Below are 57,671 nucleotides of genomic sequence, written 5' to 3'. Positions count from 1 at the left end.
ATGCCGTTACACCGATCGAAGGTGAGTCCTCCCGATGACTTTGCAGCCCGACAACGAGATCGCCGCACTGTTCGATCCGAACTTCGGCGAGCCCGATCCGGCCATCGTGCCGCCCGGGGCGTTACCGCCCTCGTGGGCGGCGGCGATGGCGGCGAACCGATCGGCCGCCACACCGGCCCCGGCCCAGGAATTGGCCTGGTCGAAGGCCCCGAACAACAGCATCGCAGCCCCCGCACCGGTCGCGGCCTCCTCCCCCGCACCGGACGCGGCGGCAGAACCCACCGGACAGGGCAAGCGACGCGGGAAGAAGCGCCGCCGCCGCGCCGACCCGGAGGCGGAGTTCACCCGGCAGGCCGCGGCGGCGAAAAGGCGCGCGGACCGCGAACGCAAGGCGGTGCGTCTCGCGCTGGTCGGGGTGGAGGGCAACATCACCCGCACGCGCCGGCAGTCGACGGCGTGGTTCGTGCAGCCGCCGGGGCCGTGGAACATGCGTCCGGTCGGCAAGCAGCGCCGCTACATCCAGAACGAGGGCTTGGTCGTGGCGAATCTTGCCGAGGCCGGGGTGACGGGGCTGCACCGGCGGCTGGTGCGCACACCGTGGCCGGTGCGGCAGTGGGCGCAGGCGCATGACGGGTGGGCCGATCCGATCCCGGACGTGCCGGGGGCGTTGTCGTGGGCGGATTACCTACGCGGGCAACAGCACGCGATGCTGTGGGGCAACCCGACCCAGAAGGGCCGCTACTGGGGTGTGGAACTGCCGCCGCGCTCGGCGGGCGCGCAGGGTCTCGACACGGTCGGGCAGTGGCTTCTTCCGGTCGTCGACTGGCCACTGATCGGCAGGTTCGCCCGGCTGTGGCGCACGTGGGCGCGCGATGCATTTCTGGGCGAGCAGAAGGCGATCGCCGATCACCTCGCCACGATCGAGCGGCACCTGTCCGGGCAGGGTGTGAACGCCAAACCCGCAACCGCAGCGCAGATGGACTACCTGCTGTTGCGCTCGGCGACACTCGGGCTGCCGCTCGATGCGGACGGTGTGATCTCCGGTGCCGGCGACTGGGAGGAATCCGATGTCGCCGCACTCGAAGACCTCACCAACCTCGAGCTGACCCCCGGCGACGGCTACACCACGGTGCGCGGGCAGGTCGGCGGCCGGGACTACACCGGCTACGCGATCGTCCTGACGGTCGGGCGCATGGCGCCGCTGCCGATCCCGGAGAAGATGCTGCCGTGGCAGGTGATCGGTGACCCGTCCGGCGAACCCCTCGAATGGTCCGAGCGCATATCGCTCAAGACCAAGGGGCAGACGCTGCGCAGCCTGCGCCGGCTGACATCGAAGATCGAGGCCCAGTTCGACCACTACACCGTCGAACACGACCAGTCCCCGCCGCAGGAACTGGCCGAACAGCACGCACTCGCCCAACGGGTGATCTCCGACATCGAGGAGGACCACTCGGGCCTGTCGATACGCACCGAGGGCTGGTACCGCGTCCTCGTCGTCGGTTCGTCGCCGAAGGAGGCCAAGGAGAAGGTCGCGTTGCTGCAGGAGATGTATGCGCCGCGGATTCGCCTGGAACAGGAACACGGCCAGTACCAGCTGCTGCGCGAGTTCGTCCCGGGGGAGCCGCTGGCGAACATCGCGCACTGCCGGCGGATGAACGTCGAAGCCCTCTCGGCCGGGATGGCCGCGGTCGGTGACCGGATCGGTGACCGCACCGGCGTGGTGGTCGGACAGACCGCGTCGATCGCCCCGCGGCCCGCGGTGTGGGATCTGTTCGCCGCGCACGAGAAGAAGCACAAGTCGGGTCTGACACCGATCGTCGCGGTGCCCGGCTCGGGTAAGACGTTCCTCGCCGGGATGCTCGTCTACCAGGCGGTGCGTGCCGGTGCCTACGGTGTGGTGCTCGACCCGTCGGGGCCGCTGAAGAAGCTTGCGCAGCTACCCGAGTTCCGGGGTATCGCCGAGGTGCAGGCGCTGACCGGGCGCACCTCGCGTCCGGGATCGCTCAACCCGTACCGGGTGATCGTCGACCCCCGGCGCGGCGACCCGGAGTACGACTCGTCCAATCCCGACTACGCCGACGACGCCGATCCGGTCGCCGCCGCACAGTCGCAGTACGAGGCGGATCTGCGGGCCGCGGAGGCGGAGCGGATCTCGGTAGCGGTGTCGGTGCTGAAGATGATGCTCACGCCGTCGCGGCTCGAACACCCATGGACCGAGACGGTCCTTCAGACCGCGGCGAACATGGTCGGCGGCGACCGCAACCACAACCTGAGCGAAGTCCTTGCCGCCATCGCCGCGATCGGCGACGGCAAGGACGAAACCAACGTCGACCTGATTTCCTGCGCGCGGTCCATCCACCAGGACCTGGCGATGATGTCAAAGCTTGCCGAGGCCCGTGTGCTCTTCCCGGAGGAGGGAACCATCGGCGACGGCGAGGACGTCGATCGCAACGTGCGCCTGACGGTTCTGACGATGCCGGGCCTGCAACTACCCCCCGAGGGCACCGACCCGGCTCAGTGGACCCCGCAGCAGCGGATGGCCGGCCCTCTCATGCATATGGCGGCGTGGATGGCGAACCGGCTCGTCTACGAGCTGCCGCGTTACGAACGCAAGGTTCTCTTCCTCGACGAGAACAAGTACCTCGAGCAGACCGGCGCCGGACGCACCCTGAACCTGCGGATCGCCCGCGACAGCCGCAAGTACAAGGTCCGCGCGCTGGTGTGCTCACAGCTGCCCGACGACTACCTCGGAGTCGACGGCACCGACGACAAGTCCGCGCTGACGTACGAGGTGATCATCGGTGACCTCGGCGGCAACGCCCACGCAATCGAGGGCGCGCTCAAGCTGCTGAACCTTCCCCTCGGCGAGGGCTACGAGTCACTCCTGGCCGGTCTCGGCGGCGGCGGGGAGGACACCCTCGACGAGGACACCGACACCGAACACCTGGACCAGGCCCGCCGATTCATCGTGAAGATGGCCGACGACATCGAGCTGATCCGTTCGGACTGGACGCATTACGTGCACCTGGCCCACGTGTTCGACGCCCTGGACTCGCGAGCCACCCGCGCGGCGATCCGGGGTGCGGCATGAGCCCGTCGCAGCCCGGCATGCGCCGCAACTCCGATCACGTTTTCCGCACCGGCGCCCTCCAAGCTCGCCCACCGGAGCGCGGCCACGGCGTCCGCAGCCTGCTGCGAGCGGGACGTCAGCACCAAATGATCCGGCTTCTCACCCTCAGAGCCGCACGGATGGACCGTTTCCCTTTCCCGCGCCGTTTTGGGTGGCGTACGGGGCTCGTAGGGCGTGTTCTGGTGGTGCTGATGCTGGCCGCGGTGTCGCTGATCGGACTGGGTGGAACTGTCGCGTCCGCCGGCGGGTTCGACTGCCAGGACGTCCCGCCGCCGGAGTTCCCGAACGAAGTCATCGAGACCACCTTCGACTCAACCAGCGCCGACCGGCCGACCACCGGCGGCACGGGTTATCAGACCTACGGGTGGGCCGGGCTCGAGTGGCACACCTACGACCTCGGCTGCGGCGCGGACCTGGTCAAGGCACCGGGTGCGGTCGGCGACACCACCCTGGGCAACACGTTCTTGACCATCGGCAAGTCAATGGCGGCGGCCGCGTTCTGGCTCGACGACCAGACCAAGACCGGCCAGGACGCCACGAAGGCCGGGGTAACTCCTGCGCTGGAGCGGTTCGACCAGATCGTCTTCTCTATCACCGAGGGCATGCGGTTCCTCTACGGACAGTGGGTCGGCATCGCCCTGGTCATCGTGGCCGCCATCGTCCTGTGGAAAGCCATGAAAGCCGACACGGCCGGGGTCACGAAGACCTCAGCGATCGCGGCGGCGGGACTCGCCCTCGGAGCGTTGATGGTCGGGGCTCCGCAGAAGGCGCTGCAGGTGGCCGACGAGACGTTTGGGTCGCTGATCACCGAGACGCAAGACCAGATTTTCACGGTGCAGTTCGGCGACGACGATGGCACGCTCGCTGCCGGCGGCACTGACCCACGCAACGTGCTGATTGACAAAATTTTCCTTCCAGACTGGCGCAAGGGATGGTTCGGCACCAACTACGACCCTGAGGACACAGCTGGCCTCGGTGTGAAGCTCCGAGACTCACTGGCGTTCACCTATGACCAGCAGCACGCGGTGAAGGACGATCCGAAGGCGCAGGCGCAGCTCGCCGAGGAGAAAGCCGACCAGTTCCGGGAGATCGTCACCGATCTCGAAACCGACTACCAGCTCTCCTACTACCAGTTCCAGGGCAAGGACTCGGGCCGCACATCCACCGGTTTCATGGGCATGATCAAGCTAGCCATGCCGTCATTGCTGTGGATCGGCGCGTCCCTGCTGAAACTGACCGCGCTGCTGGCGATTCGGTTCGCGGTCCTGTTCGCGCCGATCTGGGTTCCGGTCGCGATCGCCTACGGCGGATGGCTAGCCCGAGTGATGCGCATGCTCGCCTCGGCCTACATGTGGGGCGTGGCCGGTTCGGTGATCGTCGCGCTCTATCTGATGGCGCTGGTCCAGCTCTACGTCGATTCGAACGGGGCCGTCGACGGCTCCTGGCGACTGTGGTTCATGGCGTTGCTGACCGTCGTGTGCTGGGCGATCATGCGGCCGTTCAAACGGATGAGCCAGACGTTCACCCAGAACAGCGCGAGCATGGTCAACCGCAAAGCGCGAAGCGCGAAGAAGTCCATCAAACGCAAGGCATTCGACGCTGCGAGCTTCACGGTCGGGGGGCCGGCGCAGGCGATCGCGGAGAAGGCCGCCGAGCGCTTCGCCCGTCGCGGCCGCGACGGACACGCGGACGACGACGGGGCGGCCACGATCACTCGGCCCGAAGGTCGCGCGCTGGGCAACCGCCGCCAGCAGGCGCTCACGCAGTCCCGTGCCGATGCCCGCAAGGCGCAGGGGGTGGGCCGGGGCGCACGCCTGGGCCAGACCTCCGATGCCGCGATCGAGCGCGATGCACGGATCGCGGGGATCGCTGCCGTGGCCAGCCGCGACATCGCTAGGGGCAAGGGTGGGGTCGACGGCAAGGACGCCGATCGCGCGGTCCGCTCCGGGGCCGCGGCGTGGAAGTTCTTCGACCAGAACGAGGCCGACAGCCTCGTTCAGGAAAGCCGGGCCCGCAAGGAACTGCTGACCGCCAGCGTCGGACCGCGGTGGGACGGCGGCGACCGCTCGGCCATCGCGCCGATGAAGGTCTACACCCCCACCCGCGGCCAGCGGCGGGCAGATCACGCCACGGTGTCCACGCCGCATCGCTCACCGGCGAAGGCGTGGGACGCCGACGCCCCGGCCCGCACGACACCTGAGGACCGGTACATCTGATGTCGCCATCTGGACCCAACCCTGTTCTCGCACCGATTCGCCGATGGGTGCTCTACTCCCGCACCCATCTGGCGCTTACGGTGGTCGGCGCTGCGGCGTTGCTGTTCGCCGCCGGCGCGGTCTTCGGAGAGAACCCGCCGCCGCGGGCAGTCGCCCATCAGGCCGACACCACCGTCGAATCGGTCACACCCGCGGAGACGATCAGCTACGACCTCGACGAAGTGAGCGAGTCCCTGGTCGCCGCCAAAACCGCAACCTGGGCAGCGTCGAGCGCGCCGGCCACCGCGATGGCCTACGCGCACGCGTTCGTCGACGCCATACAGTCAGATGCGGTGTGGGCCAGCACCATCGGCCGCCACACCGCCGACAAGCCGGGAGAGTACGTCGTAGCGGCCCGCCCGCGGACCCCGGTGGTCATCACCGGCCCCACAGTCAGCACCCTCGCCGACGGGCCAGACGGCGCGCGAACCGCACGAGTGACTGTTCCGACGCAGGCCGGTGACCTGCGGATCACGCTCTCCGTCGATGACGTCGACGGAAAGAAGCGGTGGGTGGTCGACACTCCCCTACCGACCCTCAACCTGTCCGAGGTCGAGAAGACCGCCCCAACGACCACCACGGCCACGACGCGCACGTCGACGACACCGACCACCACCGCGGCCGACACAACGACGCCGCAGCCGACATCGACCCCGAGCCCATCGTCGACGGCGCCGCAGCCCACGTCCGATCTCGACGAACCAGCAACCGCCCCGAACCGGGGCAACGACCCGACACCGATTCCCGGACCGATCCCGATCCCGGACCTCGACACCCCGATCCCGGGGGGACTGTGAGGATCGGCGGCGTCCGGCGGACGCTGCTGATGAGCGGCGCCATCGGCATCGTCATCGGCACCTCCGCGTGCTCACTCGGCACGCCGGTCATTCCGCGTGACCCGTGCCGGACCGTCACCATCGACAGCAATGACGGCGGCGAACGCGGGCCGGCGTCGACCGCCGAGCAGACGCTGACCGTGTCAGGACCAATTCGCCTGCCGGTCGAGCCCGGGACCGCCACGTTCACGTCCGGATTCGGTGAGCGCTGGGGAGCCCAGCACCAAGGCGTGGACCTTGCCGGACCGGTCGGCACGAAGATCCTCGCCGCACTCGACGGCAACGTCGTCAAGGCCGGGGACTCCGGCGAAGGGCCCGGGGTCGGGTTCGAGAACTGGGTGGTCATCGACTCGAACGTCGACGGCAGGCCCGTGAGCACCGTCTACGGCCACATGTTCGCCACCGGAATTCACGTCAAACCAGGCCAACAGGTCAAGGCCGGCGACCACATCGCCGACATCGGCAACGCCGGCGGATCGACCGGCCCGCACCTGCACTTCGAGTACTGGCAGGGCGGCCGACTTCAAGGCGGAACAGCCCTCGACCCCCTCACCGTCCTACCCGACATCGCCAAACAGAACGGCACCAGCAGCGACGACCCCAACCCCAACACCACCAGCAACAGCAACAGCCCCATCCAACTCGTGGCCGCGTCCCGGTCGACGGCTGACTGCTCTGGCTTCGGGATGGCCGGCGGCGGGGAGCTGGCGTTCGGGATCGTGCCGGCCGAGTTCGAGCCGTGGCTACGCCGCGCCGGCAGTGTCTGCCCGGAGATCGACGCTCCGTTGCTCGCCGCTCAGCTCCAGCAGGAGAACGGATTCCGGCACGGCTCCACTGCGCCGGTGTCGTCGACCGGAGCGCTGGGTCCCGCGCAGTTCATGCCCGGCACCTGGGCAACGTGGGGTAAGGACTACGACGGGGACGGAAAGGCCGACCCGAACTCCATCGGCGACGCGGTGATGTCGCAGGCACACTTCATGTGCGCCCTATACCAGAACGTTTCCGGCTACATCGCCAGCGGCCAGGCCTCCGGCGATCCCATCGAACTGACACTCGCGGCCTACAACGCCGGACCAGGCGCCGTGCAGCAGTACGGCGGAATCCCGCCCTACGCTCAGACCGAGAATTACGTCCCGAAAATCATGCAGGCCCGGACCGGGTTCACCAATCCCAATGCCCGGGGCAGGTTCATCCCCCACGCGTCCGGCGACCGCAGCCAAGTCGTCACGGCCGCCCGCGAATACCTCGGCACCCCGTACGTGTGGGGTGGCGGCGGCACCGGCGGCCCATCCGGCGGTGGCTTCGACTGCTCTGGCCTGACCTCGTACGCCGTCCACGCGGCCAGCGCAGGCAAGATCGCACTCCCCCGCACCTCGGAGCAGCAGTGGGGTGTCGGCACCGAGATCCCGATCGACCAGGCCAAGCCCGGCGACCTCGTCTTCGGCAGCTGGGGGCCGAACGGGCCAGGACACGTCGGCATCGCCGCGGGCAACGGCCAGATGGTCCACGCTCCGACGCCGGGCGAGGTCGTCAAGGAAGCTCCACTCCAGGAAGGGATGAAGGCCCGCCGCGTGATGTAGGGGAACGTGCAATCTCCGCAGGTGTAGGTTCTCATGATTGATGTCGCTCTTCTCATCGATCTGTCGCCCAGATGTCGCTTCCGACATTTTAGTGAGAATCGTTCTCGGCGTGTCTGCGGCCTGATCCTGGGCTTGGGCGGTTGGGTGTCCGCCATGACTGATGAGAGCAGCCTGATGTGGACTGGTTTGGCGGGAGTTGTGCCGGGGTCGGAAGTGGCCGTGCGGTTCCGGGGAGACGACGGAGCGTTCGTCGATACGACGTTGCGGCGGTTACCGGTGGAGGATGTGCTGGCGGGCCGTCCGGTGCGGGAGTTCCGGTCGTGGCAGGGGCGGCGGCACTATTCGGGCTGGTACTGGTCGGCGACTACGGGTGGTCACGTGGTCTACGAGAGCCGTCTGGAGCTGGCGAGAATCCTTCTAGCGGAACAGGACCGGAACGTGGTGGCTATCGCGGCGCAACCGTTTCTGCTCGAAGGTATCGATGGCGATCGGAAACGACGGCATGTGCCGGATCTGTTGCTCGCACACAAGGATGGAGCGCTGACGGTGGTGGACGTGAAGGCAGCTGCCCGCGTTGCCGATCCGAAGGTTGCGGCTCAGTTCGCGTGGACAAGGGCGGTGTGTGAGCGACACGATTTCGGGTTCGAGGTATGGACGGGCGCCGATGCGGTGCTGGTGGAGAACGTGCGCTTCCTGGCCGGGTATAGGCGGCCTGCCACGGTCGCGACCAAACTGGTGCCGGCGGTGATCGATGCGGCGGTCGTGCCGGTGACGATCTCCACTTTGGAACGGCGGCTGGGCCTGTCGGTGCCGCAGTGGCTGGTGCGACCGGTGATCCTGCACCTGTTGTGGCGATCGTGGCTGGTGACGGATCTGTCGCGGGTTCTCGGCGGCGACACGCTGGTGTCGGCGGAGGTGGTGGCGTGAACGCGCGCACGGTGACGGTCGCGGTCGGGGCGGGGCTGATGGTCGACGGCGACGCGGCGCGGGTCGTGGAGTTCGACGGCCGCAAGGTGGTCGTTGAGTACGCGGACGGCCGCTACGGAAGCTTTGCTTTGGCGGAGTTCGTCTCGCGGGCTCGCGGTTTGGAGCCGGTCGAAGAAGGTCTGGACCCGGGGCTGGTGCTGGCGGGGCTGTCGCCGGCCGAGCGGGAGCAGGCCGCAGCGCGGGGCGAGCATGTCCGGGAGGTATTGACCGGCTACAGGTCCGGTTACGCCGAGGCCGCGCGAACAGGTGAGCCCCGCCCCGACTATGCGCCGGCGGTGGGATTGAAGGCACGCTGCGAGGCCAAGGCCGCGGAGTTGGGGGTGGCGTCGCGCACCGTCGAGCGGTGGGTGGCCGCCTACCGGGATGCCGGTGAGGCGGGGCTGGTCAATGACCGGCGCCGCCGTGGCCGCGGATCGACGGTGGATCCGCGCTGGGAGGCGGCGGTGGCCGCGGAACTGGCTGCGGGGGTGTCGGCGTCGACACCGACCCGCTCGGCGGTGCTGATGCGAGCGGCCGAGCGGCTGGAGCGCGAGCACGGGGTGGGGGTGGTAGCGCTGCCGTCGCAGGCGACCGCCTATCGGCGGCTGGCGGAGCTGGTCAAGGGCACGAACGCGGTGAGCGGGTCAGCGAAGGCGCGGCGATCGATCGCCCAACGCCCGAAGGGGGTTTACGGCCGCCTGCGCGCCACGCGTCCGGGTGAGTATCTGATTCTGGATACCCAGGATCTGGACGTGTTCGCGATGGAGCCGGTGACCTGTCGGTGGGTGCGGGCGCAGCTCACGGTCGCGCAGGATCTGTTCGACCGACAAATCCTGGGGTTGAAGGTGACCCCGGTGTCCACGAAATCGGTTGATGTCGCGAGTGTGTTGTTCGAGTCGGTCACCGGCCGCAGCGCGGGGCGCCCGGCGCTGGGGCCGGTGCACGGGTTGCCGAAGCATCTGGTGTTCACCGAGGAGAACACCGGCGCCGATGCCGAGATCTGGTGCCCGCCCGAGACCCTGGTGATCGACCGCGGAAAAGCGTTCCTGTCGGCGCACGTGATCGGGGTCTGCGCCCGATTGGGGATCTCGATCCAGCCGGCCCAGCCGCGAAAGCCAACCGACAAGCCCACGGTCGAGAGGTTCTTCAGATCACTGCGTCAGGGCCTGATTCAGCATCTGCCGGCCTACAAGGGCCCGGATCTGCACAGCCGCGGCGAAGGTCTCGAGGAGCAGGCGTTCTTGTTCCTGCACGAGCTCGAGGACGTGATCCGCGACTGGATCGTGACGGTCTATCACCCGAGTGATCATGACGGGATCGCGGTCGCCGAGTGGCCGAACCTGTCGATGTCGCCGAACGACATGTTCGCCCTGGGCATCGCCAAGGCGGGAGTGCTGCGGATCCCGGCCGCACCGGAGCTCGCCTTGGAGTTCCTGCGGGTGGTCAAACGCACCATCCAGCATTACGGCGTCGAAATCGACGGCCGCCGCTACAACGGTCCTGCACTGGACGGCTACCGCAACGCGACCAGCCCCTACGGCGGACTCGACGCCGGGAAATGGCCGTTCCGCGTCAACGACGACGATGTCCGCCACATCTACTTTCAAGACCCGGGCGATGGGCAGTGGCATCAGCTCGACTGGGAACACGCCCCGATGCTGGGCACACCGTTCTCCGACGAGGCCGCCCGCTACGCCCGCATCCTCGCCCGCCGCACCGACCGTTTCACCGACCCCGCCGAGACGCTGGCCACACTGCTGAGCCGATGGGATGCCGGTGAGGTTCTCGACCGGCGCGAACGGCGCATGGCCGCCCGGCTGGCGGCCGAGCGCAGCGGCCTGGCCGCGGCAGCCGAGCTCGAACTGGCCGCCGACCCTGTTCCGGCGCTGAGCGTTGCCACCACCAGCTCGGGCCCTCCGGTGGTCGGCGACGACGATGACGACAGCGAGATCCTCGACGACGTCGACGACTTCTACGCCGACGCGCTGGAGGTGCTCGAGTGAGCAGCGCCTACAGCCTCTCCCGCAAGGACGGGTGGCGCCGGTTCGTCGACACCCCGGCCCGCACCCGACCCGACACCCTCACCGCTACGGCGTTGTCCACCTTGGGGAGCGACGCCCGCGAGGACTACGACGACGCACGCCACGACTGGCACGCCAACTTCGGCACCATCGCCACCCCGCAGCTCAAGGCCGTGCGCGACGAACTGGAGCTGATCGTCGCCTCGAATCGTCAAGACCCCGACCGTGTTCGGGGCGCGGCGGTCATCGACGGATTCCCCGGTCTGGGCAAGACGACCATCGTCAACCTGTTCGGCCGCGACTATCACCGCCAGGCGCTGCGTCGCCGCGGTCCGGTCACCGAGTCCGGTGACGAGCACATTCCGGTGTTCCGGGTCGGTCTGACCTCGAACACCACACTGCGGACGTTGAACAAGATGATCTGCCAGTTCTACGGGCATCCCGGAGCCGATCGCGGCAGCGCCGCCCAGTTGGCCGGCTACGCCCTGGACTGTGTCCTCTCGTGTGATTCGCGGGTCGGGATCATCGATGATATTCATTTCATCGACCAGAACAGCCGAGACGGGCTCGCCGTCAGCAATCACCTGAAATGGCTGGCGAACGAGCTGCCGGTGACGTTCATTTACGCCGGTGTCGGTCTCGGGGAACGGAGGTTCTTCGAGGAGGGATTGTCCGGGCCCTCGGCCGCGTTGGCGCAGAGCGCGAGGCGCTGGACCCGCCTCGAAGTCGGGACCTTCGCCCGCGACCGGCACTGGAAGTCCCTGATCAAGGCGGTCGACAAACAGTTGGTGCTCGCCTGCGGGCAGCCCGGACAGCTCGCCGGCCTGGCCGACTACCTGTTCGCTCGCACCGGCGGGCACATCGGGTCGCTGATGACGCTGATCAACCGCGGCTGCTTCAAAGCGATCCGCACCGGAGCCGAGGCGATGTCACAAGAGCTGCTCGACACTATCCGCATCGATGAAGCCTCCGAAAAGGCCCGCCACCGGCTCGAAGCCGCGACCCGCACGAGCGGCGAACGCAAGCGGGTGAGGCGATGACCGCGGTCACCACACTGCCGTTGCGGACGCCGATCGCCGCCGGCGAGAGCCTCGATTCCTGGATCGACGCACTCGCCCGCCGCAACGACACCTCCCCGCTGGAAGTGCTGCGCGCCTTGGGCATCGATTACCCCGGTCAGTCGATCCGCCAGCTGGTCGATGAAACTGATTCCCCGCAGCTGCGCCGCATCGAAGCCGCGACCGGGCTGGCGCCCCATCGTCTCGACGCCGCGACCGGCCCCGCCGTCCCCGGGATCGAACGGTTGTCGATGAATTGTTCACGGTTCTGCCCGCGCTGTTTGGCCGAGACCGACGGGCGCTGGCAACTGTCATGGCGGTCGAGTTGGGCGATGGCCTGCAAGCGGCACCGACTGCTGCTGCACGACACCTGCGCGGAACCGAACTGCCGCGCGGCACCCCGAGTGCAGATCGTCGGCGGCGCCACCCCACCGTCTGCGGGGACCTGCATCCGTCTCATCGACCGGTCCCGGCTGCGCTGCGGCGCCGAGCTGTTCACCGCCGCGGACCTACCCGCCGCCGACGAAGTCCTCGATGTCCAGTCGTGGATCGATCAACTGATGGCCTCGGCCCGCGAACCGGGCCCCGCCCCCGCCCATGCGACGCTGACCGATTTGCACCTGGTGGTGGCCTGGTTGCTGCGTCTGGACGGCACGGCCGCGATCGCTGCGGCCCGGGCGATCAACCCGCGTCGGCACGCGACTCCGCCGCCACCACGCAACGGCAGCCCGCCCAACCTCGATGCGGCACTGACCGCGGCACTGCTGACTCGCGCACGAGTTGTTCTCGGCGACGACGAGGCCACCGCGATCGACGAGCTGCGCACACTGATCACGAAAACCCCAAGTCCGCAACGAATCCCGCCGCCGGAATTCACCGATCGCCGCTTTGCCTCCATGCCCAGCCGGTTCCCCAACCGCTACCTGCGTGCCGTTGACGCCCACCTACCCGGAGCCGTGCGGCTGCGCATGCGGACCGTCACACCCTCGGCCTCACCACCGCGCGCCAATGGAGCGGTGCGGATCCGGATGCTGCCGCAACTGTTCTGGCCCGACTGGACCGGCCGCCTGCTGCCCGTCGCGGGCGGCTTCCACACCGACCTGTTCCGAGCAACTCTCAGCGTCCTGCTGACCGTCCCCGGTGATCCCTCGCAGCGGATGGACACCCACACCCGATTGTTGAACCCCCGCGTCACAGCCGCCAACCTGACCGTCCCCCTGCAAGGATTCGACAAGCTTCCCACCGGATCGGCGCTGACCGATGTTCTCGCGCTGCTCTGCCGCATCACCGACCACCTCGACCAACACGGCACACCGATCGACTACCAGCGGCGACGCGAGCAGATCCCCGCCGAAACCCTCACCTGGGCCCAGTGGCGTGACCTCGCCTGTTCGGTCGGAGCGCACCTCGGCAAGCATCGCCAAGGCCGGCTGCGGCACGCCCAACGACACCTGCATCAACTGCTGTCCGGCGCCGACCTCGCCGACCGCCGCCACCCACTGGCGTTCAACAGTCCCGCTGACCGCGGCACCTTCGTCGAGTTCACCACCTCCATGGCAGCGCCGCTGCGCCGGGCCCTGCACGAACACGCCGAATCCCTGCTGGTTAACCTCGGCATCGACGAACCACTGACCTGGTCGCCACCAACCGACCTCGCCGACGGGCTCGCTCTGCCGGGCATCGACACCGGCAACCTCGATACCGACAAGGTCAGCCGCCTGGTCGTCGACGAAAACCGTTCCTCGCGGGAGGCCGCCGAGGTTCTCGGCGTCCGCCCCGAACACGTCCGCATCGCGATGGAACGTCTCGACCAGCCACAACGGCAGTGGGCGCCCCATGCGGCACCCGCCGCATGGTTGCGTGAACAACACGCCGCCCAATTGTTCACCCGCGAGTTCTTCGACCGCGAATACATCCAAGCCGGACGCAGTCTGAACGACATCGCAGCCGACACCGGCATCGGACGCCACATCATCGCCCGATTCGCCAAACAATCCGGGATCACGCTGCGCAAGACCCGCGCGCCCTTCCACATCGACCCGGCCTGGCTGCGCGAGCAATACTGCACCCAGCTTCGTTCGACCGCCGACATCGCCGTCGAACTCGGCACCGAACAGATGCTCGTCAACAATGCCCTGCACCGGCACGGCATCCCGGTCCGGCCGCAAGGCGTCGCCAGCCGCACCGAAATGCTCATCACCTACGACCACCTCCCACCGAACATCCGCGCAGCCGTCGAGGGCACCCTGCACGGCTGGATCCGGCTGCACCGCTTCCGGATCACGATGGCGTTCCCTTCCCTGGACACCGCCGCCGACTACCTCGGCATCACGCAATCCAGCCTGGTCCGCCAACTCCAACTCCTCGAACGCCACGCAGGCACACCCCTGTTCCACCGATCCCGCCGCGGCACCGCGCACCAGCCCACCCCACACGGACACGCCCTGCTCCGCGAACTCGACAACGAACACGTTCACCCACTGATGACCGCCGCCCTGCATGGCTGCAACGCCCCCACCATGCCCGACGCGAAGACCCTCGCACACGCGATGCGCGAAGCAATGACACCACCACGAAAACCTAGACCGCTCAATCCCTTCGGTGACATCGCCGTCGAGCGGCTGCGGATGACCCACACCACACTCACCCTGCTACGCCACCTCACCACAACCGATGCCGAGGAGTTCTATGGCCACGGCCTGCACGACTGCACAGGCATCCACCACAGCACCCTTCACCCACTCCTGAGAAGCCTCGAACAAGCCCGATGGCTCACCAGCCGAGACGAAGACGAGGCCGACTGGCTCGCGGGCGCCCCACCCGGATGCGGACCAGGACGACGCCGCACCTACTACCGACTCACCCCAGACGGGCGCCGCGCCGCCCTCCGCGAACTCAACACGCCAAGAAAGCGACAGAACAGTGAGAAACCAGGAGCGACAAACCTATGAGAAAACGCACCATCCGCCCAGGCCGGCCACAACCAGGACGACAAGAAGGACGAGAACCTACAGCAGGTGCAGATTCTTAAGTGACTTTTCGCATTCTCGCCGATTTTCGTCAATCTTGGTTTTGCGCAACGAATGTTGTCAGCTCAAACGGTACTTCCGCGCCAACTTACGGGGCGTGTCTCTGGGAATCGGTCCGCCCCGCCTCGTGCCGGACCACCCCTTCGGAACCCGGGGACGATTCACTTATCCTGCTAAACAGCCCAATTCGGTGACGGAAGGGAGGGTGGTGTGAAGACACGAAAGCTCGTCATCGTGGTGTTGGTGGTCGCTGTCGTCGGGTTCCTGACCTACACGTACCTCTTCCGAACCAACCATGATGAGGACTCGGCGAGCATGGCGACGTCGACGATCAGCGCGCGCTCGACCGCCGCGCCCGCGGCGCCACCAGTCGACGTGGAGGCCACAGAGCTGCAGACAGCCTCCCGCGCCGCAGAACAGGCCGCCCGACAGGGCCTGACCGTGGCGTTCACCTGGTACCCAGCCACCGACATCACCCAGAATGACGCGTACAGGCGGGCCCGGAACTGGCTGACCGCCAAGCTCGCTGACCGTATGATCGTCGACGCCCGCACCGAGCGCGGACCGGGTGTGCAGTGGGACGAGTGGGCGCAGCAGCAGGCGAAGGTCATCGCAGATGTCAGCATCGAATGCTCCGGGTGTCCCGCGGACACAGACACCCTCGTCCACCGCGTGGCTACCATCAAACAGACCGTGATCTCCGGCAGCAGCACCGATACGGTTAAACCGGACACCACCGTGTGGGTCATTCTCGTCCGCGAGGGCGACCGCTGGCTCATCGACAACATCCGCTACTGACCGGAGGGCCCGTGACCCGCAAGAGCATTACCGCAGCACTAATCACTGCTACTCTCGCCGTCGTCCTGACCGCATGCAGCCAGGACGAATCGCCCAGCACCACCCACACTGTCCCGAGTACCGCCGCAGCGGCATCTCCGTTCGGGTCTGAGGCGAGTAGTGCCCTCATCGCCAAGATTCACCGTGACAACGCGACAGCGATTGTCGAGACCGTGGAGGCACGTAGCGGCTCTCCTGACCAGGCACTCGCGGCCCTCCTCGCGGCAGAAGCGGAAACCGGATGGAGATCGGGACTTTCGATGGCCCCGCCATCGGTAGACATCCGGGACATCTACGGCTGGCGCTTCGGGTACAACATCGCTGCTGACTCCATGGATGCGGTCAAAGCCGCGACGAACACATTCATGGACAACGCCGCCACCATCACCGTCAGCGCCGACGACCCGGCTGTCTACGCGCTTGCCGTCCAGACCGTAGACCCCCGTGGCTACAACGAAAAGGAACACTTCTACAAAAACGGTGAGACCGCAGCCACCGAGTACGCCGTCGCCCTGCCCAAGGCCCAGTCTGCGTACGCCGAGCTGCGCGATTCGCAGTAGGGAAAGCTCCGAGCGGAGACGTGCCGTTTGCGCAGATCATTGGCATGCTGCGAAACCGCTAGTGCCGTCGATATTAATGACGTGTCCGGAGGTGTTGTAGGCGACTTTCGACCAGTTCGGCTAGCGGCGTGACCAGCGGCGCGCGAGGATGAGCGCGGTCCCCACCAACACAATGCCGACCACAGCACTGAGGGCGGGCACATAGCGGGTTCCCCACAGGATCGCGGTACGGGCGTCCTTCGCTTGTTGAGCAAGGCCGTTGATCGTCTCGTCGTCGAAGTGGGTGTGCGCTTCCAGCGTGGTCACGGCATTCGGGTCGTCAACCGACCGCGCCAGCCATCGCCTCGGCTGCTCCTCCACAGCAACGATCGCACCAGAAGCAGGCTCGACCCACACATCGCGCGTCGTGGAGTAGTGCAGATCCATCGTGGTCGGCTCCGCACCAGGTAGCCCCCACTTTTCAGCGGGCAAGGTCGTCGTCGCGACACTTCCGATCGATTTCCCAAGGTTCACAGGGCCGATCTTCTGCTGAAAGTGATACAGCCGCATGCCTTCGACCACGCGATCGTCGTCGACGTACTCGATCGGATGCGTCTCACGTGCCGTCCCGTCGTAGTACGGGTAGCTGACCTTCTCGACGTCGAACGGAAACTTGTACTGAATTCCCTCGCGAGGCGTCTCCGCTGGGGGCTTGCCCTGCTCGGCTTGAGTGGTCGGGACGGGCTCGGCGAGCGGCATGCCCGATCGTCGGTCGATCGTGACTCGATCGACCATTGCCGAGACCAGGCCCAACCCCTCGCCCCAGTCGGTCCGGACCGTCTTCTGTGCCGCTTGCAGAGTTGTCGAATCGGCCGAAACTGGATCCTCTGTCGTCACGTATACCTGAATCCGCAGCGGGACACCCCGGTCGGTCTTCAGCGGACCCTTCATAGCCACCGAGGTGGCCTTGAGCACCGCCGCGTCCTCCGCAACCGACACTGTCGCCGACTGCACATCGAGCGGGATGATCTTCAACCTGGCGGCACCGTAGGTGGGGACCAAGACAGCGACGGCGAGCAGGCACGAGCCGAGCGCGAGGAGAGTGCAGACCGCTGCGGATCTCCTCCAACCCCGACGGTCGGCGGCATCCGCCTTGTGCACGTTTTCATCCAGTACGGTGTCGACCTGAGCACTCACGTAGCGCACCCTAGCCGCCGGAGCACTGCAGAATCCCGGTCAGCCGGTATCTTCGTCCTGAGGTATTTGCCACATCGCAGAAGGGAACCTGGTGCTCGATCCGTTTGCGCCCGGCCTGAGTGTCGCGGAGGCCGATCGCTTGCATGAGCGCCTTCGCGCCGCCGGCCCAGTTGTCGAGGCCACCGACGCCGACGGACTGCGCGTCTGGATCATCACCCGGTACGACGACGTCTCTCGACTGCTCGCTGACCCCGGAATCGTCAATGTCCGGCCCGGCGGCCCATCAGGCAGCCCGGGTCTTCCCCTGCCACCGGCACTGGCCCGCAACCTGCTCAATATGGTCCCCGATGATCACCGGCGCGTCCGCGCTCTCGCAGCGCCCGCGTTCTCACGGCGACGAATCGGAGCGGTGAGGCAGATGGTGACCGCCCGTGTCGACGGACTCCTGGACGAGCTCGACCCGAACGAAACCGGTGTTGTGGACCTCTTCCCTGCCTACGCTTCTCCCCTGCCTGCTGACATCATCGCCGAGATCCTCGGCGTGACCGATACGGACGCCGACGAGTTCCGTACCGCCGCGGCGACCGTGATGGCAATGAATCCTGGCGAACCCACCGCGGACGACCCCCGTATCCCGGCCATGACCACGATCGTTCTCGTACTCATGCGTGTGATCGCGGCCAAACGGAAATCTCCCGGTGACGACGTCATCACCGATTGGATCACCGCCCGCGACGCCGAAGACCGGCTGACCGAAGAGGAACTCATCTCCCTGGCGTTCCTGACGTTCCTCGCCGGATTCGAGAACTCCGTCTACCAGATCGCCAACGCCATCGGCATTCTCGCCGGACTCGATCGAGACCAACTACTCGTCGAAATCGCCGACGACCAGCTCTGGCGCGCCCGAGTGAAGCAGCTTGTCCTCGACGCCGCGCCCGGGTCCTATGCGATACGGCGATTCCCGATTGACGACATCACCGTCGGCGGCACCCGCATCCCCGCCGGCAGTCCTCTGTATCTCTCCCTACGCGCGGCGACAAACGACCCCGCCCGCGGCGAGCGCCCGGACCTGGCCTTCGGCCGCGGACCTCATTACTGTCTCGGCGCCGATCTCGCCGTGATGCAGCTCGACATCGCTACTCGCCACCTGTTCCAACGCCACCCGGGCCTGTCCCTGGTGAAGCCATGGGAAACACTCGACCGGCGACATACCTGGCGCACTCACGGCCCCACTGAGATGCCAGTAAACCTGATCTGACCACCCGAAAGCCAGTACGGGAGAAACGGATAAACCGATGACAGCTGATGCCCTCGTGCGCGCCCCCGCCGAACCCACCCACCCGATCCGCGAATGGACGACCGTCTTCGTCGGCACCGGCGACGAGCACCTTGTCGTCGCCGAAGGCCCCAAACACCGCGACTGGCGAAAGATCGGCAATGTCTTTCGCGAACCTGCACGCACCGCTGTCCTGGGTTTGATCCGTACGTGCATCGCCGATCGCGAGCTCAAGATCGAGACGTTCGAGGGCAAGGTCGCCGACGCCCTGGGCCCGGTCGCGGCAGCCCACCCCATCCTGACTCCCGACAAGAGCGTGGTCGTAGCAGTTCAGATCTGGAGCGGTGACCCGAAGAAGAACCCGCCGGACCGCCCCAATGTCGGGGCCTGGGAGTGGGTTCTGAGCTCGGAGGACAACCCGCCCCCACCGCAGCTGCAGTTGGACCCCGGAGCTATCGAGCTCATCGGGATGTCCACCCGGCATCAGGATCGATCGGTTTTCGGTCCTGCAGATCTCTACACCCGTTCGGCCCGCCTGTCCGACACCTTGCGGCATGTGCGCCAAATCCGAGACTGCCAGGTAAAGGACAGGTTTGACGGCACGTTCACCATCCGGGCGGAAGCCGACGTCACCCGCGAGCTGCGCTACGCCGAGCGGTGTGTGGAGGGCCCGGCGGGTAGACGCGTGCGCGGGATCTGCTGGGATGCGGGCACCGACGAAGCCCTTGTCCATGAATCGATGCTCGACGCATGGTTGTCGACGATGTTGGCATCGACATCGGGGATGTACATCGCGGTCGGGGATCTGTCGTACCAGTACCCGTATTGGCTGAAGTGGGTGACCGAGCACGTCCCCGGCCTCGGACACGGCGTGAGCACCGGACAGACCTTCGCGCTCCATGAGGAAGACTGGCCGAAGATCATCGAGTGGGTCCAGCAGGTGCGTAAGGGGCCGGTCTCCGGCACGGTGCGGGCACGACGCGGCGGTGGCGGCTGGCTGAAGGCCGAATTCCGGGGCTTCCTTCTCGATCCCCTCGTCAGCGACTCGATCGGTGTCGCGGTGATCTCCCCCGAGATCGAAACCATCCCTGACGAAACCTCCTGACGGAGAAAATTTTCGGAGGACAAAGCTCGTGTGGAGAGTGTTTTACAACGCCGCGTTGGTTGTTGCATTCATGGCGACCTACAAGGCGGCCGGAATCTTCGCGGCGACGGTCGTGGTCATGGCCGGCGTCGTCGGCGAGATCATCGTGACGCTGGCCCGGCGCCAACGAGTCGACAAACTGCAGTGGATCGGTCTATGCCTTGTGCTCGTCCTCGGCGGTTCGACTCTGTTGTTCCACAACGAGACCTTCATAAAGTGGCGTCCCACAGGTGTGTACTGGCTAATCGCCGGCGCTTTCCTGACGTCGTTGATGGTCGCGAAGCGTGACCCGGTGCGTGTCATCATCGGCCGATGGGTGAGCGCACCGGACGCTGTCTGGCGCTTCCTGAGCTGGAGTTGGTTCGTGGCACTGGTTGCGGTCGGCGCCGTCAATATCGTGGTCGCCTACACGATGTCCACGGACACCTGGGTCAATTGGCGCGTCTTCGTCGCACCCGGAAGTCTCTTGGCCCTCGCTCTCGCCCAAGCCACCTGGCATCGCAACTACATCCTCACGGCATGGCGCGCCCACCAATCCGAGGAAGCTATGTAATATCCCCTCCGACGTTGGTTCGACATAGAGTTCGCCAAGCGGACTGACTGCGCGATGCCCCCTCTGGCACGTGCCCGGTCGGCCGACGTCAGCGCACCTCACCCGAGGTTGCGGCGCGACCTTTTCGCGTTGCCCGCGCAGCACGCAGAAAGCCCCTCCTCGAAGGGGCTTTTCGTCATGCTCGCGAGAAGGTCGAATGATTACTCACTTTGCTTACTGCACAACCACGATCGCGAACACCCACGTCCAATACGACTGGAACCGTCTTCTTCGCATCCGAGACGCCCGAGGGCTACGCGGGAGTGCCGGCGGGGCGGGTTCGTACCCGCTCGTAGCTCGCCCGCAGTTCGCTTTCAGGGATTCGAAGCGCTGCAGAGAGCTTCCTGGCCACGTTGTCAGACAGCGAAATCTCGCCTCGTTCGACACTTCCGACGATTTGGGTGGTGACGCCGGCAGCGGCACCGAGCTGTGGCTGGGTAAGCCCTCGCAGAATCCGCCAATCGCCAGGGTAGCGCTCACTCTCCGGAACCTTGACGAGGTCGGAAATGGACACCCCAATCGCGGCGGTGACACGGGCGAGCAAATCAACCTGGGGCGACGAGTCGCCAAGTTCCCATCGTCGAATCGTGTCGGCATTGAGCCGCGCCAGGCGCGCGAGTTCGCGCTGCGATACACCAGCAGATCGGCGGGCTTTCTCCAGTTGATCAGGCTGGAATCCGCGCATAACTCGACGGCTCACAGACTGAGCCCTACCAGAAAAGTCGTCATCACTAGACACTGTGCAATCCCCTCGTTACGATGCGCACATAACGGTACTCATGAATCAATAGGTATAGATTCGGATGGAGGTCTCACTAAACGTGAGCGGTCCCCTGGCTGTTAGCGCAGCCAGGGGACCGTCAGAACAGCAAGTCGACTGTTAGCGCAGTCGGACAAGCCATAAGACCAGCGGGTTAGCGACCCGCGGCCTCGAATGCAGATCGGAGCCTGCAAATGAACACGTTAGATGGCGCTGGTGCTCTACGCCTAGCGACTGCAAGTTCTCATGCTGGGCGGGAGAAGGTCGACGGACACGATCGCGTGACCAACGGCCCTCTCCGCGAGATCCTGGCCAGGCATCGTCCGAACCATGACCACACGTCGTGCACGGCCTGCGGATTCACCTACACCCCTGATCTCCCGTTGTGCCCGCCCGTCGCTGACGCTCTGCGCGAACTATCCACGGGCGCCGTCCGGCCCCAGGACCTGTCTCTAGGCCGCTACACAAGCGGTCGACTCCGTGCGATGGCACGCGAGCACACCGGCGAGGGCCGGTGCCGGCGGTGCGGGTTCGGGGTTGCGTCCATGAAGATGGTGTATGAAGCGGTTCCGCATCTGACCGGCGTGTCGTAGCCAACGAAGGTGGCCATCGCGTGACTCTTCGAGAGACCTACCAAAGTCACTCGATGAAGGACCACGCGATGACCAGTGCCCACGATATCGACCTGCAGCAGATCCTGACCGACCGACTCACCGGGGCAAGCCCCGACCTGCTGCGCGAGCTGCTGACGATGTTCATTCACACCCTGATGGGCGCCGAGGCCGACGCACTGTGCGGCGCCGGCTACGGACAACGCTCCGAGGAGCGCACCAACTCGCGTAACGGATACCGGCACCGCGACTTCGACACCCGCGTCGGCACCCTCGACGTGGCGATCCCGAAGCTGCGGTCCGGTTCGTACTTCCCCGATTGGTTGCTCGAGCGTCGCAAACGCGCCGAAAAGGCCCTGACTACCGTGGTTGCCACCTGCTACCTGCTCGGGGTCTCCACCCGGCGGATGGACCGGCTCGTCGACACGTTGGGCATCACCGGCCTGTCCAAGTCGCAGGTGTCCGTGATGGCCAAGGACCTCGACACCCAGGTCGAGGCGTTCCGCAGCCGCCCGCTCGATACCGGGCCGTACACCTTCGTCGCCGCCGACGCCCTGGTGCTCAAGGTGCGGGAAAACGGTCGGGTGGTGAATGTACACACCCTGGTCGCGGTCGGCGTCAACGCCGAGGGCTACCGCGAGATCCTGGGCGTGGATGTGACCTCGTCCGAGGACGGTGCCGGCTGGCTGGCGTTCTTCCGATCGCTCGTCGCCCGCGGTTTGGGCGGGGTGCGGTTGGTGACCTCCGATGCGCACGCCGGGCTGGTGGCGGCGATCGGTGGGACCCTGCCGGGCGCCTCGTGGCAGAGGTGCCGAACCCATTACTCGACAAACCTGATGGCGGTGACCCCGAAGGCATCGTGGCCTTGGGTGAAGACGTTGCTGCACTCGGTCTACGACCAACCCGACGCGGATTCTGTTCATGCCCAATATGATCGAATCATCGGCGCACTGTCGGAGAAGTTGCCGAGGGTCGCTGACCACCTCGACGCAGCACGACCGGACCTGTTGGCGTTCACCGCATTTCCCAAGCAGATTTGGAAACAGATCTGGAGCAACAATCCGCAGGAGCGCCTCAATAAGGAAATCCGCAGGAGAACCGATGTGGTCGGAATCTTCCCGGATCGTACCGCCCTGATCCGGCTCGTCGGTGCGGTCTTGGCCGAACAACACGACGAGTGGATCGAAGGGCGCCGCTATCTCGGCCTGGACGTTCTGGCCCGTTCCCGCAACGACAAGCCCACCGACAGCAGCACCGAGTCCACCGAGGAGGTGACACCGGCCTTGACTGCCTGACTCACCAACGAGGAGTCACGCGATGACCCTCGTACACCACCCCCATGGACTTGACCGGGTTCGTCTACGCCGGTCACGTGCGTCTATGCCCGACGTCGCGGCGGATCGCCGCCGAACTCGAGACCCGCGGCAAGGCGCCCGCGACCCAGTCCCACATAGGTCAGGGGCTGTGCATAGGTAAGGGCTCCGGCTGGACCGTCACCAGCACAAAGGCGGCGGCCTGGAAGCGTGCGATGGCCACCTGCTCGGTATGCCCGCTGCTCGCACAGTGCGAGGCACAACTGGAGGAGCGGCTCGCTGCCGGTGTCAAAGTCCGTGAGCAGATTATGGCCGGACGATTGTTCACCGTCACCGGCCGCGAGATCGAAGCCGCTGAGGTCGATGCGTTCGCAGTTGCCCGGGGACGGACGAAGAAGAAGCAGCAGAAGCCCCGGGGCGGCACAGCTCGCGAGGTCGCGGCATGACGTCACTCGCCGACAGGGTCTATCTGATGGCCAGCGGACAGATAGCGCCTCCCGCCGCCGAAGGTCCCATGGAGATTCGCTGGAACTGGTTCGCAGATCTATACGACAACCCACGCTGGGGCCTCTGTACCATCCCGGGCTTCACCGCATCGGCCGCCCACACTGTGGCCGAACTCTGTCGGGCAACATCTATCGATCCGACAGCGGATGCTGACGTAATTGCAGACCGGGTCACCGCTCTCAAAGCACGCTGGCAGGCCATCGATCGACTTGCCGCAATCAAAGGTGGCCGTGCACAATCCGAGGCCGCCGACTACGCATGGGCTGCAGTCGCCGCCTCCGCAGTCGACGCGTACGACTACCTGGCCGGCATCGAGTTCAGCGGTACCGAGACCGTCTCCTCCGCCTTCTGGGGACAACTCGTCACCCAACCCGCCAACGCCGCCGTGGTCCGTATCAACGCAGCTACCAACGCCTGGGCGTCAAGTCGTCGTCAGGGTGCGACAGGGGTCGCAGCATGACCACCGTCAATGCTCTCGACTTCCACGGGCGCCAGTGGGAACTCGTCCCAATCGAGGATGTCATCCACGCCAGGAACGTTGCGGACGGCGTCACGACACTTACCGTGCTTTCCGAACAGCTTCTCGCCGAATGCGGCCTTTTGGTGATCTCTGCTGAGGCGCCGACCCTGAGTGTCGGCGCCCGAGAGAGGCTCGCCAATGTCATCGACTTGGTCGTTACTGACCCTGAGACGGCTTCCATTGAGCAGATCCGTGAGGTCGCTTCGCTCGTCCGCCTACTTCTCCACCGACATCCCGCGTAGCAGTACAGATACAGCGCGCTTCTCCAGGGCAGATCGGTCCCGATCACCAATCTTGTCGCGCCTCCCTGTAAGCGGGCTCGTTGAAACCCCAGGCCAAGTCCGTTCAGTCCTGACACGCCGAATCGTTCATGAAAGGCAGCCCCTCCGATGGCCACTTCAGTCACATGCGACACACCGAAGAGCGCCGGTTACCCGTATCGGTTACAGATTCGATCTAGGGTTTCCTCATGGCACAGCACAACAAGGGGCCCCGCGGGCAAATCGCTACCCGCGCGCCCCTCAGACACCACAAGGTTTACGAGAGTCGGGCAGCCGAACTCGGCATCCCTGCTGGCGACTACTCCGTGCTTATCCTCGCCATCACGCACGGACTGGACATCCCGGACTACATCAGCGAGAAAATTCGACCGGAACAACTCCGGCTACTTGAAATCGAAGCTGCAGGGTCACTGCATCGCATCGAGCAATTGGCGATGGGCGCATGAACGACACCTGAACACGGAACAACCCCCAGGGCTTGGCGGCGTCGGGGGTTGTCCGTGTATGAAATTTCGGGACCTTACCAGCTCCCTGACCACCACTACCTCGAAAGGAAGAGGCGGTGCTTACTCCATGATAACGCACGGCCGCAACTCTGCCCTGCCTGCGAACTTCCAGTCAGTCACGTGTCTGTCTCAACGAGACCACGTGCCGGCTACGACACTCCCGCTCGGGCGAGACCCTTTCGATGGCGCTACACCTGTGTTGGCCTACCAGGGAGCCTATTACGCGACGGAATCTGCGGGTTCTGATCTGCGACTTCCGGTGCTGCGTATGCGCGTACCGGCCCTTCTAACTGAGGAGGGCGGTGGGCCTGGCGACTAGCGGATCGGAACTACCTCGATAGCTAATTCAAGAGCAGCGGTACCACCCAAAAGGGACCCCCGGGCGGGGGTGGGTTTAGTCAATGAATCCCGCTGGGAGGACTGGCAGGTCCTCCCGTCTAGGGCGATCGTCTGGCAGGACGGTCATTCCCTGAGGTGAGAAGAAGAAGTGTGCAGCCTCTTCGACTCGGTACTGCATTCCCCGAAGGGATTACCTGTGCTACTAGGTACGTCCCAGGGTAACGCATACCCTGATGCCCTTTCCACGGTTGAACATTCCGATCTCGGCGTGTCGTGGGATAAATCACACTCGCCGGTTCCCCAAACCACGCAACCGGCGACGCAACCACTTCAGACGCCGTGGATTGACGAGCTGCGACAGCTCAATACGGATACCGATCAGCGCGGCAAATCTTGGACGCTGCCCGTCAATCCCGGCCAAGAAGCAAGCATCCCGATCTGGACAAGTCGCGACGGATGGATGCGACAGGTCCGGTACGCGATCACCAAGACCGCCGCCGGCCGCGCCGCAGCCGCCCGACACAGGATCGGCGTCGAAAGTATGGTCGCCATCGCTGGCGCGCACGCGTCGTCAGCCGACTCGAAAACTGGGCGCCGCGTTACTGCCACCGTCCAGAATCTCGCCGCCCGCGCTGGTGTGTCTGAATCGGTGGTCAAACGGGGTCGCCGCGTGCTGAAAGCACTACACCTCGGCTTCGAGCTGGTACGGGGCCGTACCCTGACTACGCGTGAATTCCAAGCCGCAGAAGTCCACCACGGTGGACGTCAGCACCGCGCTGCCAGCGTATGGGCTCTATCCTCCCCACCTGACCTCGTCGCAGCCACCCCCGCTCCCCCACAAGCAAAAAAGCGCGGCAGCTCCCACTGCAGGACACACCGCGCGGCAAAGCACACTCACCCCACCACCCCGACGGGATCGAATCCCAATCCCCAAGCCCGCGACCGTGACCCCCTATCTTTGAGTGGTTTTTCCCCGAAGGGGATCTCTTGTAGAGAAGTAATCACCAAACGCGCGTGCGCGCGCGAGAACCAACCCTCATCCTCGAATCAGACGAACCCGCGCCCGATAAATCTCCAACGAGCCGCCTCCACCCTGATCGCCGCAGCTCCAGTCATCGCACCCAGCGGCCACATCGGCGCCGTGTGCGACGTCATCGATCGCGCAGGAATCGACACCACGCGCTGGACAGGACGGGATATCGCCCAAGCTTTGACCGCTGACACCGTATCGCGAGGTGAGCTCTGGCCAGACACTGTTCGCTCGCCGATCGGATATCTGACCTGGCGTTTGTCCAGAATCGACTGGTCGGGCCTCTCCCCCAGCGAGCAACGCGCCGCAGAGGCTGCACACAGCGCACAGCGCAGGGCTGAGCGTGACGCCGAACGCGAACGATCCCGTCGCGCAGCGGCGTCGCCTGAGCACCGAAAAGCGCTCATGGAACAGATCCGCGCCACCCTGGCACCCCAAAGGCAGGCGGCGTAACCATGCCCATCGATCCTCGGCGCACCATGCACATAGGGCAACGCTGGTCGGACCGGCCGCGGACGATCACCACCGCGCCGAGCGAGGTACCACTCCCCACCGAGTCTCGGCCATATACTGCGGCAATCATCGTGGCCGACTCGCACAGAACGGAGTGCGCTCGTGGGTAAGAAGAACACCGTGTCCCGATCGACCCAACGCCACCCACGGGTCTATGTCAGCCGAGTCCAGGCGCCTCCCCGCATCAGCCGCAACGCAGACTCGATCCGCGAGCGTCTCCGCAACGGCGCCAAAACAGTCGTGGTTGACACTGCAGGTCAGCTAATCGAACTCGACGACAAAACCTTCGCATCGGCCGGCGACGAGTGGACCTTGCGGTTTACCGCTGGATCGCAGGCACGGATTCATCTCGACTCACCACTACCCGCGACCGCGCACATCGTCGCCACTGACGCGACGACCGTGGAAGTCACCGGGCAAGTTCATGTCTGGGCCTACACACACGCGACGGTTACTGCCTTCGACCAGTGCCGCGTTGTAGCTCATAATCACGCATTCATCAGAGCGTGTGACCACTCGGTTGTGTGGGCCGACGACAACGTCGTTGTCCACGCCTACGACGAGGCCACGGTCCAGGCTAGAGATCACGCGATTCTCGCCCTTTCCGATGAGGCACGCGCAGTCGTGGAAACCGCAGTCGTGGTTCGCGGTCCAGCTCGCAAGAACGTCACTATGAGGGACACATGATGCCTGAGCGTGGGCAGACGCAACTCTGACACCGCACCACCTGCCCACCAGCAGTTCCGAGAACGCCTCGTACGCCTGGTAATCGAAGTCGACCCTCTCACACAGCAGACGGTTCACCCCATCTTCGTGGATGAAGACTTTTCAACGGCGCACGACACCAGCGGTCGCGCTCAACGGGCACCGCGTCCTTCCCGGCTATTAGGCAGCCAAATAACGCTGACCTACCGTTGCTAGCAATGCGAGCTAGCAACGCTAGGTAGTTCTGGCTATTGCGAATAGTTTGGCGAGCGTTGATACCCGGGGCTACCTACGGTTTCTGTCACGTGACGGCAGATATGGACGTCGCCGGAATCTCACCGGACGGCGCGTCGTGATGGCGCCTTGGTCGATGTCTGTGGTGGACTGCGGATATGCCCAAGAGCCGTGGCCGCCGCAAGGGCGGCAAAAGCCGACCCGTTCGCCGTGCTCCTCGGCAACTTCACCCAGCCGATCTTCTGCTGCTCGACGCCCGGCAACTCCTCGAAATCGACGATGTGCTCACCGCCGAGACCTGGGCCAGCGGGTGGCTCGGCGAGGCGTGGTCGACGGCGGCACTGACCGAACACGAACCCGAGCACCTACTGTGCATGCAGGTCACCGGCCGAGCATGCTCCACACCGTCCCCGCACTCGCTGGCCGCGGTCGACGCGCTCGCGCGGGTCGCACCTGCGGCCGACCTTTCGATGCTGACCGACACCCTCGGCATCTTGGCCGAAACCCAACCACTGCCGGCCTGGCACACCGTCGCGGCGTGGACTCCGACCGCAGCGTGGCGCGCGGTCGACGTGTACGAGAGCGAACGGGTCCTGTTCATTGACTACGACGGACCGCACCCACACACATTGATGGCGAATATCTACCAGGTCGGCGGGCTGATGATCGACAAGCTTGCTCTCCTGAATGCTGGCGCAGCCACCACGTGGGACCAGCTGCGCGAGCCCGATGAGGCACCGATGCCGCTCCAGTCGGTCCCGGTCGCCGAGGTGCTCGCCGATCTCGCGCACGCGTTACGCACCACCGACATGACCTGGCCCCGCACCGCCGACGAGGACTTTTGCGATCACCGGGCGCTGGCATGGTCCCGCTGCCGGAACTACCTGCCAGAATGGCCCGAACACGTCGGACTTCCCGAGCAAAGGCGCCGCCAACTGGTCGAGGACTTCCTCAACGACATCGGAAGCGACGACGAGGTGAGCCGGTCGCTGGCCGAGCTGTTCCTGGACTACGGCGACGGCTACATAGGCGCCGGACCGCTGTGCTGGAGCCCGGGCGAGGTGATGCTGCTGCTCACCGATTGGCTTCCCCGCAAAGCAGTCCTCGACGCCGACCAACGCAACGCACTGCCCTTCGTGTTGCGCCGATGGCTGACCTTCGCGCTGACCCAACAGGAGATCGACCGCCAATGGATCAGCCGCGTCGTTGATGCTGTGGACACCTTCCTACCCGAGTTCCATGACGCATTCGACGATGAAACTACCTGGGGCCCGGCCAAACAGGTGGCCGCAGCGCTCACCGAGCGAGGCGTCGACCTCACCGACCGCCAAGCCGTCGACGACGGCATTCGGCAACTCAACGCCGAACAACTCGCCCACCGATTACTGCCCTGAACCGTCGGCTCTGTGCACACCTGATTCACACGTCCTGCCGCTTCCTTCTTAACCCGGGGGAATGCTTCCCTGCGACGCGCTGTCCAGCGAATGTGTGCTCGTTGCGAAAGCGATGTAACCCACGGTGCGATGCTAGTCATGCTACGTAGCGTTGCTAGAGACGCTAGATAGCAATGTAACGCTATTGCAGAGATCTCGATTAGCTATGCGAGCGTTGATTGCTCGCGTGCCGACGGCTGCTAGGAGCGACATAGTAGCTAGCGGTATAGCGACCGTTGCACTTACGCCGCTGGCGGAAATAGCAGTTCTCGCTCACAGGGATTGGACCGCTAGCCTAGCTAGCGGAGCGCCGCTAGCTCGAGAATCGTACTTGGTGGATCCGGGGCGAGGTCCGCTCGGGCGGCATGTTGAGCTGTGAAGACTCGAAGCCGGCCTGTTCTGTTTCCCCGGGTTCCGCCCGTGCCTAGGCGGAGGCGATCTGGTGGAGGGGCGCGTTTTGCGTGACGGTGCCTCGTGGCATAGTTGCGGCCGACGACTTCCTGACCTGCTGAAATATCAACGCTAGCTCCGATAGCATTGACGGGATCCGCTTTGGTAGCAGGGAGGGAAAGCGCAAATATCCGGTCTAACTGGGCTATCGGCTCTAGTCTTCATAGCGCGGATAGTTCTGCTATGGCGACGATCGCAGCTACTCGTTGTAGCGCAGCAATTCCCGCAATCGTCGCTATCAGAGAGACATCAGCAACGATATCTACCGGAGCTAGACGCCGTATGAGCGCTATAGTTGCGCCGCTTTCTATGGTCGCTTGCATGTCTAGTCCGACTTGCCTTTCGAGCCTTTCTAGGCGTTCTAGCCTTAATAGGCTGGCTATGCAGTCTAGGGGTTGTAGGGGTGCTTGCAGAGCTATGAGTGCGAACAGAGCTATGAGCGCGATGCTTGCGAGGGAAGTTTGGCTATCGATCGTTGCTGTTATCGCTATAAGCGCAGTCGTATCTAACGTCGCTATGAAAACTAGTGCAGTAACTGTTGTGAGCAAATCTATTACAGAGACTGTAGATAGGTGCGCAACCATAGAGGTCCTAGCTATGTTTGCGTCGTAAGCGTCGATTGCTACGAAAGCCAAACTAGAGACACTAGTTAAGCTATTCACGCTAGCTCACCTAGCAAAGGGCGCTAGCGTTGCTCGGCGTGTCGGGCTAGTTCAGCGGCCAAGCCTGGCTATGCTCCCTACGCGAGCGTGCGGAGTTGCACTAACGCTCATCGCGCGCATCTGGAAGTCTCCTGGCCTCGACGGAACGGAAACCAAGTCATGACACGCAAATGCGCGATCTGCAATCAGAAGGGGGGAGTGGGCAAGACCGCCACGACCCTCGGTCTCGCGAGCGCAATAAGCAACGCCGGCGGACACGTCCTCATTGTCGACGTCGACCCCCAGGGCAACGCCACCAACGGCGTAGGCGTCACCATCACCGACGAGATGCTGACAACCTACGACCTGATGAGCCGAACCGAATCGGGCACGGCGATCGACGCCGTCATTGCCACCCCATGGGACGGCGTCGATCTGATCCCGGCCGACCAGACGCTCGCGAACATCGAATCGGATGGGGCCAACGATCTCATCTTCCGCCTCGACATCGCCTTCGAAGGCCTCGACCTTTCCGCCTACGACGCCGTCCTCTTCGACTGCCCACCGTCGCTCGGCAAACTCCTCTTCGCCGTCTTCTGTGCAGTGGACGGGGTCATCGCAGTAACCGAGCCCACCATCGACAGCGTTCAAGGCGTCACCAAGCTCTTCGAAACCGTCGAGAATGTCCAGCGACGCCCCAACCCGAACCTGGCTATCGACAAGATCGTCCTCAGCCGACAGCGGGGGACAGGCGAACACCGATTCCGGGAGAGCGAACTGCGCGAGGTCTACGGCGACCTCGTCGCGCGCACCACCATCCCGGAATACGCCACCCGGCAGGACGCACACAGCGCGCGCACCCCGATCCACAAATTCACCGGCGGAAAATCGCTGTCATTGCAGCTCGCCTACACCGACCTTCTCAACGAACTACCCATCAAGACCGCAGGAGCGACCGTATGAGCGTCCAACGTGAACCCGCTATCCGCAGGCCGGCGCACCCTGCCGCAGATCTTCCTGAGCGCCCCCGGGTCGTCAAAGACCCCACCCCGGCCGCCGTCGACGAGCAGCCGACGCAACTTCCGACCGAATCGACCATCAGGTCTGTCGCCGACGTGCCCGTCACACCGGTCTTGTCCCCTGCACCCGAGGCGGCATCGCCGGTCGAGAAGCTCAGCGAACAACACAACGTACGACTGCGGCCCTCGACAAAGGCCCGCCTAACGCGCGGTGTGGACAAGCTGCGCTACGAGACCGGGGATCGCAGCATCACCATCTCGTCAGTCACCGACGCCGCGCTCATCGAATACCTAACCAAAAACGGCTGCTAGCACTAATTGCGACACTAGCTAGCAGGGCTAGGTGAGCGATCGTGGTTCGAGATATGCCCACCGCAACGCATCTTGCCGAGCCGACATAAGGAGGCCCCCGCCGATTGCACCGGCGGGGGCCTCGTGGACCGGGACCCCGTGGAAGGAAACCCCGATCATGAACGACCTTAGTATCCGAGCAGCACGAATCCAGCTCCGCGCCCTGATTGCCGCCCTAATCGTTGCGATCGCCATTGCGGTCGGCATCACCACCGGAGCATTTGTGCTGTCGTTCGCCGTGCAACGCGACCTCGCATTGCAGGCCGGCATCCCGCACTACCTCACCTGGATCTTCCCCGCCATCGTCGACGGCGCAATCCTCGGCGCAACGATTGCCATCGTTGCGCTGAGCAAGATCAACGGCAGCGCAACGGGGAAGCATTTCTTTCTCTGGCTCGCAGTGGTCGTCGTCTTCATCAGCGTCTTCGGCAACGCCTACCACGCCTACCGCGCCGGGGAAGCCGCTGCGCGGAGTGTTGCGGCGGGCATCGAACTGGGATACACCCCATTAACTCCGACCGGCGCATCGCTCATTGCAGTCATCCCGCCACTCTTGGTCTTGGCTTTCACTCACGGTGTCGGAATCCTCATCAAAGCCATCGGCACCGCCCACACCGAATACATAGCGGTCGTTCGAAACACCCGCGACCGCGAACAGCGAGACGAGGACATCACCGACTACCGGACGGCGGTGGCGGAGTCGATGCCGGCATCCGAACGCAACAGCGGCGAAATTGCGGGTCTCGTTGCTCCGAGCGTTGCGCAGGTCCCCAACGTTGCGTCGGACTCCCACGTTGCACACGTCCCGAGCGTTGCGCCGGACTCCCACGTTGCACACGTCCCTAACGTTGCGCCGGACCCCGGCGTTGCATCGGACTCCGACGTTGCGCCGCGCATTGCGCAGCCTGTTGCATCGGCCCCCGACGTTGTGCAGCGCTTCGCTCATCCCGATCCGCAGGTCGCCGACACCGCAACAGCAGACGGCTCCTCGACACTCGACGACAGCCGTGAGGCCGCCGCGGCCGGACCCGAGGATGCCACTGACGTTGCAGATGCCGTACAGCCGACCGAAGCGAACCCAGATGACGTCACCGACGTTGCAACCCTCACCGAGGAGCGCGTTGCACGCAATGCGCTGGAGGACTCGCAAGAGCCCTTCGTGTTGCCGGACGAGGCGCAGACCATCGAGAACCTCCTCGACTTCATCGACACGTGCGCCGACTTCGAGCCTGTAGTGAAGGAGACGGCCCGACTGCGAATCATCGAACAGCACAGCTACGCGGAGATCGCCACGCTCACGCGGGCCAAGGCAGCCAGCACCGCAATGCGCCGGTTCGACAAGGTGGCGCAACGCGCCGTCGACGCCGGGTTCCGGACGCCCCCGTTGCCGGAACTCGAGGACGCGGCGGACGGACGCAATGCGGCAACGCTCGATCCGCAGTACACATTGGTCGGGGCACCCTGATCACCCGAGGGAAGGCGGCGACGGCCAGTTCGTACTCCGCGTCTTGACCGGGAAGACCACCCGACCAAATAGAACGAATCTCGCCCCACAAGAATCCCCCGAATCTCCGCAACACTCAGCGACTCTGACCGCAACGCAGACAGACGTTGCAGACCAACCAGAAGGGTGGCAATGCAACGCCGGGGTGCGGAAACGCAACGCCGACGGCACGAGGTGTGAAACGCAACGCAACGCAACGCCCGATTCGGATGCAACGAACAATCGGTCGTGTGGACCGCGAAGCAGACACAACACCATTGCAACGTCGACGAGCATCTGCGGATTGCAGCTGGGCGGACGTCACGTTGCATGCCGGACGCGGATGACTCATCCAGTTCACTCGAGAAAGGTGAGGGGCACATCCCGTCACTCGATCCCGAAGCGGGCAAGTAGATCCGGTGGCGAGATCCAGTGCGAACCGTTGGTGCCCTCGCGCCGGGTGTCGGCGACGACCCCGTTGCCCCGGATCCCAGTCGATGGCCGGACCCTGGTCGCGTTTCACCTCGACGCTTGGGCCAAAGCCGTCTCGTCCGTCAGCGCCGTCGGCGCGGCACACTCAGGTCACCTGTCGAGAGCCTGGATGGCGTGCGGAGTGCGGACAGCCCGTACCGGCCTTCCCGATCGCCGGTTCGCCCACTTCGTCTTTACTCCCGTCGCAGGGCTTGACGATGGGGGCGGGGTGGCTGCGGTCGATCGCGCCACGAAGTCGAGTACGGTGTCGGCAGACGCCATTGCGGCCGCTCAGGTGGTTCGACCGTGCGCCGGGCGTATCAGTGCGCGTGTCGACGCTTCGTTGAGTTGCTGAACGGTTGAGGAACCCATCTCGTGCGCTCTGGTGGCGGGGGAGAGCAGGACGCAATTTCATCACGGTGACGTAAGTGCCCGAGCGGTGAGCCGGTTGTCCATTCTCGTGCCCCGAGCGGATCGTCGCGGAAATGGGCATAGTCAGCAACCGTGCGCCGAGAATCTCCGCGACCGCGACCTGATTGCACGGCGATGCTAGCTAACTCCGCTAGGGTAGCTAGCATCGCTACGGCGCGAGTGTGCAACGCACCGCGCCCGTCGTGTGGTTCGTGTCTATCGACCACCCCGGCAGTCATTCTCGTGGCGAGCGGGCTGTGGCGGAACTGGTCGATGACATCGACGGAGACCGTGTTCGGCGATGAGGGCGAAAGCATCAGCTACGCGCTCGACAACGTCGAATACCAGATCGATCTCGAGGACGAGAACGCCAGCGAGGTCCACGCAGACCTCGACGCATTCGAGGCGGCTCGGTGGTGGTGTGCGCCGCTCATTTATGGCCGCAGCTGCTCAGAGGTCCCACAGTCCCAGCAGCGCGGTCCGGAGGCTGGGGGAGCGGACGTAGTGGTCGGTCCGCAGCCGTGAGCCGGGGTGCCCGAGGTCGGTGAGCAACTTCTCCGCCTCGGTAAGAGGGAGCGGCGGCAGGTCGGCGCGGATACGGAGGAAGTACAACACCGCCCCGCCGGACCGCGGGATCTTCATGGGGTCGGACACCACGACGGCCGGTGGGTAAAACCATGCGTCGTCGGCGGAGACGAAGACGATCACGTCGCCGCGCCGAACGCCACTGGGCTTGTCGAGGCGAAGCGATTCGACCTGGTATTTCGCCGCCGGGCCGCCGCGGCTGCGGTGCCGGCCCCGCTGCTCATCGAGGACCTGTTGTTCGGTGCGGGTGGGTTCATAGTCGACGGCGTGTTTGACGAACATCCGGGTCACCGGCGTCGGCAGAAAGTCCGTCTCGGTGCGGACGCGGCCGGTGACCCCGGGCAGGGGGACGGCGCGGCCGATCTCCCACTCGAGGATCGCGTCGTCGAGGAACACCTGATCGACCTCGGTGATCTCGTCGAGGCGGTCGATGAACGTCCGCACCGAGGCAATGACCTCGGGGTCGTCGGTGATGATGACGGCATCGTCTGCGAAGGCGGAGTTCTCGGACGCGTTCGCCGACCCGATTACGGCCCGGGTGTTGGTCGCGATCACTTTGGCGTGCAGGGTCGGTGACGACAGCACCCGCACCCCCTTGTTCACGTAGTACGCGAGGGCGGCGGGGGAGGTGGCGTGTGCCCGGATAGCGGCTTTGGAGGCGTTGACGACCAACAGGTCCCCGGCGCGCAGCGGGAGCAGCTCGGGTGCGTCCTGTCCGAGATACGCGATCGCGGCGTGCCGGGCGCCGCGGGTGCGGATGGCGCGGGTGATGTGTGGCCACGGGCTCGGCCCGTGGAAGGTGGTCCCCATACCGACAGACGGTAGCCTGCCCGCCCGCGGGTGGTGCCGGTCCCCGACAACGCTGAAAGAAGCTGAAAGGGCGCCATCGGCCTCGGGCCGTCTCTCCCGGCACAGCCGACGGTGGCGTGTGTGACGGGCTGACCGCGGTCGCCCGCGGTGCAGTGATCTCCACGCGGGCCAGGCCCTCGCCGTGGGTGGTGCAGTAGTTGGGCACGACTCTTGGCGGTCACAGCATCTCCCCGTCCTTCATGCGGCCGGATCACGCGGTGGCGGAAATGCGTCGGCATCGGCCACAAGTGAAAGCCCGGCGCTCGTACGCTGTGAGCACCACGACACCAGCGGGAGAAGGATCATGAGTTACGAAGCGATCTACGACGGGGTCCGCTATCCGCTCGCCGATGCGGCCGCCGCCCACCGCCTCGAGGAAGCTATCAGGGGCATCTTCGAAGACAACGGCAACGGCGGATTCGTCGGCTTTGTCAGCCAGAACTCGACGGTACGCCTGCTGATTACGCCAGCGACTCCGGTCGCGATTCGGGGCAGCGACGAACCGGACCCGAGCGTCGTCCACCGCTGGTAGCCCGCCCACAACCGATACCTTCGTCGGACCGCGACGGTGTGTCCGCCGTCGCCGATGACGATGACCAGGTGTCAGCGAGACGTTCGGCAACGATCCACCGTCAGCAGAAGGAGGGTACGGTGCCCGGCCTCATCTTTAGGGCGGGTGTCACCTACGACATCAGCCACACCAGATTCGAGGCCACCCGCGAGCTGCTCGTACGGTTCGCCGAGGGACGCACCACCGGAGTGGCAATGTCCCTCACCCATGACGGCGGCGCTCAACACCACCTGTTCATCACGCCCGGGGCGCCGATCACGCTGGTGGAATGACGAATCCGAGGTGGTCGGGTCACGACGGTTCCCTGCGCTGACGTACCCGAGCTGTGTGTCCGACTAGGTCGTCGCCAGCGGCGTCGAAGCCGTCGGCCGTAACACTCACATCCTGGGCGCAAATCTGCATGCAAACATGCCCGCGAAGATACGTGCGAGAAGGCATGTGGTGGGTAAGGTGAACTCCGCGGAACTACACGGACGGCACGCGGAACACGAGTGGGTGGGTATGGCGAAGGTAGGAAATTCCCAAGGCAGCGCCCGCCGCCGCCCGACCGGGGGTGGACGCGCAGGCGCCGCGGGGTCGGGGAAACGCGGTCCCGGTGCGGGAGGCTCCGGTGGTGCGGGAACGCCGAGTGCGGAGTTGACGGCGAAGTTGGAACCGCGGAAGGGACCGACGAAGGTTCCGCTCAATACCCGGGTCCTGGCCTCGACGGAAGCCCGGCTGAACTGGCTGGTGAACAACCGTCAATCCACGGTGACCAACGTCGTGGACGTGGCCCTGCAGGAGTTCTTCGACCGCTACAGCGTCCCTCCGGCAGATCTCGACGGCCGGATCGCCGAGCAGGAGTCATGAGCGGTCCGTGGGAACAGATACCCTTGTTCGCACTGCCCGAGGGAACCTTAACGGCGTCTCCCGATTTCACCGATGACGTTCTCCCCGACGACGACGCTGCCTCCGTCGATGCTGGTGTCTTCGTCGCAGCCGATCAGGCGGGCTCGGAGCCAGCCGTTGCAGCACACCGTGAATCGTCCGAGCAGCGGGACGCCGCCGAAGCCGACGACGCCCCGACGCCGCCGTCTCCCGAGGTGGATGGCGCTGCGGTGGACGGCGACGAGGTGGACGACGACGCGGCCGGCAGCGACGAGGTGGCCGTCGACCCGCCGGTGTGGGAGACGCTTCCGGCCGGTGAGGAAGCCGATGGTCATGCGCTGATCGTGACCGCTGCGGGGACGTACACACCGTCCGGGCGGGAGCTGACCGGTCCCGTCGATTCAGTCGAGAAGCTGGACAAACTGATCCGCTGGGCCGCGCTGACACCGTTGGGCGCCCCCGCACAGATCTGGATCGTCGGACAGGGCGCATGCGAGCTGCTCGGGTGGATCATCGACCCAGGCAGCGAGGACGACGTCGACGACATGGAAGCCCTCCGCAACCGCGCCGCCCAAGAACTGACCGCAGTCCTCCACGCCACCCTCACCCCACTGCTGAACGCAGGGTGGGAACTGCGCGGCGATCCCGGGCACGTGGTGCACCTGTCCCGCTCGATCGGGAACTTCACCTCCATGGTCGATGTGGTGATCGAACCGTACGTATGGACCTACTGGAACAAGGACTTCGGTTGGCACAACCGGGTCGGCGACATGGGCATCCTCGGCTCACCGACGGCCGGAACGTATCTCCCCGACGACGACCTCCCGGCAGCACGGGAACTCGGTCGCCGACTGGCCTGGTGCGCCCAGCACCTCGGGGTGCTCCCGGGACCAACGCCCGCGCGCACCGGCGCAGCGATCGTCGACAAAATCAAGCGTGAACGCACCCGCAGCGGCAAAGGCATCGTTGTCACCACACCGGGCTCGGTCCCACCGCTGGACGGCCCGCCGCGGGGAGATCTCGAACCCGCCGTCGGCTGGACACGCGTCCCCGACGCGCAGGATTTGGACGGGACGGGCCGGTTGGTGTCCATCGATCAGCGCGCCGCTTACCTCGCCTCTGCGGGCATGCTCGAATTCGGCTACGGGCAACCCACACACCTGACCGGTAACGCAGCGGCCGCGGCGGCGGTGGGGGAGAAGGGTGCCCCGTTCGGGCTGTGGCGGATCACCCTGCCCGCGGGGCAGGCGCTGTCGCTGCCCGAGAAACTCCCGTTGCCGCACCCGCACATGCTCGCGGACCAACCGGTGCAGACCTGGGTGACCACCGTGAGCCTCGACGGGCTGTGCTCACCAGTGGCGGACGGCGGAATCGGCGCCGAACTCGACGACCTCGACATCACCGAGGCCTGGGTCTACCCACAACAGGGCCGCGCCCTCGACAAGTGGGCGAAGATCCTGCGCGAGGCCCGCAAGGCCGCGGTAGACACCGACGACGAAGCGACGAAACGGTTCCTCAGCACCTGCTACAAGGGCTATATCGGGCGAATGGTCAACCCGGACATGTGGACCGCGACACGGATGCAACATCACCACCAACCGCTGTGGCGTGCGTCGATCATCGCGCACTGCCGGTGGCGGGGCCGCCGGGTGGCGATGCGGATTGCCCGCGAGCACGGCCGCTGGCCGGTCCGCACGGTCACCGACTCCTGGGTGTACCTCCTCGCTGACAGCGAGGACATCGCCGACGCGAGCGAGGCGTTGGGGAAGATGTCGGTGGAGAAGGACGTGGTCCTCACCGACACACTCCTGTCCGCCTTCGCTTCGGCGGAGGATGTGCACGATGTGAACCTCGCGATCAAGGCGGCGTTCGCCGACGACGAAGAGGGGGATCTCTGATGGCCCTGCATCTTCCCAAACCGCGCACCACGAAACCGGCGCAGGAGGCGGTCGGTCTCGACGGCCTCAAGGTGTCCGTTGCCAACGCCGCGACCAGCGGTGTGGAGAAGTCGAAGCAGGTCAAGTCCGGGGGGCTGGCGGGGCTGACCAGCAAGGTCTCGGTCAAGCAGTTACGCAAGGAGCTCGGCAACGAGGGCCTGCGGCAGGCGGCGATCGATGCCGGCCGCACCCCGCCGTCGGCTCGTACGTTGCGCCGGTGGGCGCAGCAGGGCCGGATCCCGCATGCCGATGTTCTCGAGCGTGCCCAGCGGCGTGCGGCGATCGAACGCCTCGGCGGCGTCGACGCGGTGGCGGCGAAGATCGGGCGGTCCCGCTCCGCCGTGTCCCGGTACCGGTCCGGGGAGACGAACGAGTTGCGTGCGGACGCCAGCAAGAAGCTCAAAAACGTGAAGGCGCAGGACATCATGAAACGGGCCGGAGTGTTGCGCCCGGACGGTACCCCGAAGAAGGCGGTTATCCGGGTCAAGGGTGGTGTGATGGTCCGCAACGGTGCCGACGAGGGCTACGACTACCGGGTCCGGACCCTGGATTTCGCGAACTCGGATACCCCGTTCACCAGTGAGGAGTCCCGCGAGCTGGCCGCCGCGTTGGCGAATGACGATCACGCCCGGGTTGTCGCACTGCTCGAGCGGCACGCCACCCTCGACTACCCGGAGAACAAGGGCTTCGACAAGTACAGCGACCAGTTCGGCTTCCACTTCGACCACATCGATTCGGTCCACATCGACTGGATTTAGCCGGCCAATGGAATTCGACCGCTGGTCGACTTTTCTCGTGGCGCCCAGTGCAGGCGCCGCGGGTCGGTGCCGGTGGCCCCGGCCTGGTATCCGTTGTGGCGCCGCGTCATCGGACAGCCCCGGTGGGGTTCGTCAGCCCCAGAAGATCGATGTCGGGTCCTGGTCGAGTTCGGTCAGCAGGGGTTCGAGGTGCGGCGACGGCGCCAGCCGGTCGTGGGCGTGGAAGCGGAGATTGCGGTCGCGCCAGTACAGGCTCCAGGTCTTGGTGGCCTTGATGTAGCGGAGCCGGGCGATGGGCAGGCTGGTCCACTCCGGTCCGACGTCGTCGCTCCATGGGGGCGCGCCGCTCGATGATGGTCAGGTGCCGCGCCGCGATCTCACATTCGAGGCGCACCTGATGGCGGGCGTGCTCGGGCACGCGGGCACCGCACCACCGCTGCACCCGCCCAATATCGAGCTCCGGCGAACCGGGAACCGCCGGTCCCGGCCGCGGCGGCACATGGCCGGTACTGTCGCCGGCGGCCACCAGGGTCGGGGGTGGGCTGTGCGGGTTCTCGGCTGCCTCACTGAGTACGGTGAACGCGGCGTCGAGGCGCTGGCGGCGCCGGTTCGGTTCATGGTTGGCGTCGGCGGCCACGTACCCGATCAGCTCCTCGATCTCGTCGTCGCCGGCCGGCAGGCTGAGGTCGTCGCCCTGGACGGACGCGCGGTAGACGACGCGTTCGCAGTCGGTGTCGAGCAGCACGATGCCGCGCCGTGTCGCGGCGACGTCGTCGGGGATGCGGAGCTGGCGCACCGGGCCGGTCGGGGTCGATCGTCGACGGCGGAGGTCGAACGGGGAGTCCGCCCAGTCACTGATTCGCCCCGCATCGCCGCAGGCGTCGCATTTCCACGCGATCGGTTCGGGGGATCGGCGCGCAGAATGATCATCCGGCCGGTGCAGCGGCGGTTACCCGGACGTCGCCGGCACGGCAGCGCGCTCACCCAATTGACACCGGTCTCACCGGCCGTGGCCGCCCGAACCAGGTCATAGAACTGCTCGGCGAGACGGCGGGCAGGGCCGGGAGCCTCGCCGGGCAGGTCGAGGAAATGACGCAGATCGCAGACGAGCACCCTGCAGGAGGTACCCGACACCGACCAGGACGGGCGGTCCCGTGCCCATCTCGCCCTGCGAACCGGAGTTCCATCCCCGGTGGCCCCTGCAGTCCAGCCTGCGCACCCGGATCGTCAAGGGCTCGTCGAGGACCGTGTCGACACCCGTCTCCTGACCTCGGCCCCGCTGGTATCGGGCAGGTTCGGGGTGCCAGGGCACCCCGAACTCCCGACCACCGGGCGAGGAAGTCTGCACTGACACCGATGCTCGGAACCGACACTGTTTGTGTGTTCGCGACGAACCGGTCACCTCCCGATTCGCCGACCGGGGATTCTCGCCATCGTGTCCGGCGAGGTTCGCGCGGACTGCGCGACATTCCCGACGCCCGTGGTGAGACCGATCGTCGCGGGCAACGGGTGCGCGGCATCACGGAGTCGGCCGCGTCGCGGGTCGTCGGTGGTCGTCGGCTGGGCGTTGCCGTGTGGGTCGTCGCTGGCGAAGGCGCGCCGGATCTCGTCCCAGGGTTCGGATGGTCCACGAGGTCATCACCGCAGGGATGACGGTGCCGTCCTCATTGGCTGGGGTAGAGCAGTTCGGCGAGGCGTTGACCGGTGACGGTGAAGCTGGGCGCCGTCTCTCGTTGGAAGTATTCCGTCTTGCGGGTGCGCAGGAGGTCTTCACCGTCGTGGTGCCAGGAGAAGTTGGGCCTTCGCAGCAGGGCCCGGAAAACGGGATCGACGCCGGCGGGGTGGCGTTGGGCCAGTCGGCGCAGCGGCAGGGCGGAGACCGTGTCGTCGTCGAGGTAGGCGCGCAGTAGGGCGATGTGGGTGTGATCGCCGGCCAGCGCGGGATCGGAGAACATCGTGTCCAGCTGGCCGAAATCTTGGTAATAGTTGAGGCCCTCGGTCTCGTCGTAGATCAATCCGACGCTGTCGGCGTCGAGGTAGTCCTCGGGCAGACGGCCCATCTGCTCGGCGGTCAGCGCGTGTGGCGCCGCCGGGCTGGTGGGTGTGTCGTGGGGCTCGGTGGTGGTGGCGATCCGGGCGAGGTGGTGCCGGTGGTACTCGATCAGCTGTTCCTGGGCAGTGGCGGGCGGCAGGATCACCAGATCTGTCCCGAAGAAGTCGAGGAATGCGGCACGGGCGTCGGCCTGTAACTGCCAGGCCCGTTGGTACAGGCCGCGGTTGCGGCGCAGCAGACTCGGGTCGGCGGTGAGCACTTCCTGTGCGGCCTGTGCGAGGACCGGGCCGGAGGACGAGGGGAAGGGGAGCAGGTGTCCGCTGATCAGCCAGTGTCCGGTGGCGGGGTGGACGGGCACGATGCGGCAGTAGACGAACATTCCGGGCTGCAGTGCGGCGACCACCTCGGGGCCGGTGTTGGAGTGCACCGGGTAGTGCAGGTCGTCGATGAGGTTGTGGAGGACGGCGGTGCCGAGGTCGTCGTCGGCTGCCGGGTGGACCTCGAAGTAGCCCTCGACGACGTCGCGCCACCCCAGCAGCATCATGCGCTCGTCGTCGGTCAGCGGCGGGCGGCGCTGTGCTACGAACCGTTCCACCACCGTGCCGCCGTCCCGGAGGCGGTACTCGAGGGCGAAGTGATCGAGGGTGCGGACGAGGATGGCCTCGTCGAGCGGGCCGGTGTCGGCCGCGTCCCGCAGCAGGGCGGTCAACTGCCGGTCGAAACGGCGATGCTGGACGAACTCCACCAACTCGCTCTTCAAATCTGCGCTGCGGGCGATCAACTCGGCAAGCGTCGTCTCCTGCGGGGCGAAAAGCGCGGCATCGGCACCCGGCTCCGCGTCGCGCAGGTCAGCCATGAACGCCGGTCCTGGTTCGTATCATCATCCGCATCACGGCCGTGATGGTACCGGTATCACCCGATCCGGTGACTGTGACGACGCGGGCAATCGAACCACTTTCGATGGGCAGAGGCGACGGGACACGTTGCAGAGCAAAACGCAGTGACGTGGGATTTCGGGCCCGGCGGTGCGATAACTGAAATTATCGTCGCCGAGTGCGCACAAATGATGAGTGACGCGGTGATGAGTGTCCTGACTCGGTGAAGGTGGCGACGACCCAGTGAATCCTGTGACGTGACAGGCAGGTTGTCCAATTGACAACCTTCTTGTCCAATCGTGCCTACGGGTTGTCCAGCTGCTGATGACCGCCCTCGTGAAAAGCCCGACCGCGCTCGCTGCCCTGTCATCGCCGCAGGTCCGGACCCCTCATCCCATCACGAGGACGGCTCCGGCGGGTCTTCCACGTTGGACAACGTCACTGACGCGACGCGCACGGAGACCAACGATTTTCGATCGTTGGACAGGTTATTTGGCAAACCGAACGGCATTCCAGCAGCAACGCTGTGGAAAACTACCTGGTCCGATTGGACATCTTCGGTGTCACTTCACAAATCCGGCGAGTGCGGCGGTCTATCTGGCGGACGGCTCAGCGAACCTGGCGAATCCGAGGTGGTCACCCCGCGATCGGGAATGAATCGAGGCACCGAGTTCCATGCTCGCCAGACTCTTTAAGTCCGAAGTCGCCGCGCCAACTCAATAGACCTGGCGAAGAGCAGGTGCGGCCTCTGCGATCTCGCCAGATCCCCTGTAGGTTCCCGCCTAAAAGTTCGACTTTTCGTGGTCTGTCCTGGGGGTTTGTGGTCGATTCTCATCAACTGTTCGGCGTCTACTTCTCACGGTTCGTTCGACTTCTTCTCGGCGTGTGCTGGTTGGCGGGCCTGAGGATCTGTGCGGCCAGTTCGACGGTGTCGGGGTAGATCGCTGCGTGGGTGAAGCTGTCGTGATCAGTTTGGATGCCGAGATAGTGGTTGCGGGTCTGTAGCCGGAGCAGCCGGTATCGCCAGTGGTGAGGAAGGGCGGTCGTCGAGGCCGGCCAGGGCGGGACGGCTTTGACCGCGGTCGCGTAGGCGAGTGTCACTTGCTGGGGTGTGTGGTGGCGGCCGCCGCAGATTCTCAGCAATCATTCGAATCCGAACGACGCACGAACTTTCAATGAGAATCCGAACGCTTCAACGAGAAGCTACATCCCCTGAGCCAGGACAATGAGTGTCCCGGCTCAGTGCATCTGATGCCGACTCAGCAGATCTGATGCGGCCGACGGTCGATCTGATGCCTGACTCGGTGAATCTGATGCGGGGTTCCCTGGTCGCGGTCGACGCCCTCGTGCGTCGGGACTCAGGCCACGTGCAACCGGTCGGGCGGCACGCCAACAAATTCCACGCGCATCAGATTCAGTGAGGTGAAGTCGAACATTGCGGCTCAGACAATCTGACGCACCGCAAGTCGGCGGTGTCCGGTGACACGGGATTGTCCTCGGTGTGGAGCTGTGACCTGGGCCGAGGAATTTTGACTGGCGGGATTCGGGTGTGCCTGTCAGCGTTTCGGGGGTTGGTGACATAGCCGCCGGGCGCTGTGTGCCAGTGAATCTTGCTTGAACCGGCGTGTGTTGCCTTCTGCTCATGCACCGTCGGCAGGCTGCGGTGATTCGCATCGGCCCTGCGAACTGGCCTGCCGGCCAGGGTCGGGTGAACTCGAACCGAGCAAACTACAGTGGCGAGACAGCCGGGATAAGCAAGATTCATTGGCAAAAAGGAAGATTTTCTGTCACAGGACAGGCGGCATCAGATCACGGAGTCAGGACAGCTCCTGACGCGTCCTGGCTCAGTGAAGTTGGTGTAGATTCTCGCGATCGTCGATCGGTGTCAGTTTCTCGATTTCGTGTCAGTTCGAGCGAAGCTATTTAGGTGCCGCGGAGCGGTAATGCCGGGATCAGATACGTGTAGGAGACCGGTGCTCCTGCCGCGACGACGGTCGCTGCCGTGGATCCGCATCGAGTAGTTCGCGGGCGGCCGGTGCGGCGCGTGCAGAGTCGTCACCATCGGCGGCCACTATGCGCGACCTCCACCACCCGCTCGCGCAGCTCCACCGCGACGACACAACACCGCGCTCGGCCGCCCGGCGTTCCTCCGAGGCGAGTTTGCGGCACTCGTCCGAGCACCACGTCCGCGGCCGGGAGCCGTGCCGATGAGCAGCGGTAGACGGGGCTGCATGCGATCCTGCCTCTATGTCACAGACCTCCCCGCCACCGTCCGGATTGCTGACACAGCCCCTTCCCCGCACCATGCGTGCCGTCGTCATCACCGGCCACGGAGGCCTTGATGTGATCGAGGAGCGTGAGGTGCCCGTGCCTCGCCCTGGGCCGGGCGAGGTCTTGGTCCGGGTCCACGCGGCAGGTTGCAACAACACCGATCTTTGGACCCGCGAGGGCTCCTACGGGGCGGCAGAGGATCCGGACGTCAGGACGGGATGGCTCGGTCCGCTCGACTTCCCACGCATCCAGGGGGCCGACGTGGCCGGCAGGGTGGTGGCTTCCGGTGATGGGGCAGCCGCCGGACCGATCGGGGCGCGGGTGCTGGTGGACCCGGCCGAGTACGACGGCCCGGGACTAGACGCTCGCCCGGCCGACGTGCTCGGGAGCGAGCGGAACGGGGGGTTCGCCGAGTACGTCGTGGTGCCGAGCACACGAGCCCACTCCGTCGACGAGTCGCCCCTCACAGACGTGGAACTGGCCGCCCTTCCGATTGCCTATGGCACCGCGCTGGGCATGCTCGACCGCGGAGCCGTCTCGGAGGGTCACACTGTGCTCGTCACGGGTGCCTCGGGCGGCGTCGGGCTGGCTGCGGTCCAGTTGGCCCACTCCCGCGGGGCTCGGGTCGTCGCAGTGTGCAGCAGCGACAAGGGGGAGGCTGTCCGCAGCGCCGGCGCCGACGCCGTGGTGGACCGGAGAGGGGGTCAGGTGCTTGCCGACGCAGCCGGCGCAGCACCGGAGGGATACGACGCGGTTGTCGACGTCGTTGCCGGCGCAGTCCTCGGCCCCGGCCTCAGTTTGCTAAGGACAGGGGGACGCTGGGTGGTCGCCGGTGCCCTCGGCGGGTGGTCTGTCGACATCGATGTGCGAAAGCTCTACCTCGCCAATCTCTCTCTGGTGGGCTCGACCATGCACACGCCACGGATCTTCGACCACCTGGTGGAAATCGCGCGGCGTGGCGAGGTCAGACCCGTCGTCGCAGCAACCTTTCCCCTCGGGAAGGTACGCGAAGCCCAGGCACAACTCGCCCAGCGTCGGCATGTCGGAAAGCTGATCGTCGTCCCTTGACCCCGAATCCTTCCGCGACCTCGGCCCACCGACGAAGTGACTCCGCCTCCTCGGCGCCGCTTGCGTAGTTCCGCGACTGCTACCGATTCGGCCGATGCCAGGTTGGCTTCGCCGGTGACGGTCACCGTGGCGGCGAAGGTTTCCGGCACGTCGGTCCATCAATCCGGCGATCCGTCCGTCGCGAAGGAACCACCAGAGTTCGGATGGATGGCACTGGCCGGAATCGCTGCCGAAGGCGTGTCTCAGTTCGACGTGAGGTCGTCGCTCGATACAGACACCGGAGGTGTCGGAGCCGACGGAGTCGTCCTTGCGGTGCTCCGCGGCCGGTGGAGAGAGAAACTGCACGTCGCCGTAACCCTTGCCGCGGCGAGACAGTCCCCATCCATCATCCAAGCGTGCGGCCCGAGCGCCCGAGCGGACGAGCCCCTGCCGGGCGAGGCGTTATCGGGTAGGCGTCAGGCAAGACGGTGACCGTCGCCACCCACAACCTCGCCTACGGCGTCATCGTCGGCGTCATCACCGCGATGGTGCTCTTCGCCCGCCGGGTCGCACACCTGACCGAGGTCGTCGACGTGGCCCACCCGGCTGAGGACACCCGCGTCTACAAGGTGCGGGGAGAGTTGTTTTTCGCCTCGAGCGACGACTTGGTCTACCAGTCGACTACGTCGGGGACCCGACAAACGTGGTCATAGACCTGTCCGACTCGCACATCTGGGACGCCTCCACCGCCGCGACCCTCGATGTCCTTTGAACGGCACGTGCGCCTGAGCGGGCAGATGGGTGCCGGTCACTGACATCACGGTCCGGAAGCAGGGAGAGGCCAACTGTTGTGAGCGTGGCTGCTCATCTCGCGCCCGTGTCGTGGACCTTGGCCCGTTCTCATACGAACCGCACCTCTTGTTGCGGTTCGCCACCTCCGCGCACCCTTCTGGGGACATGCGCCTAGCCGATCGTGCAGATCCGCCGGCGAAGCCGCCGAGGTCGATTCCGATGCCGGGCATCCCGCGGGTGGGGGTGGCGGTCGTCTCACGTTCGGGTGCGACCATGTCGTCTATCCTCCCGTCGGCGTCTGCTGTCGTGTACCCCGACATCGTGGAAGTGCCCAGGGCCCCGCCCGCGGGTGCGCGGAAACCTATGTCGTGCTCGTGATGTCGATGTCTATCGCGTTGTCGTAGTCGTCGTTGATCAGCACTGTGGTGCGGTCGGGTCGGTCGATCATCGAGGCGGCGACGGAGGCGCGGTAACCCGACGCGCAGTGCACCCAGATTTCCCCCTCCGGCAGGGTGCCGAGGCGGTCGGCGAGTTCGTGGAGCGGGATGTTGATTGCTCCGTCGATGTGGCTCGTCTCGTATTCGTTGCGTTGGCGCACATCGAGGACGGTGATGTCCTGCTCGGGCAGTGCCTTCGTGAGGGCGGCGAAGTCGGCGACCCGGTAGGAGCGCAGTTCGGTGCCGGCGGCGAGGGTGTGGAGTTCGCCGACCGCGGCGCCGGTGAGGTCGTCGATGCCGATGCGGACCAGTTCGCGGCGGGCGTCGGCGACTTGGTCTTCGTTCTCGCCGATCAGGGTCAGGGGCGCACCCCACTGGTAGAGCCAGCCGAGGTAGGTGACGAACGAGTCCGACAGCTCGAAGCCGAGGGTGCCGCCGAGGTGGCCGGCGGCGAAGGCGGTGCGCTTACGCAGGTCCACCACCCATTCCCCGTCCTCGATGCGGCGGCGGAGCTCGTCGGGGTCGACGGGTGTGGGCAGCGACAGGTCGACCGGCGCCGGCCCATGGATGTTGATTACACCCATGTGGGCGTAGTAGGCCGGATACTCGGAGAGACCGGCGATCAGTTCGTCGACGTAGCGTTGTTCGTCCTGGGTCAGGGCTGGGTTGGTGCTGCGTTGCTCGCCGACGGTGGAGGAGTCCCCGGTGGCCGGGGTGGCGGCGCAGAAGCTGCCGAACCCATGGGTGGGGTAGACCTGGGTGTCGGCGGGGAGCTCGCCCGCGAGGCGCCGCACCGAGTGGTACTGCGCGTGGGTCAGTTCCTCGGTGTGCTCTGGGCCGAGGAGGTCGGTGCGGCCGGTGGTGCCGAAGAGCATCGATCCTCCGGTGAAGACCCCGCGGATGCCGCCGGTGGTCTCCCGCAGGACGTAGCTGACGTGGTGGTGGGTGTGGCCGGGGGTGTGCATGACCTGCAGGAGGATGGGTCCGGCGTCGATGATGTCACCGTCGCCGACGGCCCGCCTCTGGTAGCCGACGTCGTCGCCTTCGGGGACTACGTATTCGGCGCCGGTGGTGCGGGCCAGTTCGAGGCCACCGGTGACGTAGTCGTTGTGGATGTGGGTCTCGAGGACGTGGGTGATCCGCACGCCGCGATTACGGGCCAGGTCCAAGACCCGGTCGATGTCGCGTTGCGGGTCGACGACGACGGCGACGGCGCCGTCGCTGACCAGGTAACTGCGGTCGCCCAGACCGGAGGTCTCGATGATCGACACGTCCATGACTCGTACCTTCCTCACATGCTCTTGTGGTGTTCGCATACCCGGGAGGGCATAGGCGAAACGGTGTGGTGGGCGGCGGCCGGGACCTCAGCGCAGCAAGATCGTGTCGATCAGCACGTAGGCGGCGACGACGAAGACGAGGTAGGCGAACCACCGCTGCAGCCGGTCGGTGTCGACCGTGGTGCCGAAGTGACCGGCAATCAGCGACCCGACGATCGCGGTGCCCGCGAACGCGGCGGTGATCGCCCAGTCGATGCTCGCGCCGCTCAGATGCGAGACCAATCCGGCCGCCGAATTCGCGACGATGATGACCAGCGAGGTACCGACCGCGACCGACATCTGAAGGCCAAGCATCAACACCAGAGCGGGGATGATCAGGAAGCCGCCGCCGACCCCGAACAGGCCGGTCAGAAATCCCACTGCGATCCCCGCGGGGATGGATCGGGGGGCGCAGCGGCGCCAGTCGATCCCCGAGTCCCCGACGTCGCAGGCGGTGCCGGTGTCGCCTCGATCCATCAGCATCCGGATCCCGGCGACGACCATCACGGCTGCGAAACCGATCATGACCACCGATTGCGGCAGCAGGCGCCCGATCGCGCTGCCGGCGAAGGTGGCCGGGATGCCGCAGGCGGCGAAGACCCCGGCCATGCGCCAGTTCACTTGGTGCTGACGAATTTTCGGTACAGCTCCGACGAGGGAGGCGACACCGATCACCAGCAGGGAGATCGGGATGGCCTGTTCGAGGTCGAGACCGAGGCCGAAGACCAGGGCGGGGACGGCCAGGATCGATCCGCCGCCGCCCAGGAGGCCGAGCAGGACACCGATGATCGCTCCGAGCGCAAGTGCGACCGTTATGTCCACATAACTCCTTTCACCTCCAACCGGGTGCGCGGGTCCGGGTTTGGTTACCGGTCGCCGGCACCGCGGTCGAGGGAGTCGATGGCGGCCTGCAACGCGGCGGTGGCGTCGTCGGCGACCGCCCCGAGTCCGGGTTGGTCGGCCACTTGGACCATCACCTGCGGGTTCATCGCATCGATCAGCACCACACCGGGATCGGCGGGGTCGGCACGCACGACGACGTTGCAGGGCAACAACAGTCCGATCTGCCGGTCGACATTGACAGCCCGGTGCGCGAGCGGCGGATTGCACGCCCCGAGAATCAGATAGTCCTCCATGTCCTCACCGAGTTTCGCCTTCAGGGTGGCCTTCATGTCGATCTCGGTGAGAACGCCGAAACCCTGCTCGGCCAGGGCTTGACGAGTGCGGTCCACCGCGTCGGCGAACGAGGTGTGCAGGGTGGTCGACAGTGCGAGTGTCATGAGCGTGTTCTGCCTTTCTGTGGAGCAATGGGCTGATCGGTGACGGCGTGCACCGGTCATCGCCCCGACGGGACGGGGCGCGGAGCGGCGAGCCGGGGCACTCCGAGGCGGTGCAGCAACAGACTCGCCGGGCACCACCCCACCGCGCCGAACAGCAGAAGGTTGGCCCCGACGAACCCGGTGAGCAGCAGCCACCACGGCGAGAACGCCAGTGTGAGTGCGATGCTCGCGAGCACCACCATTCCGGCCAGCGGTGGGACCACCCGCTCGATCGTCCAGCCGCGGGCGGGGAGTGCGTCGCTCATGGTCACCTTTCGTCGACGTCGAACGGAGGACGGGGTGAGGCGAGGCTCACGCGAGGGCGAGAAAGAGCTTCTCGAGTTCGGCTTCGGTCATCGGCTCCTTACCTTCCTCGGTCTCCCCGGTGAGGCATTCCCGCAGTCCGGTGGCGACGATCTTGAACCCGGCCTTGTCCAGGGCCCGGGAAACGGCGGCGAGCTGGGTGACGACGTCTTTGCAGTCGCGTCCCTGCTCGATCATCGAGATCACTCCGGCGAGTTGCCCGTGGGCCCGGCGGAGCCGGTTGAGTACCAATGCAATGCTGTCTTCGTCGCCGACCATGGCGGTTTCCTTTCCTAGACCTCCCACTACTGTACCCCCGGGGGTATTGGCGCGCGGGTGCGTGCCGTGTGCTTTGGCCCACCTCTCGGATCTTTCTCTCAGTGCGAGAAGTTGATCTTCGGCAGGACCTTGCGCAGCCAGGCCGGTGACCACCAGGCGGCGTGCCCGGTCAACCTCAGCAGCACCGGCAGCAGGATCAGCCGGATCAGCACCGCGTCGAGGAGGACGGCGACGCCGAGGATGATGCCCATCTCCTTCGGGGGCAGCGGGTCGGCGAGGGCGAAGGTGAAGAACACGGCGACCATCACCGCGGCGGCGGCGAAGATCACCCGTCCGGAATGCGCCAGGCCGTCGACGTGCGCGATCTTCGGATCGCCGGAGCGTTCGTAGTGTTCCTTCGCGGTGGCCAGCAGGAACACGGTGTAGTCCATGGCGATTGCGAAGATCATGGCGAAGAAGAACACCGGCCCCCATCCATCGAGGAAGCCCTGGGGGGTGAAGCCGAGCAGGCCGGCGCCGTGGCCGTCCTGGAAGATCAGCTTCGCGACCCCGAATGCGGCGGCGGTCGAGAGCAGGCTGACCACCGTTCCGAGGATCGCGATCAGCGGGGCCTGCAACGCCACCAGCAACAGCGCGAATCCGAGGACCAGGATGATGCCGACGATCAGCGGGAGGTAGTCGTTCAGTGCCTGCTGCAGGTCCAGATTCTCCGCGGGTGCGCCGCCGACCAACGCGCCGTCGGGTAGGTCCGCCCGTAGGGTGTCGAGGATCGTGCCCATTCGGGCGTCGGAGGGGTCGACGGTCGGGATGGCGTGCAGCATCACGTAGTCACCGCCGTCGGGGGCGGGCAGCGGAGGGGTGACCATGGCGATTCCGTCGGTCGCGGCGGCCGTCGTCGCGGTCTCCGCGCTCTCCGCGGTGGGGGTGATGATCTGCAGCATGCCCGGCGCGCCCTCCCCCATCTGGGCTTGGACGAGTTCGTATCCCTGGCGGACCGGGGCGTCGGTGGGCACCACCTCGATCGAGGGCATCGCGACCTTCAGTCCGAGCGCGGGGACCGACAACGCGATCAGCAGTAGGAGGGAGCCGATCGCGAACGGCCACGGGTGGCGATGCAGTAGCTCGCCCCAGGCGGCGAACCGCGGCGAACGGTGTGTCTGCCCCTTGGCGTAGGGCAGGGAGCCGGCGTTGATTTTGCCGCCCAGCGCGCCCAGGGCCGCGGGGAGAAGCGTCATCGACGCAAGAAGGACGAAGAACACGGCGAGCATGATCCCGACGGCCATCGTCCGCACGGCCGGCGCGGGCACCAGGAGCACGGCGGACAGGCTGACTAGCACTGTGATTCCGGACAGCACCACGGCCTTCCCGGCGGTGTCCATGGTCTCGGCCACGGCGGCACGCGGCGACGAGGCGTGACGGATTGCATCACGGAAGCGGGCGACGATGAACAGGGCGTAATCGATTCCGAGGGCGAGGGCGAACATCATGGCGAAGTTCATCGCCCACACCGAGATCGGGGTGAACTGGTTGAGCAACACCAGGCCGCCTGCCGAGGCTACGAGCCCGGCCAGGGTCAACAGCAGCGGCAGCCCGGCGGCGACGAGGGACCCGAACGCGAGCACCATGATCGCCAATGTCACCGGCCAGGAGAACAATTCCGCCTGAATCATCGCGTCGTGGTTCGCCTTGTTGAAGTCGCTCCAGAGTGCGGATGCGCCGGTCGGGTAGACCTCGATTCCGTCACCGGAGAGGGCGGTCAGTTCCGCTTTGTGTTCGTCGACGGCCTTGACCATGTCATCGGTGCTCGCGTTCGCGCCCGCGATGAGGATTCCGGTGTGACCGTCCGGGCTGATCGACATTCCCGGATGCGGCGCGATCAGCGCACCGAATCGTGGGTCACCTGCGAAAACGGTGCCCACGTCGCTGAGGGTCTGTTGAACCCTGGGGTTGTCGATGGTCTGCGTGTCCGAGTGCACGACCACCTGTACCGCGGCCGAGGAATTGCCCCCGAAATGCTGCTCCGCGAGCTGGCGAACCTGCACCGACTCCGATCCGTTGGCCTGCCACCCGGCGCCGGCCAGTGAGCTGAACACCGAGGGGGCCGCGGCACCGAGGGCGACCAGCAGGAGCAACCACACCCCGAACACCCATCGGGAACGGCCTGCCATTACCGCGCCGATGCGGCCCAGCACCCCACTCTCGGCGGTGGTCGTGGTCGTGGTCGTGGTCGTGGGCTGGCCGCCGTCGAGGGTGGTACTGCGCGTCATCCGCGGTCTCCTTGACGATCTGAGAGGAACATTTTGGTCGATACAGGGGCGGGAGCGGGACGATCAGCGGTGGGGCATGAGCCGTCTTCACCGGTGTCGAGGGGCCGGCCCGCCGCGGCCCACCCGGAGGTGCCCTCGGCCACCGACACCGCGGGCCGTCCGGCAGTCATGAGGATTCGTGCCCCCTGCACGCTCCGGTTCCCGGACGCACAGATCACGTACACCACCGCGCCGGCCGGGATCTCCGTTACCCGGTCGCCGAGCTGTCCCAGCGGCAGCAACTGCGCGCCGGGCACGTGCGCATTCCGGTATTCCCACGGCTCCCGAACGTCGACGACGGGTGCTCCCGCCGCCCACGCATCGGCGAATTCATCGATCTCGATCTCACGCATGACACAACCTTTCATACCCTAAGGGGTATTTAACATTTTTCGACCAAATTACCCAGGGGGGGTATCAGTACGAATCCTTCGGGTGGCGGGCACTGGCGACGTCGGTGCGCACCGCTGGCGCGTTCCGGCTTCTCTGACCACCGATGCGAGTGCGAGCTCCTCGGTGACCACGTGCCAGCATCTGCGGGCGCGCCTCCAGCGGGGGTTGGTGCGCTCGGTGGACGGCCCTCGCGCACGACGACGTCCCAGGGTGGCGTGCAGTCAGATCGGCCAATTGGGCCTGACCCGCTCGGCCCGCCGAGCCTCGCCGTCGTGCCGGCCTGCATATCGATCTCGACGAGCGGGCCGACGCCCTACTCCGCTAACGGGCCCTGGGTCTCGTCGACGGCGTCCTCGCCTCCGCGGTGGCCGGCAGGACGACAAGGTCTCCTGGTTGGGTGGATGTGTCGTGCGGTCAGCGGCCGAAGAGTCTGTCGAAGAATCCGGGTGTGGCCGGGGGAGCGGCGTTGCCCTTGCAGGTGCACTGCTGGGATTCGGGCACGGCCTTCATGACACCGTCGATGTGTGCACCGCAGCCTCCCCAGGTGGTCTTTCCGCAGTCGGGGCACGTAACTGGATAACACATGGTGGGGTCCTCCTCGGATACCGCTGCTCGTAACGACCTGAACTATACCCCTAGGGGTATAGTTTATCGGGAAGTGTGGGCATGACCACAGCTGTCCCGCGCCGGTTTCTTCCGCCTCGGCTTCCAAGGCAGTTGAGCGACACGGGATCCGGGTTCCGGCGGTCGAAGGATCCGCGATGGCACACAATGTCTCAGGACGGCCGGCCGCTCAGTAGGTGCTCGGCGGGAAGCGGCGGTGTTGGCATCTGTGCGCGGATCTGTAGGTTGAGAGTGCCGTGGCCGCCCGTTGTGTTGACAGCCGTGTTTTCCGACGATGGTCTCGTCGCATGGCGAAGCGCCGGTCAGGTGAGGGGATCGTGAGCTGGTCGCGGATTCCGGCGGCGTTGTGGCGCGGGAGGGTGTCCACGATTTCACTAGTGTCCGCATGCCCAAGACGGCCGTCCTCACCGGAAGGCGCGGAGCACCGTTTCCGGCAGGTTCGGGTGGCATGAGGAGATAGCCGCCGAACGTCGGGGTGGACGAGGTGGACCCGGACCTGCCATGGACCCCGCATCGGCTACAGCCGGGTCGAGGGCGATGCGCGCTGTTGCAGCGGCCGACGGCGCAGGGGGCGACGAACCGGGCAGCGCTGTGATTCCAACTATCGTCCGGCCGGATCGTTCTCGTGGCCGGGGTCCTGATCGGTGTGAAACTCGTTGAACGCGGCGAATGCTCGGGGGCCGTACACGGTGGCGGGCCCACCGTTCATCAGAATCGCGACGCCGATTGCCTCCGCTGCTTCCTGTGGTGTGCTGCCGTGCTCAGCGGCGCCGCGCGCGTGTGCGGCGATGCAGCCATCGCATTGCTTGCTCACGGCGATCGCCAGGGCGATCAGTTCTTTGGTCTTGGCGTCCAAGGCTCCGGGTGCCAGGGCGGCTTCGTGCAACTGCCCGTAACCGGCATAGACCTGCGGGATCGCTTGGCGCAGTGCCCGGGCGGGTCCCCGAAGTTCCTGTTGGACGGCCTTGCCGTAGTCCATGCTCTACCTCCGATCATTGGGTGGTCCCGTTCGGTATCGATCTCGTCGGCTCGGGGTCCGGCACGGCACGGGACGGGCGAACTTACCGTCGTCAGCGAATGCCCCTCCTCCGGCGCGGCACCAGGTCCCTGCTCCTCCTTGTCAGGGTGGCAGGGGACCACGGACCGCGCCAGGGCCGTTGGTCCCCGGGGCGACCCGGGGACATTGCCCGCGAGCAGGCTCCTCGACCCGGGGACATGCCCGCGAGCAGGCTCCTCCCAGCGACGTCCACCGATCGGGGGATCCAGATCGCCGCGCAGGTCCGGCAGGTGGCCACGCCGGTGCAGTGCGATTCGGCCGTGGGGGATCGCGTCGAGACTCGCGTACCGTCATCGGTCTGCTCGCCGAAGATTTCGGCGATGTATCGGGACGGCATGGGCGGCAATTCATCTCACTGATCGTGTCGGCGTGGGTGATCCCCGGGAATGACGGCTATGCCTGCCCCGCTGCGGCATGTCGTCGTGCGAGCGTGTCGTGTACTGCGGCCATGTCGAGTTCCTTGATCTGGGAAATCAACTCCTCGAGGGCGGCGGGCGGCAAAGCTCCGGGTTGTGAATACACGAGCACCCCGTCGCGGAATGCCATGATCGTCGGGATCGAGCGGATGTCCGCGGCCGACGCGATCTGCTGCTCGGCTTCGGTGTTGACCTTGGCATGCACGACATCGGGGTGCCTGCGGGACGACTGTTCGAAGGTGGGCGCGAAGGCCCGGCACGGGCCGCACCACGACGCCCAGAAATCGACGAGCACGATGGCGTTGTCGGCGATCGTGGATGCGAAGTCCGTGTGGGTGAGGTTCTTGGTGGTCATGAGGGATCCTTTCCGTGGGGGTGTCTATCGAGGGAGCGTCAGGCCGGCACCTGCTGTGCGGCCCACGCGTTGTAGCCGCCGACGAGATCGCTGACTTGCTCGATACCGCGGGCGCGGAGCAGCGACGCGGCGACGCTCGAACGCCATCCGCCGGCACAGTGCACCACGATCGGCTTGCCGGTCGGCAGCTCGTGGGCGCGGGACCGTAACTGCGCCAACGGGACCGGGATCGCACCGGGGATGACGCCGAAGTCGCGTTCGCCGGGGTTGCGGATGTCGACCAGGATGATCGCATCGTCGGCGCGCAGCCGGTCGAGTTCGGTGACGGTGGTGCGCGGCGCCGTCTGGACGAGGTCGGTGAGTGCGGTGGGGAAGGAGCCATCGACGCCGGTGTTGAGGTAGCCGATCACGTTGTCAGAGCCGATCCGGGCCAGGCGCATCGCCGCGTCCTGTTCCTCGCCCGGGTAGGTGATCAGCACGATCGGCTCGCCGACCTCGGCGACCATGCCGCCGGTTTCGGCGAACCGACCGTCGAAGCCGACGTTGACCGAACCGCGCAGATGTCCGGCGGCGAAGTCGTCGACGGTGCGGGCATCGAGCACCCGGGTGCCGGCGGCGAGTTCAGCGCGCACCTGGTCGGCGGCCAGTTCCGGGATCCGGCGATGCTGGTCGAGTGCGGGGTGGGTGGACTTGTTCAGCGCCGCGTCCACGGAGAAGTACGCCGGTACCGCGGGCTGGCCGTCGGTGATCAACGCGACGAATGCGTCTTCGCTCATCGGCTGCGCCGATGCATTGGTGCGCCGTTGTTCGCCGATGGTCGAGGTCAGCTCCGTGGACAGGTTCTTGCCACAGGAGGAGCCGGCACCGTGCGCAGGCATCACCGTCACACCGTCGGGCAGGGCCAATAGCGTGTCGTGCACCGTGTGGTACATCGCTCGGGCCAGGTCCGTGGTGGAGCCGTCGCCGAGGTTGACCAGGTCGGGACGGCCGACATCGCCGATGAACAGCGAGTCCCCGGTCAGGACCGCGGTCGGGTCGGCGTCCGGGGTTTCCCGGATCAGGACGCTGATCGATTCCCAGGTGTGGCCGGGGGTGGAGAGGATCTCGAGGTCGACCCGCCCGAGGGAAATGTGCTCGCCGTGCGCGAGGCGACGGATCGGGTAGTCGGTTTCGGCGGCTTCACCGAAGCCGATCCAGGCGCCGGTGGCCTCGACCAATTCGAGGTGCCCGGAGACGAAGTCGGCGTGGAAGTGGGTATTGATCACCCCGTCGATGGTGAGCCCGTGCGTGCGGGCGTCGTCGAGGTACTCGGTGATGTCGCGGCGCGGGTCGACCACCACGGCTCGTCCGGTGGATTCGTCTCCGATCAGGTACGAGGCATGGGACAGGCACTCGATGTAGTACTGCTCGAGAATCATCGTGGTCTCCTCCAGGTTGGCAGGATCTTTCTCCTTGTGTACAGACTGCCATATACCCCCATGGGTATGCAAGTACCCCGGGGGGTATGCTCGGTCGCGCGGCCGGCACATCAATCACGTAGGGCGCCAAAACACGAATCCGCGCAGGCCCGTGTGCCGCGGGCGCGCCGAGGCCGCTCGGCGGACGTGAATTCCTCGCCGCTGCCGGCATCGGCGGGGACGGTGGTGTGTGTATCCGGGTGGCGCAGCCTGGTCGGGCACCGATCAAGGACGCGGCGTGCGCTTCCGGTGTTCGGTAGGGCCGGGGCGAGGGTGCGCAACCGACGCCGGGCAGGTGCCGGCTGGCCAGCCGACTATTCCGCGGGCGCAGGGGCGAATTCGGCGACCATTGCGTCCTGCGTCCTGCGGCTTTGCTGCGCGGCACCTTCAGTGCACGCCCTGCCGGCGCGGGTGCGACGGGGCCGCTGGTCCGAGTCCTGCGGTGTCAGCCTCGGATGGCGCCGTCCAAGGCTGCGTGGTCGGCCAGATCCTCGGCCAGGAACTCGCGGAGCAGATCCACTGCCTGCACGATCTTTTGGCTGCGTAGCGAGTAGAAGACGTTGTTCTTGACGCGGCGCGTCGTCACGATGCCTCGTTCACGCAGGATGGTCAGATGCTGGCTGGCGTTGGACTGGCTGAGGCCGGTTGCCTCGCAGAGTTCTCCGACGCTCAGTTCACGGTCGCGTAGTTCGTTGATGATGAGAAGGCGCTTGGGGTCGGCAATGGCTTTGCAGACCCGGGCGTGGAGTTCTTGCAGTTGTGCCGC

The 57,671-nt window shown here is 65.9% G+C and carries 50 protein-coding genes and 1 pseudogene (2 of these 51 running past the window's edge); 33 read left to right on the top strand and 18 right to left on the bottom strand.

Annotated features, from left to right (window positions below; all coding sequences use genetic code 11):
• From RHA1_RS44130 to RHA1_RS44080, 11 genes are all read left to right on the top strand, one after another.
• On the top strand, positions 1 to 38 hold the 3' portion of the coding sequence (locus tag RHA1_RS44130) for a hypothetical protein (protein WP_011600561.1). The gene continues 361 nt to the left of window position 1, outside the view; the window shows 38 of its 399 coding nt (coding positions 362-399); its start codon lies off the left edge, out of view; it ends in the stop codon at positions 36 to 38.
• The gene (locus RHA1_RS44125) at positions 35 to 3,091 is read left to right on the top strand and encodes an ATP-binding protein (protein WP_011600560.1); all 3,057 of its coding nucleotides are present in this window, start codon (positions 35 to 37) and stop codon (positions 3,089 to 3,091) included. Before RHA1_RS44130 ends, RHA1_RS44125 begins: the two co-directional genes overlap by 4 nt.
• Complete coding sequence (locus RHA1_RS44120) at positions 3,088 to 5,346, top strand: hypothetical protein (RefSeq protein WP_011600559.1); 2,259 nt, start codon at positions 3,088 to 3,090, stop codon at positions 5,344 to 5,346. Before RHA1_RS44125 ends, RHA1_RS44120 begins: the two co-directional genes overlap by 4 nt.
• Positions 5,346 to 6,182 (top strand): hypothetical protein, encoded by an 837-nt coding sequence (locus RHA1_RS44115; protein ID WP_011600558.1) that lies wholly within the window; start codon positions 5,346 to 5,348, stop codon positions 6,180 to 6,182. Before RHA1_RS44120 ends, RHA1_RS44115 begins: the two co-directional genes overlap by 1 nt.
• A 29-nt stretch (positions 6,183 to 6,211) precedes the next feature.
• Complete coding sequence (locus RHA1_RS44110) at positions 6,212 to 7,801, top strand: peptidoglycan DD-metalloendopeptidase family protein (protein ID WP_050787740.1); 1,590 nt, start codon at positions 6,212 to 6,214, stop codon at positions 7,799 to 7,801.
• A 33-nt stretch (positions 7,802 to 7,834) separates the two neighbouring features.
• Positions 7,835 to 8,728 carry a TnsA-like heteromeric transposase endonuclease subunit gene (locus RHA1_RS44105; protein ID WP_011600556.1) on the top strand — a complete coding sequence of 298 codons (894 nt, stop codon included), beginning with the start codon at positions 7,835 to 7,837 and terminating at the stop codon, positions 8,726 to 8,728.
• On the top strand, positions 8,725 to 10,770 hold the full coding sequence (locus tag RHA1_RS53150) for a TnsB C-terminal domain-containing protein (protein ID WP_011600555.1): 2,046 nt from the start codon (positions 8,725 to 8,727) through the stop codon (positions 10,768 to 10,770). Before RHA1_RS44105 ends, RHA1_RS53150 begins: the two co-directional genes overlap by 4 nt.
• Complete coding sequence (locus tag RHA1_RS44095; RefSeq protein ID WP_011600554.1) at positions 10,767 to 11,828, top strand: AAA family ATPase; 1,062 nt, start codon at positions 10,767 to 10,769, stop codon at positions 11,826 to 11,828. The genes RHA1_RS53150 and RHA1_RS44095 overlap by 4 nt, the downstream gene beginning before the upstream one ends.
• A complete protein-coding gene (locus RHA1_RS44090) occupies positions 11,825 to 14,797 on the top strand; it encodes a TniQ family protein (protein ID WP_011600553.1) in 2,973 nt (990 codons plus the stop codon). Before RHA1_RS44095 ends, RHA1_RS44090 begins: the two co-directional genes overlap by 4 nt.
• A gap of 288 nt (positions 14,798 to 15,085) precedes the next feature.
• Positions 15,086 to 15,673 (top strand): hypothetical protein, encoded by a 588-nt coding sequence (locus tag RHA1_RS44085; RefSeq protein WP_011600552.1) that lies wholly within the window; start codon positions 15,086 to 15,088, stop codon positions 15,671 to 15,673.
• 11 nt (positions 15,674 to 15,684) lie between these two features.
• Entirely contained in the window at positions 15,685 to 16,272 is a 588-nt protein-coding gene (locus RHA1_RS44080; RefSeq protein WP_011600551.1) for a hypothetical protein, read from the top strand.
• 120 nt (positions 16,273 to 16,392) lie between these two features.
• On the opposite strand, the gene pgfA is transcribed toward RHA1_RS44080, so the two are convergent.
• Complete coding sequence (pgfA, locus tag RHA1_RS44075) at positions 16,393 to 17,448, bottom strand: cell envelope lipid trafficking protein PgfA (protein ID WP_011600550.1); 1,056 nt, start codon at positions 17,446 to 17,448, stop codon at positions 16,393 to 16,395.
• Between the two features lie 139 nt (positions 17,449 to 17,587).
• Here pgfA and RHA1_RS44070 point away from each other — a divergent pair, with 139 nt between their 5' ends.
• Genes RHA1_RS44070 through RHA1_RS44060 form a run of 3 tightly spaced genes read left to right on the top strand, consistent with a single transcriptional unit; the run spans position 17,588 to position 20,421 of the window.
• Positions 17,588 to 18,706 (top strand): cytochrome P450 family protein, encoded by a 1,119-nt coding sequence (locus RHA1_RS44070; RefSeq protein ID WP_237727132.1) that lies wholly within the window; start codon positions 17,588 to 17,590, stop codon positions 18,704 to 18,706.
• A gap of 37 nt (positions 18,707 to 18,743) precedes the next feature.
• On the top strand, positions 18,744 to 19,829 hold the full coding sequence (locus tag RHA1_RS44065) for a GAF domain-containing protein (protein ID WP_011600548.1): 1,086 nt from the start codon (positions 18,744 to 18,746) through the stop codon (positions 19,827 to 19,829).
• A 28-nt stretch (positions 19,830 to 19,857) separates the two neighbouring features.
• Positions 19,858 to 20,421, top strand: coding sequence for an inner membrane-spanning protein YciB (locus tag RHA1_RS44060; RefSeq protein ID WP_011600547.1), 564 nt, complete (start codon positions 19,858 to 19,860; stop codon positions 20,419 to 20,421).
• Positions 20,422 to 20,713: 292 nt separating this feature from the next.
• Here RHA1_RS44060 and RHA1_RS48825 read toward each other — a convergent pair whose 3' ends face one another.
• The gene (locus tag RHA1_RS48825; RefSeq protein WP_011600546.1) at positions 20,714 to 21,145 is read right to left on the bottom strand and encodes a helix-turn-helix domain-containing protein; all 432 of its coding nucleotides are present in this window, start codon (positions 21,143 to 21,145) and stop codon (positions 20,714 to 20,716) included.
• A 736-nt stretch (positions 21,146 to 21,881) separates the two neighbouring features.
• Between RHA1_RS48825 and RHA1_RS44050 the strand changes: the two genes are divergently transcribed.
• The 11 genes from RHA1_RS44050 (at position 21,882) to RHA1_RS43995 (ending at position 33,138) form a co-directional block, all read left to right on the top strand.
• Positions 21,882 to 23,126: an IS256 family transposase gene (locus tag RHA1_RS44050; RefSeq protein WP_011598806.1), complete on the top strand. Its 1,245-nt coding sequence runs from the start codon at positions 21,882 to 21,884 to the stop codon at positions 23,124 to 23,126.
• Between the two features lie 44 nt (positions 23,127 to 23,170).
• Positions 23,171 to 23,590 carry a hypothetical protein gene (locus RHA1_RS44045; protein ID WP_011600544.1) on the top strand — a complete coding sequence of 140 codons (420 nt, stop codon included), beginning with the start codon at positions 23,171 to 23,173 and terminating at the stop codon, positions 23,588 to 23,590.
• Complete coding sequence (locus tag RHA1_RS44040) at positions 23,587 to 24,111, top strand: hypothetical protein (protein ID WP_011600543.1); 525 nt, start codon at positions 23,587 to 23,589, stop codon at positions 24,109 to 24,111. Before RHA1_RS44045 ends, RHA1_RS44040 begins: the two co-directional genes overlap by 4 nt.
• Positions 24,108 to 24,413, top strand: coding sequence for a hypothetical protein (locus tag RHA1_RS44035; RefSeq protein ID WP_011600542.1), 306 nt, complete (start codon positions 24,108 to 24,110; stop codon positions 24,411 to 24,413). Before RHA1_RS44040 ends, RHA1_RS44035 begins: the two co-directional genes overlap by 4 nt.
• A 227-nt stretch (positions 24,414 to 24,640) precedes the next feature.
• Positions 24,641 to 24,898, top strand: coding sequence for a hypothetical protein (locus RHA1_RS44030; protein WP_005245100.1), 258 nt, complete (start codon positions 24,641 to 24,643; stop codon positions 24,896 to 24,898).
• A 547-nt stretch (positions 24,899 to 25,445) separates the two neighbouring features.
• Complete coding sequence (locus RHA1_RS48815) at positions 25,446 to 26,780, top strand: hypothetical protein (protein ID WP_011600541.1); 1,335 nt, start codon at positions 25,446 to 25,448, stop codon at positions 26,778 to 26,780.
• Positions 26,781 to 26,942: 162 nt separating this feature from the next.
• Positions 26,943 to 27,527 carry a hypothetical protein gene (locus RHA1_RS44020; RefSeq protein WP_011600540.1) on the top strand — a complete coding sequence of 195 codons (585 nt, stop codon included), beginning with the start codon at positions 26,943 to 26,945 and terminating at the stop codon, positions 27,525 to 27,527.
• A 410-nt stretch (positions 27,528 to 27,937) separates the two neighbouring features.
• A complete protein-coding gene (locus RHA1_RS44015; protein ID WP_011600539.1) occupies positions 27,938 to 29,173 on the top strand; it encodes a hypothetical protein in 1,236 nt (411 codons plus the stop codon).
• Positions 29,174 to 30,483: 1,310 nt separating this feature from the next.
• Positions 30,484 to 31,266 carry a ParA family protein gene (locus tag RHA1_RS44005; RefSeq protein ID WP_011600537.1) on the top strand — a complete coding sequence of 261 codons (783 nt, stop codon included), beginning with the start codon at positions 30,484 to 30,486 and terminating at the stop codon, positions 31,264 to 31,266.
• Positions 31,263 to 31,634 (top strand): hypothetical protein, encoded by a 372-nt coding sequence (locus RHA1_RS44000; RefSeq protein WP_011600536.1) that lies wholly within the window; start codon positions 31,263 to 31,265, stop codon positions 31,632 to 31,634. Before RHA1_RS44005 ends, RHA1_RS44000 begins: the two co-directional genes overlap by 4 nt.
• A 157-nt stretch (positions 31,635 to 31,791) precedes the next feature.
• Positions 31,792 to 33,138, top strand: a complete 1,347-nt coding sequence (locus tag RHA1_RS43995) for a DUF2637 domain-containing protein (protein WP_011600535.1) — start codon at positions 31,792 to 31,794, stop codon at positions 33,136 to 33,138.
• Between the two features lie 1,350 nt (positions 33,139 to 34,488).
• On the opposite strand, the gene RHA1_RS43985 is transcribed toward RHA1_RS43995, so the two are convergent.
• Positions 34,489 to 35,433, bottom strand: coding sequence for a phospholipase D family protein (locus RHA1_RS43985; protein WP_011600533.1), 945 nt, complete (start codon positions 35,431 to 35,433; stop codon positions 34,489 to 34,491).
• Positions 35,434 to 35,776: 343 nt separating this feature from the next.
• On the opposite strand from RHA1_RS43985, the gene RHA1_RS43980 reads away from it, so the two are divergent.
• The 5 genes from RHA1_RS43980 to RHA1_RS43960 all read left to right on the top strand — a co-directional run bounded on the left by RHA1_RS43980 (position 35,777) and on the right by RHA1_RS43960 (position 39,605).
• The gene (locus RHA1_RS43980; RefSeq protein WP_041813770.1) at positions 35,777 to 36,004 is read left to right on the top strand and encodes a hypothetical protein; all 228 of its coding nucleotides are present in this window, start codon (positions 35,777 to 35,779) and stop codon (positions 36,002 to 36,004) included.
• Between the two features lie 119 nt (positions 36,005 to 36,123).
• Complete coding sequence (locus tag RHA1_RS43975; protein ID WP_041813851.1) at positions 36,124 to 36,315, top strand: hypothetical protein; 192 nt, start codon at positions 36,124 to 36,126, stop codon at positions 36,313 to 36,315.
• Positions 36,316 to 36,544: 229 nt separating this feature from the next.
• Positions 36,545 to 36,892, top strand: coding sequence for a hypothetical protein (locus RHA1_RS43970; protein WP_050787726.1), 348 nt, complete (start codon positions 36,545 to 36,547; stop codon positions 36,890 to 36,892).
• On the top strand, positions 36,889 to 38,808 hold the full coding sequence (locus RHA1_RS43965; RefSeq protein WP_041813768.1) for a hypothetical protein: 1,920 nt from the start codon (positions 36,889 to 36,891) through the stop codon (positions 38,806 to 38,808). Before RHA1_RS43970 ends, RHA1_RS43965 begins: the two co-directional genes overlap by 4 nt.
• Complete coding sequence (locus tag RHA1_RS43960; protein ID WP_011600529.1) at positions 38,808 to 39,605, top strand: hypothetical protein; 798 nt, start codon at positions 38,808 to 38,810, stop codon at positions 39,603 to 39,605. The genes RHA1_RS43965 and RHA1_RS43960 overlap by 1 nt, the downstream gene beginning before the upstream one ends.
• Before the next feature lie 106 nt (positions 39,606 to 39,711).
• On the opposite strand, the gene RHA1_RS53930 is transcribed toward RHA1_RS43960, so the two are convergent.
• From RHA1_RS53930 to RHA1_RS43945, 3 genes are all read right to left on the bottom strand, one after another.
• Positions 39,712 to 40,401, bottom strand: coding sequence for a DUF3024 domain-containing protein (locus RHA1_RS53930; RefSeq protein ID WP_011600528.1), 690 nt, complete (start codon positions 40,399 to 40,401; stop codon positions 39,712 to 39,714).
• Positions 40,402 to 41,269: 868 nt separating this feature from the next.
• On the bottom strand, positions 41,270 to 42,514 hold the full coding sequence (locus RHA1_RS43950; RefSeq protein ID WP_011600526.1) for a hypothetical protein: 1,245 nt from the start codon (positions 42,512 to 42,514) through the stop codon (positions 41,270 to 41,272).
• Positions 42,515 to 43,382: 868 nt separating this feature from the next.
• Complete coding sequence (locus RHA1_RS43945) at positions 43,383 to 43,634, bottom strand: hypothetical protein (protein WP_011600523.1); 252 nt, start codon at positions 43,632 to 43,634, stop codon at positions 43,383 to 43,385.
• A 191-nt stretch (positions 43,635 to 43,825) separates the two neighbouring features.
• Here RHA1_RS43945 and RHA1_RS53145 point away from each other — a divergent pair, with 191 nt between their 5' ends.
• The 3 genes and pseudogenes from RHA1_RS53145 to RHA1_RS43930 form a co-directional block, all read left to right on the top strand.
• Positions 43,826 to 43,954 (top strand): hypothetical protein, encoded by a 129-nt coding sequence (locus tag RHA1_RS53145; RefSeq protein ID WP_272942801.1) that lies wholly within the window; start codon positions 43,826 to 43,828, stop codon positions 43,952 to 43,954.
• Positions 43,955 to 44,780: 826 nt separating this feature from the next.
• Positions 44,781 to 45,872, top strand: a complete 1,092-nt coding sequence (locus RHA1_RS43940) for a zinc-binding dehydrogenase (protein ID WP_011600521.1) — start codon at positions 44,781 to 44,783, stop codon at positions 45,870 to 45,872.
• Positions 45,873 to 46,339: 467 nt separating this feature from the next.
• Positions 46,340 to 46,620: pseudogene (locus RHA1_RS43930) on the top strand (SulP family inorganic anion transporter); the annotation flags it as partial.
• Positions 46,621 to 47,004: 384 nt separating this feature from the next.
• Here the strand turns inward: RHA1_RS43930 and RHA1_RS43925 are convergent.
• The 12 genes from RHA1_RS43925 to RHA1_RS43870 all read right to left on the bottom strand — a co-directional run.
• A complete protein-coding gene (locus RHA1_RS43925; RefSeq protein WP_011600517.1) occupies positions 47,005 to 48,357 on the bottom strand; it encodes an MBL fold metallo-hydrolase in 1,353 nt (450 codons plus the stop codon).
• An 87-nt stretch (positions 48,358 to 48,444) separates the two neighbouring features.
• Positions 48,445 to 49,218 carry a sulfite exporter TauE/SafE family protein gene (locus RHA1_RS43920; protein ID WP_011600516.1) on the bottom strand — a complete coding sequence of 258 codons (774 nt, stop codon included), beginning with the start codon at positions 49,216 to 49,218 and terminating at the stop codon, positions 48,445 to 48,447.
• A 44-nt stretch (positions 49,219 to 49,262) separates the two neighbouring features.
• Complete coding sequence (locus RHA1_RS43915) at positions 49,263 to 49,676, bottom strand: DUF302 domain-containing protein (RefSeq protein ID WP_011600515.1); 414 nt, start codon at positions 49,674 to 49,676, stop codon at positions 49,263 to 49,265.
• A 56-nt stretch (positions 49,677 to 49,732) separates the two neighbouring features.
• The gene (locus tag RHA1_RS43910) at positions 49,733 to 49,981 is read right to left on the bottom strand and encodes a YgaP family membrane protein (protein ID WP_041813761.1); all 249 of its coding nucleotides are present in this window, start codon (positions 49,979 to 49,981) and stop codon (positions 49,733 to 49,735) included.
• Positions 49,982 to 50,027: 46 nt separating this feature from the next.
• Positions 50,028 to 50,297, bottom strand: coding sequence for a metal-sensitive transcriptional regulator (locus RHA1_RS43905; RefSeq protein ID WP_041813759.1), 270 nt, complete (start codon positions 50,295 to 50,297; stop codon positions 50,028 to 50,030).
• A 98-nt stretch (positions 50,298 to 50,395) separates the two neighbouring features.
• Positions 50,396 to 52,564: an MMPL family transporter gene (locus tag RHA1_RS43900; RefSeq protein WP_011600512.1), complete on the bottom strand. Its 2,169-nt coding sequence runs from the start codon at positions 52,562 to 52,564 to the stop codon at positions 50,396 to 50,398.
• Complete coding sequence (locus tag RHA1_RS43895) at positions 52,561 to 52,956, bottom strand: rhodanese-like domain-containing protein (RefSeq protein ID WP_011600511.1); 396 nt, start codon at positions 52,954 to 52,956, stop codon at positions 52,561 to 52,563. The genes RHA1_RS43900 and RHA1_RS43895 overlap by 4 nt, the downstream gene beginning before the upstream one ends.
• Positions 52,957 to 53,410: 454 nt before the next feature.
• Positions 53,411 to 53,581 carry a DUF8730 family Cys-rich protein gene (locus RHA1_RS51140; protein WP_085996134.1) on the bottom strand — a complete coding sequence of 57 codons (171 nt, stop codon included), beginning with the start codon at positions 53,579 to 53,581 and terminating at the stop codon, positions 53,411 to 53,413.
• 640 nt (positions 53,582 to 54,221) lie between these two features.
• Positions 54,222 to 54,599: a carboxymuconolactone decarboxylase family protein gene (locus RHA1_RS43890; protein ID WP_011600509.1), complete on the bottom strand. Its 378-nt coding sequence runs from the start codon at positions 54,597 to 54,599 to the stop codon at positions 54,222 to 54,224.
• Between the two features lie 471 nt (positions 54,600 to 55,070).
• On the bottom strand, positions 55,071 to 55,448 hold the full coding sequence (trxA, locus tag RHA1_RS43880; protein ID WP_011600508.1) for a thioredoxin: 378 nt from the start codon (positions 55,446 to 55,448) through the stop codon (positions 55,071 to 55,073).
• A 38-nt stretch (positions 55,449 to 55,486) separates the two neighbouring features.
• The gene (locus RHA1_RS43875) at positions 55,487 to 56,866 is read right to left on the bottom strand and encodes an MBL fold metallo-hydrolase (protein WP_041813756.1); all 1,380 of its coding nucleotides are present in this window, start codon (positions 56,864 to 56,866) and stop codon (positions 55,487 to 55,489) included.
• Positions 56,867 to 57,350: 484 nt separating this feature from the next.
• Positions 57,351 to 57,671: the 3' portion of an ArsR/SmtB family transcription factor gene (locus tag RHA1_RS43870; RefSeq protein ID WP_011600506.1), read on the bottom strand. It continues 15 nt past the right edge of the window; 321 of the gene's 336 nt are visible here — the last part of the coding sequence; its start codon lies beyond the right edge, outside the window — the gene reads right to left on this strand; its stop codon occupies positions 57,351 to 57,353.

It is taken from the genome of Rhodococcus jostii RHA1, from assembly GCF_000014565.1.
GTDB classification, from domain to species: Bacteria; Actinomycetota; Actinomycetes; order Mycobacteriales; family Mycobacteriaceae; genus Rhodococcus_F; species Rhodococcus_F jostii_A.
Note: the sequence above shows the minus strand (reverse complement) of the source record. Positions and strands in the feature narration are given on the sequence as shown.

What these genes read in the sequence shown, in the direction of transcription:
- RHA1_RS44125 (WP_011600560.1), top strand. Translation starts at nt 35, where the DNA reads ATGACTTTGCAGCCCGACAACGAGATCGCCGCACTGTTCGATCCGAAC.
- RHA1_RS44120 (WP_011600559.1), top strand. Translation starts at nt 3,088, where the DNA reads ATGAGCCCGTCGCAGCCCGGCATGCGCCGCAACTCCGATCACGTTTTC.
- RHA1_RS44115 (WP_011600558.1), top strand. Translation starts at nt 5,346, where the DNA reads ATGTCGCCATCTGGACCCAACCCTGTTCTCGCACCGATTCGCCGATGG.
- RHA1_RS44110 (WP_050787740.1), top strand. Translation starts at nt 6,212, where the DNA reads ATGAGCGGCGCCATCGGCATCGTCATCGGCACCTCCGCGTGCTCACTC.
- RHA1_RS44105 (WP_011600556.1), top strand. Translation starts at nt 7,835, where the DNA reads ATGATTGATGTCGCTCTTCTCATCGATCTGTCGCCCAGATGTCGCTTC.
- RHA1_RS44090 (WP_011600553.1), top strand. Translation starts at nt 11,825, where the DNA reads ATGACCGCGGTCACCACACTGCCGTTGCGGACGCCGATCGCCGCCGGC.
- RHA1_RS44065 (WP_011600548.1), top strand. Translation starts at nt 18,744, where the DNA reads ATGACAGCTGATGCCCTCGTGCGCGCCCCCGCCGAACCCACCCACCCG.
- RHA1_RS48825 (WP_011600546.1), bottom strand. Translation starts at nt 21,145, where the DNA reads ATGCGCGGATTCCAGCCTGATCAACTGGAGAAAGCCCGCCGATCTGCT.
- RHA1_RS44050 (WP_011598806.1), top strand. Translation starts at nt 21,882, where the DNA reads ATGACCAGTGCCCACGATATCGACCTGCAGCAGATCCTGACCGACCGA.
- RHA1_RS44045 (WP_011600544.1), top strand. Translation starts at nt 23,171, where the DNA reads ATGGACTTGACCGGGTTCGTCTACGCCGGTCACGTGCGTCTATGCCCG.
- RHA1_RS44040 (WP_011600543.1), top strand. Translation starts at nt 23,587, where the DNA reads ATGACGTCACTCGCCGACAGGGTCTATCTGATGGCCAGCGGACAGATA.
- RHA1_RS44035 (WP_011600542.1), top strand. Translation starts at nt 24,108, where the DNA reads ATGACCACCGTCAATGCTCTCGACTTCCACGGGCGCCAGTGGGAACTC.
- RHA1_RS44030 (WP_005245100.1), top strand. Translation starts at nt 24,641, where the DNA reads ATGGCACAGCACAACAAGGGGCCCCGCGGGCAAATCGCTACCCGCGCG.
- RHA1_RS44015 (WP_011600539.1), top strand. Translation starts at nt 27,938, where the DNA reads ATGCCCAAGAGCCGTGGCCGCCGCAAGGGCGGCAAAAGCCGACCCGTT.
- RHA1_RS44005 (WP_011600537.1), top strand. Translation starts at nt 30,484, where the DNA reads ATGACACGCAAATGCGCGATCTGCAATCAGAAGGGGGGAGTGGGCAAG.
- RHA1_RS44000 (WP_011600536.1), top strand. Translation starts at nt 31,263, where the DNA reads ATGAGCGTCCAACGTGAACCCGCTATCCGCAGGCCGGCGCACCCTGCC.
- RHA1_RS43995 (WP_011600535.1), top strand. Translation starts at nt 31,792, where the DNA reads ATGAACGACCTTAGTATCCGAGCAGCACGAATCCAGCTCCGCGCCCTG.
- RHA1_RS43985 (WP_011600533.1), bottom strand. Translation starts at nt 35,433, where the DNA reads ATGGGGACCACCTTCCACGGGCCGAGCCCGTGGCCACACATCACCCGC.
- RHA1_RS43980 (WP_041813770.1), top strand. Translation starts at nt 35,777, where the DNA reads ATGAGTTACGAAGCGATCTACGACGGGGTCCGCTATCCGCTCGCCGAT.
- RHA1_RS43970 (WP_050787726.1), top strand. Translation starts at nt 36,545, where the DNA reads ATGGCGAAGGTAGGAAATTCCCAAGGCAGCGCCCGCCGCCGCCCGACC.
- RHA1_RS43965 (WP_041813768.1), top strand. Translation starts at nt 36,889, where the DNA reads ATGAGCGGTCCGTGGGAACAGATACCCTTGTTCGCACTGCCCGAGGGA.
- RHA1_RS43960 (WP_011600529.1), top strand. Translation starts at nt 38,808, where the DNA reads ATGGCCCTGCATCTTCCCAAACCGCGCACCACGAAACCGGCGCAGGAG.
- RHA1_RS43950 (WP_011600526.1), bottom strand. Translation starts at nt 42,514, where the DNA reads ATGGCTGACCTGCGCGACGCGGAGCCGGGTGCCGATGCCGCGCTTTTC.
- RHA1_RS53145 (WP_272942801.1), top strand. Translation starts at nt 43,826, where the DNA reads ATGCCTGACTCGGTGAATCTGATGCGGGGTTCCCTGGTCGCGGTCGAC.
- RHA1_RS43940 (WP_011600521.1), top strand. Translation starts at nt 44,781, where the DNA reads ATGTCACAGACCTCCCCGCCACCGTCCGGATTGCTGACACAGCCCCTT.
- RHA1_RS43925 (WP_011600517.1), bottom strand. Translation starts at nt 48,357, where the DNA reads ATGGACGTGTCGATCATCGAGACCTCCGGTCTGGGCGACCGCAGTTAC.
- RHA1_RS43915 (WP_011600515.1), bottom strand. Translation starts at nt 49,676, where the DNA reads ATGACACTCGCACTGTCGACCACCCTGCACACCTCGTTCGCCGACGCG.
- RHA1_RS43910 (WP_041813761.1), bottom strand. Translation starts at nt 49,981, where the DNA reads ATGAGCGACGCACTCCCCGCCCGCGGCTGGACGATCGAGCGGGTGGTC.
- RHA1_RS43905 (WP_041813759.1), bottom strand. Translation starts at nt 50,297, where the DNA reads ATGGTCGGCGACGAAGACAGCATTGCATTGGTACTCAACCGGCTCCGC.
- RHA1_RS43900 (WP_011600512.1), bottom strand. Translation starts at nt 52,564, where the DNA reads ATGACGCGCAGTACCACCCTCGACGGCGGCCAGCCCACGACCACGACC.
- RHA1_RS43895 (WP_011600511.1), bottom strand. Translation starts at nt 52,956, where the DNA reads ATGCGTGAGATCGAGATCGATGAATTCGCCGATGCGTGGGCGGCGGGA.
- RHA1_RS51140 (WP_085996134.1), bottom strand. Translation starts at nt 53,581, where the DNA reads ATGTGTTATCCAGTTACGTGCCCCGACTGCGGAAAGACCACCTGGGGA.
- RHA1_RS43890 (WP_011600509.1), bottom strand. Translation starts at nt 54,599, where the DNA reads ATGGACTACGGCAAGGCCGTCCAACAGGAACTTCGGGGACCCGCCCGG.
- trxA (WP_011600508.1), bottom strand. Translation starts at nt 55,448, where the DNA reads ATGACCACCAAGAACCTCACCCACACGGACTTCGCATCCACGATCGCC.
- RHA1_RS43875 (WP_041813756.1), bottom strand. Translation starts at nt 56,866, where the DNA reads ATGATTCTCGAGCAGTACTACATCGAGTGCCTGTCCCATGCCTCGTAC.